The sequence below is a fragment of the Ruegeria sp. HKCCA4633 genome, assembly GCF_013034605.1.
Lineage (GTDB): Bacteria > Pseudomonadota > Alphaproteobacteria > Rhodobacterales > Rhodobacteraceae > Ruegeria.
On record NZ_WQGJ01000009.1, the window covers coordinates 54,374 to 108,682 of the forward strand.

The 54,309-nt window shown below is 56.7% G+C and carries 68 protein-coding genes (2 of these 68 only partly in view); 35 read left to right on the top strand and 33 right to left on the bottom strand.

The annotated features are described in order from the left end of the window. Positions 1-184, bottom strand: partial view of a hypothetical protein gene (locus tag GOV85_RS18305; protein ID WP_171180829.1) — the 5' portion only. It extends 224 nt beyond the left edge of the window; 184 of the gene's 408 nt are visible here — the first part of the coding sequence; it begins with the start codon at positions 182-184; its stop codon lies off the left edge, out of view. A gap of 44 nt (positions 185-228) precedes the next feature. Beyond that, on the bottom strand, positions 229-1,422 hold the full coding sequence (locus tag GOV85_RS18310; protein WP_171180831.1) for a PLP-dependent aminotransferase family protein: 1,194 nt from the start codon (positions 1,420-1,422) through the stop codon (positions 229-231). 149 nt (positions 1,423-1,571) lie between these two features. On the opposite strand from GOV85_RS18310, the gene GOV85_RS18315 reads away from it, so the two are divergent. Continuing rightward, positions 1,572-2,342: a FadR/GntR family transcriptional regulator gene (locus GOV85_RS18315; RefSeq protein WP_171180832.1), complete on the top strand. Its 771-nt coding sequence runs from the start codon at positions 1,572-1,574 to the stop codon at positions 2,340-2,342. Positions 2,343-2,382: 40 nt separating this feature from the next. Here GOV85_RS18315 and GOV85_RS18320 read toward each other — a convergent pair whose 3' ends face one another. The 6 genes from GOV85_RS18320 to GOV85_RS18345 form a co-directional block, all read right to left on the bottom strand. After that, positions 2,383-3,237 carry a hypothetical protein gene (locus GOV85_RS18320; protein ID WP_171236179.1) on the bottom strand — a complete coding sequence of 285 codons (855 nt, stop codon included), beginning with the start codon at positions 3,235-3,237 and terminating at the stop codon, positions 2,383-2,385. A gap of 176 nt (positions 3,238-3,413) precedes the next feature. After that, positions 3,414-3,974: a F0F1 ATP synthase subunit B gene (locus GOV85_RS18325; RefSeq protein WP_171096173.1), complete on the bottom strand. Its 561-nt coding sequence runs from the start codon at positions 3,972-3,974 to the stop codon at positions 3,414-3,416. A gap of 5 nt (positions 3,975-3,979) precedes the next feature. Continuing rightward, positions 3,980-4,531: a F0F1 ATP synthase subunit B' gene (locus GOV85_RS18330; protein ID WP_171096175.1), complete on the bottom strand. Its 552-nt coding sequence runs from the start codon at positions 4,529-4,531 to the stop codon at positions 3,980-3,982. An 86-nt stretch (positions 4,532-4,617) separates the two neighbouring features. Continuing rightward, a complete protein-coding gene (locus tag GOV85_RS18335; RefSeq protein WP_005981269.1) occupies positions 4,618-4,842 on the bottom strand; it encodes a F0F1 ATP synthase subunit C in 225 nt (74 codons plus the stop codon). A 49-nt stretch (positions 4,843-4,891) separates the two neighbouring features. Beyond that, the gene (locus GOV85_RS18340) at positions 4,892-5,650 is read right to left on the bottom strand and encodes a F0F1 ATP synthase subunit A (RefSeq protein ID WP_171180836.1); all 759 of its coding nucleotides are present in this window, start codon (positions 5,648-5,650) and stop codon (positions 4,892-4,894) included. 2 nt (positions 5,651-5,652) lie between these two features. Beyond that, a complete protein-coding gene (locus GOV85_RS18345) occupies positions 5,653-5,985 on the bottom strand; it encodes an AtpZ/AtpI family protein (protein WP_171180838.1) in 333 nt (110 codons plus the stop codon). Positions 5,986-6,597: 612 nt separating this feature from the next. On the opposite strand from GOV85_RS18345, the gene GOV85_RS18350 reads away from it, so the two are divergent. Next, positions 6,598-6,933: a metalloregulator ArsR/SmtB family transcription factor gene (locus GOV85_RS18350; protein WP_171180839.1), complete on the top strand. Its 336-nt coding sequence runs from the start codon at positions 6,598-6,600 to the stop codon at positions 6,931-6,933. Here GOV85_RS18350 and GOV85_RS18355 read toward each other — a convergent pair. The 3 genes from GOV85_RS18355 to GOV85_RS18365 form a co-directional block, all read right to left on the bottom strand. After that, positions 6,930-7,343: a universal stress protein gene (locus GOV85_RS18355; RefSeq protein ID WP_171180842.1), complete on the bottom strand. Its 414-nt coding sequence runs from the start codon at positions 7,341-7,343 to the stop codon at positions 6,930-6,932. The genes GOV85_RS18350 and GOV85_RS18355 overlap by 4 nt on opposite strands. A gap of 124 nt (positions 7,344-7,467) precedes the next feature. After that, entirely contained in the window at positions 7,468-8,382 is a 915-nt protein-coding gene (locus tag GOV85_RS18360; RefSeq protein WP_171180844.1) for a DMT family transporter, read from the bottom strand. Next, the gene (locus GOV85_RS18365) at positions 8,379-9,257 is read right to left on the bottom strand and encodes a LysR family transcriptional regulator (protein ID WP_171180846.1); all 879 of its coding nucleotides are present in this window, start codon (positions 9,255-9,257) and stop codon (positions 8,379-8,381) included. The genes GOV85_RS18360 and GOV85_RS18365 overlap by 4 nt, the downstream gene beginning before the upstream one ends. A 119-nt stretch (positions 9,258-9,376) precedes the next feature. On the opposite strand from GOV85_RS18365, the gene GOV85_RS18370 reads away from it, so the two are divergent. Then, entirely contained in the window at positions 9,377-9,958 is a 582-nt protein-coding gene (locus tag GOV85_RS18370; RefSeq protein WP_171180848.1) for an FMN-dependent NADH-azoreductase, read from the top strand. 72 nt (positions 9,959-10,030) lie between these two features. After that, positions 10,031-10,774, top strand: coding sequence for an aspartate/glutamate racemase family protein (locus tag GOV85_RS18375; RefSeq protein ID WP_171180850.1), 744 nt, complete (start codon positions 10,031-10,033; stop codon positions 10,772-10,774). Between the two features lie 51 nt (positions 10,775-10,825). On the opposite strand, the gene GOV85_RS18380 is transcribed toward GOV85_RS18375, so the two are convergent. Beyond that, positions 10,826-11,356 (bottom strand): prolyl-tRNA synthetase associated domain-containing protein, encoded by a 531-nt coding sequence (locus tag GOV85_RS18380; protein ID WP_171180851.1) that lies wholly within the window; start codon positions 11,354-11,356, stop codon positions 10,826-10,828. A gap of 184 nt (positions 11,357-11,540) precedes the next feature. Between GOV85_RS18380 and GOV85_RS18385 the strand changes: the two genes are divergently transcribed. Beyond that, complete coding sequence (locus tag GOV85_RS18385) at positions 11,541-12,062, top strand: hypothetical protein (protein ID WP_171180853.1); 522 nt, start codon at positions 11,541-11,543, stop codon at positions 12,060-12,062. On the opposite strand, the gene GOV85_RS18390 is transcribed toward GOV85_RS18385, so the two are convergent. Continuing rightward, on the bottom strand, positions 12,059-12,946 hold the full coding sequence (locus GOV85_RS18390; protein ID WP_171180855.1) for a sulfotransferase domain-containing protein: 888 nt from the start codon (positions 12,944-12,946) through the stop codon (positions 12,059-12,061). The two genes, GOV85_RS18385 and GOV85_RS18390, sit on opposite strands and share 4 nt — an antisense overlap. Positions 12,947-13,198: 252 nt before the next feature. Here GOV85_RS18390 and ffh point away from each other — a divergent pair, with 252 nt between their 5' ends. The 11 genes from ffh to GOV85_RS18440 all read left to right on the top strand — a co-directional run bounded on the left by ffh (position 13,199) and on the right by GOV85_RS18440 (position 20,083). Beyond that, positions 13,199-14,707 carry a signal recognition particle protein gene (gene ffh, locus GOV85_RS18395; RefSeq protein ID WP_171180857.1) on the top strand — a complete coding sequence of 503 codons (1,509 nt, stop codon included), beginning with the start codon at positions 13,199-13,201 and terminating at the stop codon, positions 14,705-14,707. Next, on the top strand, positions 14,708-15,316 hold the full coding sequence (locus tag GOV85_RS18400) for a GNAT family N-acetyltransferase (protein ID WP_171180859.1): 609 nt from the start codon (positions 14,708-14,710) through the stop codon (positions 15,314-15,316). It begins immediately after the preceding gene. Further along, on the top strand, positions 15,313-15,852 hold the full coding sequence (locus tag GOV85_RS18405) for a GNAT family N-acetyltransferase (protein WP_171180861.1): 540 nt from the start codon (positions 15,313-15,315) through the stop codon (positions 15,850-15,852). Before GOV85_RS18400 ends, GOV85_RS18405 begins: the two co-directional genes overlap by 4 nt. Further along, on the top strand, positions 15,849-16,145 hold the full coding sequence (locus tag GOV85_RS18410; RefSeq protein ID WP_050605269.1) for a chorismate mutase: 297 nt from the start codon (positions 15,849-15,851) through the stop codon (positions 16,143-16,145). The genes GOV85_RS18405 and GOV85_RS18410 overlap by 4 nt, the downstream gene beginning before the upstream one ends. A gap of 67 nt (positions 16,146-16,212) precedes the next feature. Next, complete coding sequence (rpsP, locus tag GOV85_RS18415) at positions 16,213-16,602, top strand: 30S ribosomal protein S16 (protein ID WP_170388164.1); 390 nt, start codon at positions 16,213-16,215, stop codon at positions 16,600-16,602. Between the two features lie 12 nt (positions 16,603-16,614). Further along, positions 16,615-17,250 carry a 5,6-dimethylbenzimidazole synthase gene (bluB, locus tag GOV85_RS18420; protein ID WP_171180870.1) on the top strand — a complete coding sequence of 212 codons (636 nt, stop codon included), beginning with the start codon at positions 16,615-16,617 and terminating at the stop codon, positions 17,248-17,250. A gap of 33 nt (positions 17,251-17,283) precedes the next feature. Continuing rightward, the gene (locus tag GOV85_RS21710) at positions 17,284-17,406 is read left to right on the top strand and encodes a hypothetical protein (protein ID WP_256369045.1); all 123 of its coding nucleotides are present in this window, start codon (positions 17,284-17,286) and stop codon (positions 17,404-17,406) included. Continuing rightward, on the top strand, positions 17,399-17,902 hold the full coding sequence (rimM, locus tag GOV85_RS18425) for a ribosome maturation factor RimM (protein ID WP_171180872.1): 504 nt from the start codon (positions 17,399-17,401) through the stop codon (positions 17,900-17,902). The genes GOV85_RS21710 and rimM overlap by 8 nt, the downstream gene beginning before the upstream one ends. Further along, entirely contained in the window at positions 17,902-18,717 is an 816-nt protein-coding gene (locus GOV85_RS18430) for a hypothetical protein (protein ID WP_171180873.1), read from the top strand. Before rimM ends, GOV85_RS18430 begins: the two co-directional genes overlap by 1 nt. Further along, entirely contained in the window at positions 18,714-19,523 is an 810-nt protein-coding gene (trmD, locus tag GOV85_RS18435; protein ID WP_171180875.1) for a tRNA (guanosine(37)-N1)-methyltransferase TrmD, read from the top strand. Before GOV85_RS18430 ends, trmD begins: the two co-directional genes overlap by 4 nt. 197 nt (positions 19,524-19,720) lie before the next feature. Further along, positions 19,721-20,083, top strand: coding sequence for a hypothetical protein (locus GOV85_RS18440; protein ID WP_171180877.1), 363 nt, complete (start codon positions 19,721-19,723; stop codon positions 20,081-20,083). Here GOV85_RS18440 and GOV85_RS18445 read toward each other — a convergent pair. Next, positions 20,080-20,880: a GH25 family lysozyme gene (locus GOV85_RS18445; protein ID WP_171180879.1), complete on the bottom strand. Its 801-nt coding sequence runs from the start codon at positions 20,878-20,880 to the stop codon at positions 20,080-20,082. The two genes, GOV85_RS18440 and GOV85_RS18445, sit on opposite strands and share 4 nt — an antisense overlap. Before the next feature lie 381 nt (positions 20,881-21,261). Here GOV85_RS18445 and rplS point away from each other — a divergent pair, with 381 nt between their 5' ends. Together rplS and rpmE are read left to right on the top strand one after the other, a co-directional pair. Beyond that, entirely contained in the window at positions 21,262-21,645 is a 384-nt protein-coding gene (rplS, locus tag GOV85_RS18450) for a 50S ribosomal protein L19 (protein ID WP_170575547.1), read from the top strand. Between the two features lie 11 nt (positions 21,646-21,656). Then, positions 21,657-21,878 (top strand): 50S ribosomal protein L31, encoded by a 222-nt coding sequence (gene rpmE, locus GOV85_RS18455; RefSeq protein ID WP_050605278.1) that lies wholly within the window; start codon positions 21,657-21,659, stop codon positions 21,876-21,878. A 72-nt stretch (positions 21,879-21,950) separates the two neighbouring features. Here rpmE and GOV85_RS18460 read toward each other — a convergent pair whose 3' ends face one another. Continuing rightward, positions 21,951-22,322: a VOC family protein gene (locus GOV85_RS18460; protein ID WP_050605279.1), complete on the bottom strand. Its 372-nt coding sequence runs from the start codon at positions 22,320-22,322 to the stop codon at positions 21,951-21,953. Between the two features lie 93 nt (positions 22,323-22,415). Then, positions 22,416-23,303, bottom strand: coding sequence for an AEC family transporter (locus tag GOV85_RS18465; protein ID WP_171180881.1), 888 nt, complete (start codon positions 23,301-23,303; stop codon positions 22,416-22,418). Positions 23,304-23,521: 218 nt separating this feature from the next. Between GOV85_RS18465 and GOV85_RS18470 the strand changes: the two genes are divergently transcribed. Beyond that, positions 23,522-24,331 carry a division plane positioning ATPase MipZ gene (locus GOV85_RS18470; RefSeq protein ID WP_171180883.1) on the top strand — a complete coding sequence of 270 codons (810 nt, stop codon included), beginning with the start codon at positions 23,522-23,524 and terminating at the stop codon, positions 24,329-24,331. An 89-nt stretch (positions 24,332-24,420) separates the two neighbouring features. Here GOV85_RS18470 and GOV85_RS18475 read toward each other — a convergent pair whose 3' ends face one another. The 5 genes from GOV85_RS18475 to GOV85_RS18495 form a co-directional block, all read right to left on the bottom strand. Further along, positions 24,421-24,747 carry a potassium channel family protein gene (locus tag GOV85_RS18475; protein ID WP_171180885.1) on the bottom strand — a complete coding sequence of 109 codons (327 nt, stop codon included), beginning with the start codon at positions 24,745-24,747 and terminating at the stop codon, positions 24,421-24,423. A 31-nt stretch (positions 24,748-24,778) separates the two neighbouring features. Then, positions 24,779-26,005 (bottom strand): HlyD family secretion protein, encoded by a 1,227-nt coding sequence (locus GOV85_RS18480; protein ID WP_171180887.1) that lies wholly within the window; start codon positions 26,003-26,005, stop codon positions 24,779-24,781. After that, positions 25,998-26,408, bottom strand: a complete 411-nt coding sequence (locus tag GOV85_RS18485; protein WP_171180889.1) for a hypothetical protein — start codon at positions 26,406-26,408, stop codon at positions 25,998-26,000. The genes GOV85_RS18480 and GOV85_RS18485 overlap by 8 nt, the downstream gene beginning before the upstream one ends. Before the next feature lie 136 nt (positions 26,409-26,544). Continuing rightward, positions 26,545-27,795, bottom strand: a complete 1,251-nt coding sequence (locus GOV85_RS18490; RefSeq protein ID WP_171180891.1) for an adenylate/guanylate cyclase domain-containing protein — start codon at positions 27,793-27,795, stop codon at positions 26,545-26,547. 60 nt (positions 27,796-27,855) lie between these two features. Then, complete coding sequence (locus GOV85_RS18495; protein WP_171180893.1) at positions 27,856-28,308, bottom strand: MarR family winged helix-turn-helix transcriptional regulator; 453 nt, start codon at positions 28,306-28,308, stop codon at positions 27,856-27,858. A 56-nt stretch (positions 28,309-28,364) separates the two neighbouring features. Between GOV85_RS18495 and hmgA the strand changes: the two genes are divergently transcribed. From hmgA to GOV85_RS18535, 8 genes are all read left to right on the top strand, one after another. After that, a complete protein-coding gene (gene hmgA, locus GOV85_RS18500) occupies positions 28,365-29,720 on the top strand; it encodes a homogentisate 1,2-dioxygenase (protein ID WP_171180895.1) in 1,356 nt (451 codons plus the stop codon). Beyond that, positions 29,717-30,340, top strand: coding sequence for a LysE family translocator (locus tag GOV85_RS18505; protein WP_171180898.1), 624 nt, complete (start codon positions 29,717-29,719; stop codon positions 30,338-30,340). The genes hmgA and GOV85_RS18505 overlap by 4 nt, the downstream gene beginning before the upstream one ends. A gap of 21 nt (positions 30,341-30,361) precedes the next feature. Beyond that, positions 30,362-31,618 carry a fumarylacetoacetase gene (gene fahA, locus GOV85_RS18510; RefSeq protein ID WP_171180900.1) on the top strand — a complete coding sequence of 419 codons (1,257 nt, stop codon included), beginning with the start codon at positions 30,362-30,364 and terminating at the stop codon, positions 31,616-31,618. Between the two features lie 10 nt (positions 31,619-31,628). Continuing rightward, complete coding sequence (locus GOV85_RS18515; protein WP_171180902.1) at positions 31,629-32,579, top strand: MBL fold metallo-hydrolase; 951 nt, start codon at positions 31,629-31,631, stop codon at positions 32,577-32,579. A gap of 131 nt (positions 32,580-32,710) precedes the next feature. Next, on the top strand, positions 32,711-34,321 hold the full coding sequence (locus GOV85_RS18520) for an FAD-dependent oxidoreductase (protein ID WP_171180904.1): 1,611 nt from the start codon (positions 32,711-32,713) through the stop codon (positions 34,319-34,321). 5 nt (positions 34,322-34,326) lie between these two features. Continuing rightward, positions 34,327-34,524 (top strand): DUF2783 domain-containing protein, encoded by a 198-nt coding sequence (locus tag GOV85_RS18525; protein WP_171180906.1) that lies wholly within the window; start codon positions 34,327-34,329, stop codon positions 34,522-34,524. A gap of 11 nt (positions 34,525-34,535) precedes the next feature. After that, positions 34,536-35,174 (top strand): maleylacetoacetate isomerase, encoded by a 639-nt coding sequence (gene maiA / locus GOV85_RS18530; protein ID WP_171180909.1) that lies wholly within the window; start codon positions 34,536-34,538, stop codon positions 35,172-35,174. Between the two features lie 85 nt (positions 35,175-35,259). Continuing rightward, the gene (locus GOV85_RS18535; protein ID WP_171180910.1) at positions 35,260-35,595 is read left to right on the top strand and encodes a DOPA 4,5-dioxygenase family protein; all 336 of its coding nucleotides are present in this window, start codon (positions 35,260-35,262) and stop codon (positions 35,593-35,595) included. Here GOV85_RS18535 and GOV85_RS18540 read toward each other — a convergent pair. Further along, a complete protein-coding gene (locus tag GOV85_RS18540; protein WP_171180912.1) occupies positions 35,592-37,220 on the bottom strand; it encodes an acyl-CoA synthetase in 1,629 nt (542 codons plus the stop codon). The genes GOV85_RS18535 and GOV85_RS18540 overlap by 4 nt on opposite strands. 222 nt (positions 37,221-37,442) lie before the next feature. Here GOV85_RS18540 and GOV85_RS18545 point away from each other — a divergent pair, with 222 nt between their 5' ends. Together GOV85_RS18545 and GOV85_RS18550 are read left to right on the top strand one after the other, a co-directional pair. Further along, entirely contained in the window at positions 37,443-38,834 is a 1,392-nt protein-coding gene (locus GOV85_RS18545) for an aspartate aminotransferase family protein (protein WP_171180983.1), read from the top strand. Between the two features lie 153 nt (positions 38,835-38,987). Beyond that, positions 38,988-39,473, top strand: coding sequence for a DUF3124 domain-containing protein (locus GOV85_RS18550; RefSeq protein ID WP_171180915.1), 486 nt, complete (start codon positions 38,988-38,990; stop codon positions 39,471-39,473). A 256-nt stretch (positions 39,474-39,729) separates the two neighbouring features. Here GOV85_RS18550 and GOV85_RS18555 read toward each other — a convergent pair whose 3' ends face one another. The 6 genes from GOV85_RS18555 to pyk form a co-directional block, all read right to left on the bottom strand. Further along, on the bottom strand, positions 39,730-40,536 hold the full coding sequence (locus GOV85_RS18555) for a phytanoyl-CoA dioxygenase family protein (protein WP_171180917.1): 807 nt from the start codon (positions 40,534-40,536) through the stop codon (positions 39,730-39,732). A 200-nt stretch (positions 40,537-40,736) separates the two neighbouring features. Next, positions 40,737-41,102: a 50S ribosomal protein L20 gene (gene rplT / locus GOV85_RS18560; RefSeq protein ID WP_152457001.1), complete on the bottom strand. Its 366-nt coding sequence runs from the start codon at positions 41,100-41,102 to the stop codon at positions 40,737-40,739. A gap of 14 nt (positions 41,103-41,116) precedes the next feature. Then, positions 41,117-41,317: a 50S ribosomal protein L35 gene (rpmI, locus tag GOV85_RS18565; RefSeq protein ID WP_005981143.1), complete on the bottom strand. Its 201-nt coding sequence runs from the start codon at positions 41,315-41,317 to the stop codon at positions 41,117-41,119. A gap of 184 nt (positions 41,318-41,501) precedes the next feature. Then, the gene (locus tag GOV85_RS18570) at positions 41,502-43,052 is read right to left on the bottom strand and encodes a sodium:alanine symporter family protein (protein WP_171180919.1); all 1,551 of its coding nucleotides are present in this window, start codon (positions 43,050-43,052) and stop codon (positions 41,502-41,504) included. A gap of 13 nt (positions 43,053-43,065) precedes the next feature. Then, on the bottom strand, positions 43,066-43,503 hold the full coding sequence (locus GOV85_RS18575) for a universal stress protein (RefSeq protein ID WP_171180921.1): 438 nt from the start codon (positions 43,501-43,503) through the stop codon (positions 43,066-43,068). Positions 43,504-43,758: 255 nt separating this feature from the next. Beyond that, the gene (pyk, locus tag GOV85_RS18580) at positions 43,759-45,204 is read right to left on the bottom strand and encodes a pyruvate kinase (protein WP_171180923.1); all 1,446 of its coding nucleotides are present in this window, start codon (positions 45,202-45,204) and stop codon (positions 43,759-43,761) included. Between the two features lie 141 nt (positions 45,205-45,345). On the opposite strand from pyk, the gene GOV85_RS18585 reads away from it, so the two are divergent. From GOV85_RS18585 to GOV85_RS18595, 3 genes are all read left to right on the top strand, one after another. After that, positions 45,346-46,083, top strand: coding sequence for an N-formylglutamate amidohydrolase (locus GOV85_RS18585; RefSeq protein WP_171180925.1), 738 nt, complete (start codon positions 45,346-45,348; stop codon positions 46,081-46,083). 88 nt (positions 46,084-46,171) lie between these two features. Next, on the top strand, positions 46,172-46,411 hold the full coding sequence (locus GOV85_RS18590; RefSeq protein WP_171180927.1) for a DUF6868 family protein: 240 nt from the start codon (positions 46,172-46,174) through the stop codon (positions 46,409-46,411). Positions 46,412-46,491: 80 nt separating this feature from the next. Continuing rightward, a complete protein-coding gene (locus tag GOV85_RS18595) occupies positions 46,492-46,806 on the top strand; it encodes a DUF1244 domain-containing protein (RefSeq protein WP_170469595.1) in 315 nt (104 codons plus the stop codon). Between the two features lie 42 nt (positions 46,807-46,848). Here the strand turns inward: GOV85_RS18595 and GOV85_RS18600 are convergent, their stop codons facing one another. The 3 genes from GOV85_RS18600 to dgcN form a co-directional block, all read right to left on the bottom strand. After that, a complete protein-coding gene (locus GOV85_RS18600) occupies positions 46,849-47,709 on the bottom strand; it encodes a D-amino-acid transaminase (RefSeq protein WP_171180929.1) in 861 nt (286 codons plus the stop codon). Positions 47,710-47,719: 10 nt separating this feature from the next. Further along, positions 47,720-48,685 (bottom strand): N-acetyl-D-Glu racemase DgcA, encoded by a 966-nt coding sequence (gene dgcA, locus GOV85_RS18605; RefSeq protein WP_171180931.1) that lies wholly within the window; start codon positions 48,683-48,685, stop codon positions 47,720-47,722. A gap of 74 nt (positions 48,686-48,759) precedes the next feature. After that, positions 48,760-49,761 (bottom strand): N-acetyltransferase DgcN, encoded by a 1,002-nt coding sequence (dgcN, locus tag GOV85_RS18610; RefSeq protein WP_171180932.1) that lies wholly within the window; start codon positions 49,759-49,761, stop codon positions 48,760-48,762. Between the two features lie 295 nt (positions 49,762-50,056). On the opposite strand from dgcN, the gene GOV85_RS18615 reads away from it, so the two are divergent. Beyond that, a complete protein-coding gene (locus GOV85_RS18615; RefSeq protein ID WP_171180934.1) occupies positions 50,057-51,019 on the top strand; it encodes an L-malyl-CoA/beta-methylmalyl-CoA lyase in 963 nt (320 codons plus the stop codon). A gap of 42 nt (positions 51,020-51,061) precedes the next feature. Here the strand turns inward: GOV85_RS18615 and GOV85_RS18620 are convergent, their stop codons facing one another. Continuing rightward, positions 51,062-51,640 carry a PA14 domain-containing protein gene (locus GOV85_RS18620; protein ID WP_171180936.1) on the bottom strand — a complete coding sequence of 193 codons (579 nt, stop codon included), beginning with the start codon at positions 51,638-51,640 and terminating at the stop codon, positions 51,062-51,064. Between the two features lie 119 nt (positions 51,641-51,759). Further along, complete coding sequence (locus GOV85_RS18625; RefSeq protein ID WP_171180938.1) at positions 51,760-52,212, bottom strand: Lrp/AsnC family transcriptional regulator; 453 nt, start codon at positions 52,210-52,212, stop codon at positions 51,760-51,762. Between the two features lie 73 nt (positions 52,213-52,285). On the opposite strand from GOV85_RS18625, the gene GOV85_RS18630 reads away from it, so the two are divergent. Further along, positions 52,286-52,882: a LysE family translocator gene (locus tag GOV85_RS18630; protein ID WP_171180940.1), complete on the top strand. Its 597-nt coding sequence runs from the start codon at positions 52,286-52,288 to the stop codon at positions 52,880-52,882. Positions 52,883-52,963: 81 nt separating this feature from the next. Continuing rightward, positions 52,964-54,309, top strand: partial view of a malonyl-CoA synthase gene (locus tag GOV85_RS18635; protein WP_171180942.1) — the 5' portion only. The gene runs 169 nt beyond the window's last position; 1,346 of the gene's 1,515 nt are visible here — the first part of the coding sequence; it begins with the start codon at positions 52,964-52,966; the stop codon falls past the right edge of the window.

Genomic DNA, 54,309 nt, shown 5'->3' on the forward strand with positions numbered 1-54,309 from the left:
CTCGGACCGGACCCAGCCGGGGTGCGTATTGCGCGTTGACCCGAACCGCTTCGGCCAGCTCACCGCGCACGCGCACGTCGAATACGCTGCCATTCACCGCCACGCGCGTGGCAGGCACGTCACGAAAATGAGGGGTTCCGGCCGCGCAGGCAGCCAACAGCAGAGGGGCAAGACACCGGATCATGCCGCAGAGTTGCAGGATTTTGGTTAACAGAACCTTTCCGCGCCTCAGGTCCGGAGAACTTCTCCCAACCGGCGAATACCCTCGCGGATTGATGCCTCATCAGAATTTGAAAAGCTAAGTCGAATGGTATTGGCGCCGCTGCCATCCGGGTAGAATGCCTGTCCCGGCACAAAGGCCACTTTCACCGTGTCCAACGCACGCGCCAGCAATTCAGACCCACTAGCCTCAGCAGGCAGCGTGACCCAAATGAACATACCGCCCTCGGGCCGGGTCCACTCAACCCCCTCGGGCATATGCTGTTCCAACGCGTCCAGCATCACATCGCGACGGGTTTGATAAACCGCACGCACTTGGGGAATATGGCTGTCAAAACACGCTTGCGCCACGTCATGAACGGCCATTTGGTTTATGGTCGCCGAATGCAGGTCCGCCGCCTGCTTCAACAAAACCAACTGAGATATGATCGGCTTGGGCGCCACGACCCAGCCCATGCGCAGCCCCGGCGACAGGGTTTTTGAGAAACTGCCGCAATAGATTGTCCTACAGTTTTCGATAGACCCTTTCCGAGCCAGCTCCAAAGACAGGATCGGTGGGATCGGATCCCCGTCATAGCGCAACGCCTGATAGGCCCCGTCTTCGATTATGGCGCAATCCAACTCTTCTGCCAGATCCAACAAAACCTCCCTGCCTTGCAGATCCAGAGTTTCGCCGGTTGGGTTGGCAAAATCTGCCGACAGGTAAGCGAATTTCACCGCCCCATCCCCGGCTGCTGCCTTGTATTCCGCGGCCCCGCTGTTGCCGTTCAACCGATCAAACCGGGGTTCATACGCATTGAACGCAGCAAGCGCGCCCAGATAGGTGGGCCATCCAACCAGGGCCGTGTCACCGGGGGACAGAAACAACTTGCCCAGGTAGTCCAGCGCCTGCTGCGACCCTGACGTGATCAGGATGTTGTCGATGTCACACGTCACTCCAATCTCGCGCATATGCTGCCCCAGCCATTCGCGCAGCGGGACATAACCTTCGCTGACCGAATATTGCAGTGCCTGGGCTTGTGTCTCTGGTCCCAGCGCCGCTTGAAACGCCTGCGCAAACGCGTTGGCTGGGAACAACGCTGGATCCGGAATGCCGCCCGCAAACGAAATGATCCCTGGTTGGTCGAGCAGTTTCAACAGCTCTCGGATTTCTGATGCCTTCATCCGGGAAGCCCGGGTGGCAAACAATGTGTTTTGGGACATGAGGCTCCTCCGATCTCAATTCCGGGCAGCCTACGGCGGTCTATTTTAAAGTCAATAATGCTGACCTTTTATTTCAAGCGATTTGAACGGGCATCCTTGAACGCGTCATGCGCTCGTGGTCAAATGACTTGACCAAATCAGGAACTCTGATGCCCTTTCACAAAGTCGAAACCGAAAAACTCTCGCTTGCTGTTGTTCGCCAGATCGAGCTTTTGATCTTGCGTGGCATCCTGCGCCCCGGCGAGCGTTTGCCCCCGGAACGCGATCTGGCCGAGCGGATGGGCGTGTCACGCCCGTCCCTGCGCGATGCGATTTCCGAGCTTCAGGCGCAGGGATTGCTGACCGCCAAAGCCGGGTCCGGTATATATGTGGCCGATGTTCTCGGATCGGCTTTTGCTCCGGCCCTGATCCGATTGTTTGGCAGCCATGACGAAGCGGTCTTTGACTATCTGTCCTTTCGCCGCGACATGGAAGGGTTGGCAGCTGAAAGGGCCGCACGGCAAGGCTCTGACAGCGACCTGAAAGTGGTTCAGGCGGTCTTTGACAAGATGCAGGCGGCCCATGACCGGAACGCAGCGGATGATGAGGCGCGATTGGATGCCGAATTCCACATGGCCATCATCGAAGCCAGCCACAATGTCATCATGCTTCACATGATGCGTTCGATGTACGATCTGTTGGTACAAGGCGTGTTTTATAACCGTCAGACGATGTTCCAACAGCGGGCCACGCGCGAGGCGATTTTGGACCAGCACCGGGCCATAAACGAAGCGTTACAAACGCGAAATCCTTCGGCTGCTCGCACCGCGATCGAACAGCATCTGGATTTTGTGGAGCGTTGCATGGCGGATCAAAGAAAGTCCGACCAGAACGAAGCCATTGCGCAGCAGAGATTGCAACACGAGGCCGGGCGGGAGTGAACGCTACCCCTAGTAGACGGCCGAACGACAAATAGCTGAATTACGCGGCCCCGGTTGCAACGGGGATCAGATGTTGCGGTAAAGGTTTTCCGCTGCTTTCTCCCAAATGATGATCGGGGGCCAGTGTTGTCAAAGCCGGATCGATGAACAACCTGGCACCACGGTCGCGTAACTGTTTATGCAGCATCACATGTTCGCACACCTGATGACCTTTCTCGTCCCGACAAGAATACCGCAAACCTCTCAAGGCTCGGGTTTTGTACAACCCAGCACCACCAAAGGCACTGTCGACCGGGATCAGCGGCGTTTCGGCTGGAATATGGAACTGCCGGTCAAAAACCGCCGACTTCAGCAAAGCCTTGCGCCACTTTAGACGTCCAAACAGCGGTCTGCGCGTGTTTTGAATGCGTTGCCAGACGTCTTCGTCACACCAGCCGGGGCAGCGCAAGGCGTAGATGTCGTAATATGCAGGTTTGGAATTGGCAAAGACACCCTCCCACAAAGGGACAACCCTCTGCGCAGCTGTCAGAACCGCCTGAACATCAAGACAGACATTTGGACCATCCAAGTCCAGAACCAGAGTCAGATCCAGGTCGCTGTCTTTCTCTTCCAGCCTTTTGAGAACAGCATTTCTGGCCATAGTGATACGCTCAATCCGGTCAGGTTGTTTAGAAATCAAACCATCCAGTTGAAGAATTTCGACACGCTGATTCCGATCCGCGTATTCGGACAATACCCGGTCCGTATCGTCCGTGTTGTCGTTGGTCGCAATGGTGACCGAGTAGCGGTGCAGTTGAACAGACAGGCTTTCAATCCTGTTGATCGTGTCAATCAGCGCTGAGCCGCCATTTCTGACCACGCCTAAAATATTCATCGAAACTGCGTCGCCCGACACGTCCTGTCTTTCCCTGTTTTTTCACGCTTGCTGCGGAGCTTTCCTGTCGACCAGTTCCCCAACGGTCGGCAGGATTCGGAGTGTCCTTCAAAACAAGCAGAACTCACCACAAAACAAAAGACCCGAAAGCGAAACGCTCTCGGGTCAACTGTTTCATTTTTCTGTCAGGTCAACCGTCAGTGCAGTTTGGTGCCAACGTCTGCAATCGACGCATCGATCAATTTGTTGGCCTGTGCAGCAGTCATTTGCTTGGCCAGAACCGAACCCGCCGCAGCCACTGCGACCGAAACGGCTTGATCACGCACTTCTTTCACAGCAGACGCTTCAGCCGAAGCAATCTGATCCTGAGCTGCAGCCAGACGGCGTTCAATCGACTTTTCAAGGTCAACCTTCGCCTGTTCCGCTGCCAGAGCCGCGTCTTCCTTGGCCGCTGCAACGATCGCATCAGCCTGTCCCTGAACTTCACGCTGCTTGCGCTCGTAAGAAGCCAGCAAGCTACGTGCTTCTTCATGCAGAGCGCGTGCTTCGTCCAGTTCGGACTTGATGCCTTCGGCACGGTTGTCCAGCGCCCCACCGATCATGCCGGGGACCTTGAAGTAGAACAGGACCGCAATGAAGACGATAAAGCCCAGAAGGACGACAAAGTCTGTGTTGCCAAGCGAGAAGAACGGGCCCTTGGCCGCAAAGGCCGGGCTGGCCGCACCAAATGTCAGGATAAGGGCAAGAGTGTTCCGCATGTCACTTATCCTTTCGTCTGCGCATCTACGGCACCGGCAATGGCATCCGCATCCGCTTCGCCGCCCAGCGCTGTGACCAGTTCAGCCGCCGTGTCCTTGGCAACCACTTGAATGCTTTCCAGCGCACCGGCACGGATTTCAGCAATTGCCTTTTCCGATTCAGCCGCTTTTGCAGCGATTTCCGCGTCCGCCTTTGCAATCGCGTCATCCAGACCAGCCTGAATTTCGGCGCGGGCTTCCGCTGCGATACGCTGTGCCTCAGAACGGGCATCGGCCAGCGCTTTGTTGTAGGCCTCTTCAGCCTCGACCGCCTTGGCCTTCAGATCTTCGGCCGCAGCCAGGTCGTTGGTAATGGTCCCCTGACGTTCAGCCAGGATTGCCGCGATGCGGGGCAGAGCCACGCGGGACAGGACCAGAAAGATGACGACCAGCGTAATGACCAGCCAGAAAATCTGGTTGGGGAACCAATCGAAGCAGAGCTGCGGCATGCCAATGGCAGAGCCATAGGAGTCAACGCACGAGCCAGCTACTTCTTTCGTAATGGGTTCAGTCGCCATGATGTCCTCCGTCGGAACGTTGTCTTTACAACAGGTGGGCCGCTATGGCTTGGACCCACCTGCGCGTAAGGATCAGGTTCCGCAGATCAGACGGCGAACATCAGCAGCAGCGAGACCAGGAATGCGAAGATGCCCAGCGCTTCTGCGAATGCGATACCGATGAAGAGGGTTGCGGTCTGCGAAGCAGCCGCCGAAGGGTTGCGCAGGGCGCCGGCCAGGAAGTTGCCTGCAACGTTGCCCACCCCGATTGCGGCTGCGCCGGAACCGATTGCTGCCAGGCCTGCGCCGATGTGTGCGAGATCGCCTTCCATGATGTGTCTCCTTACGAATTGGAAGTTTCGATGTTTGGGTATCGGACCTTTAGTGCGAAGGATGCAGCGCATCTTTCAGATAAACACAGGTCAGAATGGTGAATACGTAGGCCTGGATGAAGGCCACGAGGACCTCAAGACCGTACATTGCGGTGATCGCCAGAACGGACACAGGCGAGATCACGGCAACTGCGGCAAAGCCCGCAAAAACCTTGATAACCGCGTGGCCTGCCATGACGTTACCGGCAAGACGAATAGAGTGGCTGACAGGGCGCACGAAGTACGAGATCAGCTCGATGATTGCCAGGATCGGACGCAACGCCAGCGGTGCGCTGGACACCCAGAACAGACCCAGAAACGCGGCGCCGTTCTTTACGAAGCCCAGGATGGTCACAGTCAGGAACACGGCCAGCGCCAGCGGGATGGTGACGGCGAAATGAGATGTGGTGGTGAACGACGTCGGGATCAGGCCCAGGAAGTTCGCGCAGACGATGAACATGAAAAGGGTCATGACATAGGGGAAGAACTTAACGCCTTCCTTGCCGCAGATGTCTTCCAGCATCTTGTATACGAAGCCATAGGTCAGCTCTGCGACAGACTGCATCCGCGTCGGCACAATCGCGCGTTTGGACGTGGGCAGAACCAGCAATGCGACAACCGCCAGGATGGCAAAGAACAGCCACAGGGTCACGTTGGTCACAGTGAACATGCCGACCGCACCGTCGCCGAACAACGGTTTCACGATGAACTGATCCATCGGGTGGAAAACCAGGCTGCTGCCTTCTGCTGCGGTGGTCTCAGTTGCCACGTTCAGTCCCTCTCATCCTTCTCGGCAGCCGTCGCCGCCATTTGTTTCTCTTGAACCTCTTTCGCGCTGCGGAGCATAACCTTCACGCCCGCGACAAGGCCCAGCAATGTAAACAGCACCAGAAAAGTCGGGATAGTCCCGAGCAGGCTGTCCAGCCCGTATCCGATGCCAAATCCGATCCCCAGACCGGATACCATTTCGATGACCATCCTCCAGGCAAGTTCGCCACCGGATATGTCACTGTCTGCACGGGGGGCCGGTTCCTTAGCCTTTTTCGCCGCTTCGATCTTAGCCTCCAGCTGCGCCATACGCTGCTTTTGGTCGTCTTCGGTCACGGACGGTTTCCTCGCGCTGTCTTGAGGCATGGTGCTAAGGCGCGAATGGCCCAGAGTCAACGCTGTCGTGAGACCGAAATGACGCAGGTTAAATACCTGTTAAATAACACTTTTATTAGATGCAGATCATTGTGAAAGAGTACCCTGAAACTGGAAGAAGCTTGAAATGTGCTGAATCCGCATATTCAACCAACGAGTTGATTATTCCTGCAACACAGCTTGGCCGCGCAGTTTTGCGCTTTGATCCAGCAACCACGTTCGGAACGCCTGTACCGTTCTGCCGTGCACCGTAGCTGACCCCGAAACCAGCCGGAAACTTCCCTCACGGAATCCGATGGGAAGGCACCGGATCAAACGACCCGCCTGCAGATCGGTCAGCACGCATTACTCGGGTCCAAGATAAACGCCCAACCCACTCAGTGCCGCCGTCAGCGACAGATCCGTCCCCATCCGCCAGCGCACGTAAAGCTTCCAAGCGCAGATCAACACCGGGGTTGGCCGCGTAAAAGCCCGACAGCCGGGGGATGAGCGTGCGTTTTCCCAGCGACAGCTATCAACACCCAATGCTGTAACGCCCTTTTCGCCCTTGCTCCAAACGGTTATGACAGGGCAATGACCGACACGCTCGACACTGTTTTCGCGGCCCTTGCCGACCCAACCCGCCGCGCCATCCTGGCAATGCTGCTTGAGGACGATATGGCCGTTACGGATGTGGCCGAACCCTTCGAGATGTCATTGGCCGCGATTTCAAAGCACCTGGTCATCCTGACCAAAGCCGGATTGATTTCCCAGGAAAAGCGTGGGCGGGTGAAATGGTGCAAGCTGGAACCCGACGCCCTGCGCGCCGCATCGGTTTGGATGCAGGGTTTCGGACAATTCGAACCCGTCAATCTGGACGCGTTCGAACGATTTCTGGAAGTAGAGCTTCCGACACCAGACGAAGCCTAGCGCACGACAAAGACTGACATGCTGGCGTGTTTTGCAAGATAACCGGCGTGGCTTGAGAAGATATAGTCGGTGATCCGGGGGGCATGGGTCCCCACAATGATCAGGTCGGCGCCGATCTCTTCCGCAGCACGGGTCAGGTCGCTGTCCACTTCGGCGGCAACGTCAACCGAGTGTATCTTGCGCACGGCAACCTCGGCCCCGCCCTCGGCGGCCAGTTTTTCCGTAAAAGCGGCCAGTTCCTTGTCGATCTCAGCTTCGGTTTCCGTGGATTCCCCCAAATGGGCGCCGGTAACACTGACCAAAGTGATTTTGGCCCCCTGCCATTTCGCCACCTGCGCGGCAATATCGGCAGCTTTGCGAACCTCGGGCGGTAGATGCCGATCGATCGGCAGCATGATGTGGTTGAACATAACTTCCTCCTCTCACGTGCTTTAAAGTGTATTGAAGAGGTTTTTCACGGGCTTTGATCTGGCTCAACAAATTCTACCTTTGGAATACATCAAAGAGCCGAGGCGTCTGCAAGCAAAGCTCCGGTTAATCAGCGGCCGTTCCCGCGGGCACCGCAGGCGGCGTTTCTTCCTTAAGTAGCATCAACAACGCAATGACGGTCAGCGCAACGCCACCCAAAATCAAACCGGTGGGCACAGCCTTTCCCAGCGCTATCTCCCACAAGATCACCCAACTGGGCACCAGATAGGTGTAAGCCATCACCTTGGCCGAGGGCAGTCGGAGCGATGAAAACTGCACCAGCACAAAACTGGCCGCCGTCGCGAAGAGCGAAATATAGATCAGTCCGATCCAGACGATGGCCGGAAGAGCCGCCCAGTTGGTCGTCATCAGGTCGGACCACCCGAACACGATCAGCAACAAGCACCCGGCAACTTGTGTCCAGAAAGTGAACACTACTGCGGGCTCTCCGCGATTCAGTTTGCGGATCATGGGTGTATAGATTGCGTGAGATACACAACCCCAAAAGTAGATGATCTCACCACGTCCGATTTCGAAGGCGCGGAACATTTGCCAGTCGGCTCGAAAGATTACCCAAAGCGCGCCCACCGCACCAATGGTCAAAGCCAATGCCATGCGCGGGGTGGTGATCTGACGCAATAAAACCCAACCCGCAAGGGCTGTAACAACGGGCGTCAGGGTGAACACCGCAGCGGCGCTGACCGGCGGGGCGGTTTGTAGCCCATAGAACATCAGCACGAAATAGGTCGAAAACAGCCCACCCAACACAAGGTAGCGCCAAGGCGCCTGTACAGCGCTGCGCGGCAGGCCTGTTGTGGCCAGTGCCGCAATACCAATCACTACAGCCGCAATCGCAAATCGCACCGCGTTCAAGGCGGACGGCGCAATTTCGTTGGCGATCATGGATCCCAACGAAAAACTGCCCGCAACAAGCGCCGAAAAGGTCAGCATGGCCAGATGGCCACGCGCCTGAGGGCTCATGGTTTCCAGCCTTTGGCTTCTTCTTTCAGATAACTCAGGAAGGCCTGTACCTTGGTGGTGCGGTGTAAATCCACGTGGGTCACAAGCCACAGGTTTCCGAACCATTCTGGAAGCGGATCCATCACCTCGACCAGATTGTCGTGGCGGGCCGCTTCCCAGCGCGCCATGAAACCTATGCCCGCCCCGGCCATGACAGCCTCGCGCATACAGAAATTATTGGTACAGCGGAAAGTGATGCGATCTGCCGGAACTGTTGCGCGCAGCCATCGGGTAAAAGGCGCGCGACTGCTTTCGTCGTCAGAACTGACGAAATGGTGTTTCCCGAAATCCTCTATACCCGACGGCGTGCCAAACCGTTCGATATACGCTGTGCTGGCATACAGGCCGACTTCTTCCTGTCGGAATGGCTGCACAACGTTGTCCGGCTGATCCGGGGCTGACCCTGCGCGGATCGCCACATGCGCCTCGCCGTATTCCAGACGGAAAAGCCGGTCGCCGGTCAAGTAGCGCACGATGAGATCCGGATGCATCTTTTGAAACGCGGTGAGTGTGGGCACCACCAAGGGTGCAAGTGAACCAAGCGATGTCACCACCAATTCACCTGAAACGTCGTCGCCCCGACCCTTCATGCGGCCAACTAGCTGGTTGAACTGATCCTCGGTGGCCTGTGCGACGCGCAACAGATCGTCGCCTGCCTCGGTCGGCGTGTATCCGCGTGCGTGACGCTGGAACAGTTTTACACCCAGCCGCGCCTCGATCGCATCAATGTGGCGGATCACGGTGGCGTGGTGAACCCCAAGAACCTCGGCTGCGCCGCTGACTGTCCCCATGCGCGCCACCTGATAGGCGGTTCTCACTTCGTCCCAATTATCCATGGCAATGCGTCACTGTGCAATTTCCAACAATAACTGTTGATGTATCCGAGTTTTGTTCACCAACGCAATAATCATATTGGGGACAGTACAAGATTTCCCTGACCCAAAGGACCTGAACAATGCCAAAAACAATCCTTCATATCGATTCCTCTGCACGCCGCGTTGACTCGACGACCCGCGATCTGTCCGACCGTGTGGTCAAGCAACTGGACGCGGAACGCATCATCCGTCGCGATCTGGCAACCCCTCTGCCCCTTTTGACCGAAGACTGGATCGCCGCGAACTTCACCCCTGCGGACCAGCGCGACGATGTACAGCGGGATCGGCTGGCCCTGTCCGATGAGCTGGTGGCCGAATTGCAGGACGCCGACACCATCGTAATTGGTTTGCCGATTTACAATTTTTCGGTTCCGGCCGCCTTCAAGGCATGGATTGACCTGGTTGCCCGCGCAGGCCTGACCTTTGCCTACACTGAAAACGGCCCAAAAGGCTTGTTGGAAGGAAAGCGCGCCATTCTGGCCATCGCGTCGGGTGGTGTGCCCGTCGGCTCCGAGGCGGACTTCGCCACCAACTACGCCCGCCATGTGCTGGGCTTTATCGGCATTCATGACGTGGACGTCATCGCAGCGGATCAGATGGCCGTGAATCCCGAAGCGGCGCTGGAAAGTGCGCATAAGGCAGTTTCAGACCTCGCGGCTTGATCTGCTCTGGTCAATGACCTTTTAAACCTTCAGTCTGCCAATGTGTTGGGATTGGCAGGCTGGACGAAACCCATGAAGAAAATCGGCATTCTCGGCGGGGTGGGCTGGGCCTCGACCGTTGACTACTACCGCGCCATAGCCGAAGGGGCCGGGCGTCACTTCGCGGAACGCGGCCATGGCTCACCTTTACCGATCCCCCCGATGACCATCGAATCTGTCACTCAAGCCAGAACGCGAGCCCTGCGCGGTGTCGCTGGGGATGAGGCCAGCTGGGCGGATTTTGACTCAGTGTTCCGCGAAGCCCTGCTGACCTTGGAACGCGCGGACTGCGATTTCGGCATTATTGCGTCCAACACACCCCATGCACGGCTTCACGCGATCCGTCGGGGCGTATCCATGCCGATCCTCAGTATTTTCGACGCAACCGCCGAAACCACGGCGCGGACCGGGGCACCCAAGGCTTTGGTGCTTGGAACGACTGTAACGATGCAGGCCACCAACTATGCTGAACGTTTGGCCGCCGAAGGCATCACGGCAAATAGTCGCCTGCCCGAGTCCGAAATCTTTGAAATGCAAGCCATGATCGACAGCGACTTCTATGGCGGTGCGTCTGATAACGCTCGGGCACGATTGCTTGACTTCTGTAACAAGCACGCAAGTCCTGGCACCGCGATCTTGCTGGCATGTACCGAGTTGCCATTGGCCTTTCCGGCCCATCTGGACGATCCCGTGTTCGAGGCTGACGGGCACCTGTTCGTCAATCCATCTGCCGCGCATGTCACCGCCGCCCTCAAGGAAGCGCTAACCGGCACTTGAAGTGCTCTTCTTAGGTTCAAGCATACTTTCAGCGTCTGTAGTCGCGTGTGATCACGGCAACCAGGTTACCTCGCACCCGACGCGATCAAAGAAATCCATCAAATCGGCGCGGGACATCGCAACAGTGCGATCATTAACCAATGGGTGCATGTAAACCACATCGGTCTGCCGGGCCGCAGCGTCCATGAAGAACCGCACCTCATTCTGAACGCCGTTGATCATCGCCAACGGGCTAACCGCGCCGGGACGTATGCCAAGGTTTTGCAACAACCGGTCTGCCGAGCCGAAAGACAGGTTACCGACACCCAGCTCCGCACCCAGTGCTTTGAGGTCGATTGCCCGGTTCTGCTCGAGCGTTACCAAATAATTGCGTTTTTTCTTGTCGCGCAAATACAGGTTTTTGACCCTTAATGCGTTTTCACCGGGAACCATGAACTGATCTTCGACCGCCTTCGAGTCTTCGACCGTGCGCAACGGGACATGCGTGTGCAGACGATAGGCCAGCCCCCAGTCATTTAGCTGCGCCAGCAACGCATCAGAGCTCAAAGGTAATGTGTCCTGAAAAGCGGATGAAGCGTCCATCCCGGCCTCCTTGCGAAAGTTTCAAGGGCAGTGCCATAGAACGACCCCGCCTGCAATCAGTGGCCCAGAAGCTCAAGCTTGTCGGCATACGCAAGATCGTTTGTAAGCTGCCTATCCTTTCGACACAGGCAAAGAACGCTGCGCTTTGCTTCAACGAATTCTGAAAAGGCTGTAGTGTTCCGTCATGAAAATCAAGCGCAATACCCCTGACCAGTTGATCCTTTCAAACACGCCTTGGTTCATCGGCATCACACTGGTCCTCTTCATACTCGCCTTTGTATGTGCCGGCCTGTTCATGGCCAGTAAAGGCGGCGAGGGCATTTGGTTCGGCCTTTTCTTCGCAGTCTTCGGGGGTGGCATGGGTCTTGGTGCCTTCTGCACCTTTGTGAGGCGGGTTCAGATTGTACTGGACCGGCAAAAAGACAGTGTTCTGATCCGCCGCCAGTCGGTGTTCGGCTATAAGGCCGTGGAACACAAACTGTCCAACCTGTCTCATGCCGAAGTTGAAAGCACGACGTCCAGAAGCAACAAAAGCACTTCGCGGATGTATCGGACCGTCCTTGTACTGGATAAGGGAATGAGCGCTGGTCGCCACCCTATTGTCGAAGCCTTTGTTAGCGGGTCGGGTTCTCATCGGCTGGCTGAGGCAGTAAACAATTGGCTCCCTGCGTCCAAACAGAACAACCACAACCTAGGCGTAGGTTAACGGGCAAACCCGCTTTCCAGCCACAAACGTTCTTCAGGTGAGACCATTTCAGAGATACATGTGTCATACTTGGCCATGTCATCAGACGTCAGCTTGCCTTCCCACTTGTTGCTGGTGCCCGATGAAAAAAACTGTGCAAAGTCGTGGAACCCACTGGTGAACCCGGGCGTTTGCTCAAGGCGTTTTGCGTTGTTTTTCATCGACCCGAAACTGCCCGCCTCGGCGATGTCCTTGATCAATTGCGGCCCAATCTCGATATCCATGATGCGGGCAAGCCGTGCGACTTGCCCAGGCAGATCGCGGCTGAGTTCGGCGTAATGCAGAAAATGAATGTTGGGCAAATCGCGATAGGCCCAAAAAGACCTGAAGTGATGAACAAAAGATCTGAGGGTCAAGTCATCCGTACCTTTTGAAGAAGCGGGGCGATCCAGAAACATTGCAAAAGCTTCCGAAAGATCTTCTGGGAACAGGTAATCCAGCCAATCGTCCTTCATGTTTTCAACATGCCGGCGCAGTGAGAAATGAACGTCGACGGGATGGCGATGCACAACCAGATACTGCGCATCGGGTGAGAATTTTATTCCATCCAGCGGGGTATGTGTCTTGATGCAGCGCCGATGGGTTTGTGCGTCCAGTGTATTTGCTTGCTCAACACGGTCGCGAAAGCCGCAATCCAGCCAAGGTGAGATCTTGTTGTCGTAAACGCTAGGGTCAGCGGTTTGCGTGATCAGCATTCGCACCAGAGTCTGCGTCCACGTGGTGCCGCATTTTGGCGGAGTGCACACAAAGACATCGTCTGGCCGTATCTCGAACCCGGACCAGATATCGGTGTTTGTCACCTCGCCAACATAGTCGGTTGTCTTTTGAGGAAGATCCTCCCTCATCGCCCCCTCCCCAAGCTTGTTTTGATCAGAGTACATTACACCAGCAGGCTTCACATAGCTTATCTTGACTCACCCGGCCGCAAGGCGTAAATGACCGCCAAACATCCGGAAGCCTTTCGATCTTCCGGTCCCTTGAGTCGTTCAGGGATCGCCCCCCACCAGCGAGTTTCGCCCGTGGGGGAAATTGTGTATTTAACCGGTGTTTCCTACGTAGGAAGTGCCACAATATAACCGGCATAGGAGGCCGAAGGCATGTTTGAAAATCTATCCGAACGCCTCTCTGGCGTCTTTGACCGGCTGACCAAACAGGGCGCTCTGTCCGAAGAAGACGTCAAGACCGCCCTGCGCGAGGTCCGGGTTGCGCTGCTTGAGGCCGACGTCTCGCTGCCAGTAGCCCGCGCTTTCGTCAAAAAGGTTCAGGAACAGGCGACCGGCCAAGCCGTCACCAAATCGATCACCCCTGGCCAGCAGGTCGTGAAGATCGTGCATGACGCGCTGGTCGATACCCTGCGCGGCGAAGAAGACCCCGGCAAGCTGAAGATCGACAACCCGCCTGCCCCGATCCTGATGGTCGGTCTGCAAGGCTCGGGTAAGACGACCACCACCGGTAAGCTGGCTAAGCGCCTGAAAGAGAAAGAGGGTAAGAAGGTCCTGATGGCCTCGCTCGACGTCTATCGCCCGGCCGCGATGGACCAGTTGGCTGTTCTGGGCACTCAGGTCGGCGTCGATACTCTTCCGATTATCCCTGGTCAGAAACCGGTCGATATTGCCAAGCGCGCCAAGCAGCAGGCGACTCTGGGTGGGTACGACGTCTACATGCTCGATACTGCGGGCCGCCTGCACATTGACGAAGTCCTGATGGACGAGGTCGAGCAGGTCCGCAACGCGGTTGACCCGCGCGAGACCCTTCTGGTCGTCGACGGCCTTACCGGTCAGGTCGCCGTTGAAGTGGCCGAAGAGTTCGACGCAAAGGTCGGCATCTCGGGCGTGGTTCTGACCCGCATGGACGGTGACGGACGCGGCGGTGCGGCGCTGTCGATGCGCGCGGTCACCGGCAAGCCGATCCGCTTTGTTGGTCTTGGCGAAAAGATGGACGCGCTCGAAACCTTCGAGCCGGACCGGATCGCCGGTCGTATTCTGGGCATGGGCGACATCGTTGCCTTGGTCGAAAAGGCCCAGGAAACGATGGAGATGGAACAGACCGAGCGCATGATGAAGCGCATGGTCAAAGGTCAGTTCAACATGAACGACCTGAAAATGCAGCTGGAGCAGATGATCCAGATGGGCGGCATGCAGGGCATGATGGGCATGATGCCCGGCATGGGCAAAATGGCCAAGCAGATGGATCAGGCCGGTCTGGACGACAAGATCCTGCGCCAGCAGATCGCCATGATCCAATCCATGACCAAACGCGAACGCGCCAACCCTCAGCTATTGCAGGCGAGCCGTAAGAAACGGATCGCGGCAGGCTCGGGTATGGAGGTCAGCGACCTGAACAAGCTGCTCAAGATGCATCGGCAGATGTCGGACATGATGAAAAAGATGGGCAAGATGGGCAAAGGCAAGATGCTGAAACAAGCCATGAAAGGCATGTTCGGCAAAGGTGGCCCGTCGCCCGAGGAAATGGCCGCAGGCATGGACCCCAAGGCGCTGGAACAAGCGGCCAAGGCGATGGGTGGCAAGATGCCCGGCGGCCTACCCGGATTGGGTGGCGGTATGGGTCTGCCGCAGGGCCTCAGCGGGTTCGGCAAGAAAAAGTAAATGACGGCCCCATCGGCATATCCCTGGGAGGCTCCGGCCACCGGTCCTGCAGCCGCGCTGTCTGCGCGGTTGGGTGCTTTGGTGCCGCGTATCGAGACCACTCGTCTGCTGCTGCGCGCGCCTGAGTTGCGGGATTTCGGGGATTATGCCGAAATTCTGATGTCTGATCGTGCACGCTTTATGGATGGCCCATTTGATCGCAATGGCGCGTGGCAGGATTTCACCCAATACGTGGCAGGATGGATTTTGCGCGGCGCGGGAGTGTGGACAGTTGAGGATAAGGCGACCGGAACTGTCACGGGATTTGTCTCGGTCGCTATGGAGTTCGGCGATCAGGAACACGAACTGGGTTACATGCTGACCGCTGAAGCCGAAGGCCAAGGCATCGCAACCGAAGCAGTGGCTGCCGTGCGTAGCTTTGCGCTCGATACACACGACCTGCCTTCGCTGGTCAGTTATGTCGATCCCGACAACGCGAAATCCGCAGATGTCGCACGGCGCGTGGGTGCAACTCGGGACGCGCAAGCCGAAAGCGTATTCAACGAGCCCGTTCACGTTTACCGTTATGTCTCATCGGACAATGATGGCGGAATGGAGGCATACGCATGACCTCGTTCACTATCCCCACCATCGAGACCGAGCGCCTGATCCTGCGCGCGCCACATCTGGACGATCTGCCTGCGATGACCGCGTTCCCTGCGACTAAGCGCAGCCATATGGTCGGCGGACCCAAGGATGAGCTTGGCAGCTGGGACTCCCTCGTGAAACGCCTTGGACATTGGGCTCTTAAGGGCTTTGGCCTGTGGCACCTGACCGAAAAGTCCAGCGGCGCATTTGTTGGATGGGCCGGTATGATCGATGCCCCCGGCTGGGCCGAGCCCGAGCTGGGCTGGACCCTTATGGCCGAGGCCGAAGGCAAAGGGCTGGGATTTGAGGCGGCGCAGGCGGCACGCGACTATGCAGCGCGGCAACAGGGGCTGAACGGCGTGATCTCGTACATCGCCCATGCCAACGACCGCTCGCGCGCTTTGGCAGAACGCCTTGGAGCCACGCTGGAGCTTGAAAATGCCGAGCTACTGGGCAAACGCGCCCAGATCTGGCGTCACCCGCAGATTGACCTGACCACCGAAAGGACCGGCCAATGACCAACCCCGTGACACAGGCTGCCACGCTGTTGAAAGAGCATCGCGAAAGCATCGATCGACTGGATGCGATCCTTGTCTATACGCTGGGCGAGCGGTTCAAACACACGCAGGCCGTTGGCAAGCTCAAGGCCGAACACGACCTTCCCCCGTCCGATCCTTCGCGTGAAGCGGCACAGATCGCACGGCTAGAAGACCTGGCGAAAGAGGCCGATCTGGACCCCGACTTCGCCAAGGCTTTCCTGAATTTCATCATTCAGGAAGTCATCCGACACCATAAGAAACATCAGAACTAACCGGCGCCTACGCCGGCTCAACAAAAGACACGCCTCCGGCGTGATGCCATTCAAAGGAGATACCACCATGGCAATGAAAATTCGTCTCGCCCGCGGCGGCTCGAAAAAGCGTCCCTTCTATCGCATCGTGGCTGCTGACAGCCGCATGCCCCGCGACGGCCGTTTCATCGAAAAGCTGGGCACCTACAACCCGCTGCTGCCGAAAGACAGCGAAGAGCGCGTGAAAATGAACATGGAGCGCATCCAGTACTGGCTGGATCAGGGCGCTCAGCCCACCGACCGTATTGCACGTATGCTGGAAGCTGCCGGTACCCGTGAAAAAGCCGAGCGTAACAACCCCAACAAGGGCACCCCGGGCAAGAAAGCTCAGGAACGCGCGGAAGAGAAAGCTGCAAAGGCTGCTGAAGCTGCCGAAGCGGCGGCTGCACCGGCTGAAGAAGCGGCTGCAGAAGAATAAGCAGGCAAGCGCGTGCGGGATCAGACTTTCACCGACGATTTTCGCACGCAGTTTGACCTGTTGTTGCGGCTCCGGCGTGATGTGCGCCGGTTCCGCACCGATCACGTGGACGAGGCAGTGCTGTTGCGCTGCCTCGACGCATTTCAACTGGCCCCTTCGGTGGGGCTCAGCGAACCCTGGCGCGTGATCCGCGTAGAAAGCGAAGCGGCGCGATCCGCCGCGCTGAAGAATTTTCAAACCGCCAACGATGATGCGCTGGCGGGGTATTCCGGCGACAAGGCGCAGCTTTACAGCCGCCTGAAACTGTCCGGAATGCAAGAAGCCCCGGTGCAACTGGCCGTCTTTTGCGATGACATTACCGACAAGGGCCTGGGGCTGGGTGCGGGCACGATGCCCGAGATGCGGCGCTATTCGGTCGTTTCTGCCATAACGCTATTCTGGCTTGCGTTGCGGGCCGAAGGATTGGGGCTGGGTTGGGTATCGATCTTGAACCCTGACCAAATGACTCGTGATCTGAACGTTCCCGCAGACTGGCGCCTGATCGGATATTTCTGTGTTGGCTGGCCGGAACGAGCCTCGGACACGCCAGAACTGGAGCGGGTTGGTTGGGAAAACCGGGCTGACGGCCTGACAATCGAAACACGGTAAGGCCTTATGTTCGCATTGATTCGACTTCCCATTTTGCTGCTGATCGCCTTTATTGTCGGCGTGTTCTTTGAACGCAGCAATCAACGCGAGGCCTGCGAAGGCCTTGGCGAATGGAGAAACGGGATTTGTTTGACAACAGGCGCGTCCAATGAGTGATCTGATCTGCGTCGGCAGCGTTGCGGGGTCTTACGGCGTACGCGGCGAAGTGCGCCTGAAAAGCTTTTGCGCCGTGCCCGAAGATATCGAACACTACTCTCCGTTGACAGATGAGACCGGCGAACAGCGTTATCCGGTTGTTTTGACGCGCACCATCAAAAACGGGTTTGCGGCACGTCTGGGCGGGGTCGAAACCAAGGAAGAAGCCGATGCGCTGAACGGTCTGCGCCTGTTTGCGCGGCGCGATCAGTTGCCTTCGTTGCCCGATGATGAGTTTTATCACACCGACCTGATCGGGCTTGAGGTCTATGACACCGGCGGTACGCTGCTGGGCAAGGTAAAATCCGTGCAGAACCACGGCGCCGCGGATTTGCTGGAACTGCATGGGCTAGGCTTGAAATCAACGGTCCTGCTGCCCTTTACGCTGCAAGTGGTGCCGACTGTGGATCTGGAGCAAGGCCGCATCGTGGCTGACCCGCCCGAAGGTCTGATCTGATGCGACGCATTTTGCTGCATCTGGGCCTGCACAAGACAGGCATGGCCGCAGCACAATCGTTTCTGCACGAAAACCGCAGATTGATCTGGCCCCGATTTGCCCTGATTCTGCCCTACAAGACCCGCAAGGCCGGGCTGAACGAGGCCGCCACCCGCCATTCTATCTATAGGCTGGACGCAACGCTGGCCGGATTTGGCGGTCAGGTTCAAGCCTTTCTGAATGAACTGGATTTTGGTGAGCGCCGGGGGCTGATCCTGAGCGAGGAGAACTTTCTGGGCCTGCGCCCCAGCAGGAACCGCGACGAGGGGTATGCTGCTGCTCCGGAACTGGCCGAAACGCTGGTCAGCGTGCTGCACCGACGATTTCTGGGCGACGAAGTCGATATCACCATCTACCTGTCACTGCGCCAGCGCGATGCATGGCTGTACAGCCTTTGGGCACACGACCTGCAGCAATCGCGGTTGGTGCAGGACCTGGATAGCTTCCGTGCTGACCTCGCGCACCTGCCTGCATTGCAGGAAACCGCAGACCGGATCAAAGACCGGCTGCCTTCCGTCACCATTCAAACCGAATGGATGGAGCAATTTCAGGATCATCGCTTTGGCGCAGGTGCATCATTTGTTAGTTTCCTCGACCTGCCACCCGATAAAACATCGCAACTCGTGGGCCCCACACATTCAACCCCCAGCTTTTCTGCCGAGGTGTTGCAAGAAATGCTGGCGCTGAACCGTTCGACACTGGACGAAGCTGCTCTGATCACCCAGAAGAGGGCTCTGATTCAAACCGCCCAGACCGAGCTGGCCCGCCAGATATGACAGACACACCCCAAAAATCCCATGGTCGAAAGGCGATCCGACCGACCTTGAAACCGCGCGAGCTGATGACCTCGACCCCGGATTTGCACGGCGTCTGGAAAGCCAAGATCATCACGCTGTTTCCCACCGCCTTTCCCGGAGTGCTGGGCGAAAGCCTGACCGGCAAGGCATTGCAGGAAGGGTTATGGCAGCTGGAAACCGTGGACTTACGGCAGTTCGGCGTCGGCAAGCACCGCAATGTCGATGACACACCCGCTGGCGGCGGTGCCGGGATGGTGCTGCGTGCAGATGTTCTTGGTGAAGCTATTGAACATACGATGGCGGGTGTACACGGCAATTGGCCGCTTATCTACCTTAGTCCGCGCGGGCGGCGCATGGATCAGCGCATGATGCAGAACCTTGCCCGATGTGACGGCATGACCCTCCTGTGCGGTCGTTTTGAAGGCGTGGACGAGCGCGTATTGGAACATTACGGCGTTCAAGAAGTGTCTCTGGGCGATTTCGTGATGACCGGAGGTGAAATTGCAGCGCAAGCCCTGATCGACGCAACGGTTCGTCTGATCCCCGGCGTTTTAGGCAATCAGGCATCGACCGAGGAGGAGAGTTTTTCCTCGGGTCTGTTGGAGCACCCTCAATATACACGTCCGGCAGACTGGAAAGGTCGCCCGATCCCCGAGGTACTGATGTCTGGCCATCATGGCCGCATTGCGGAATGGCGCCATAAAATGTCAGAAGACATCACGCGTGAAAGACGCCCCGATATCTGGACAGAGTATCTGAAAACCACCTCGGAAACCGGAGACTAAGGGCACACAATGTGGCGAGGATGCCGCAGCTTCAATGTTTGTCGACTTGCCATTTGAAGTTGAACGCACCTCAAAATATTCACCTTTAAGGCCCATAAGAATCGTGGGTTGCTTAAAGTGAGTCTGTCGACATTATGAAAAAGTTATTGCTTGGCGTTGTGCTGGCTGTTTCAGCCTGCACCACAAAGCCGCTTGGGATGTCTGTTCCTACACAAGCTGGCCATAATCTGCACTCGGCGCGGGTGGCGGTCGATTCCTGTTCTCAGGAAGCGGATGAAGGTGGAAACAGCGCCGTCATTGGCGGCTATACGACCAATATCCTTCTTTGGGGGATCATTATCGGGCCTGCGGTTACGGCCCCGTTTCAAGACGAGTTGCGCGTGCAGGGTGAAATTGATCAGGTCGACCGTTGCCTGCGTGAACGCGGCTTTGAACGCCGCGAGCTCAACGCGGGTGAATCCTTCTGGCTGCGCAATGCCTATGGTGAAGAACGTGAGCGGCGGCTGGACCACCTGGTCAGCGGCGGTACGATTGAAACCTACCGGACACCGAACACCTAAGACTTGGCCTTCCATCTGGCCCAGTTTTCCGGTGTGCCGTTAAAGGTGTTGATGTCGACCCTGCCTTGAACACCTGGCACCAGCCCGGTGCCAGTGTACTGCCAGAACCGCCAAACGGTGCGCGGATAGACCTCGCGCGGGTGGCCGGCGACCGACCTCAGCCAGAATTCGGTTTTGGGCAGGCGGCCTATGTCGGTGTCTTCGAAGAAATCAACAGTGGTATAGACAATCGGGCGACGGCCATAGTGCCGTTCCAGAATATCCAGAAACCGCTGCGCTTCGGCCCGGACGGTTCTGCCATCTGGCCGCAGCGTGCAGGTTTTCGAATGGGGCGTCCACTCCATGTCCAGCACGTGTGGAAGGTCAGCCCCTTTGGGAACGTTCTTGATAAACCAGCGCGCCTGCTCGCGCGCTGAACGACAGAAATAATAGTAGTGATAGGCTCCCCAGGGCACTCCGGCGGCCTGCGCGCCGCGTCGATGCTCATCGAACATCGGATCGGCTACATCTCCGCCCTCGGTTGCTTTCATGAAAACAAAACTCACACCCGATGCTTTGGCCGTGCGCCAGTCTATAGGTCCCTGCCAGCGCGACACGTCCAGACCGTGGACAGGGTATAATCCGGGGTGCCGTCCCTCCCAGTCATGGGGGTCGGCGTCGCCAAAATCGGGATAGATTATAGAAGGGGCCGTCCGGTCCACGACCTGCGTGGGTTCTACCGTCTGCGGTTGCGGGCCACTGCGCCCGCAAGATACCAGCATTGCGGCCGCCACCGCCATAAGCAAAGCCAATCGCATCCTTGAAGTCCTGTTCAAAATTCTGCTCTTTCAATTTGCCTCAGAATGCCCGATCTGCGGGCTAAGGCAACGCTGCAATTTGTGACTGGCGGATTCCCACCTGTGCCACGCTGGAAATCTGTGCGATTAGCTCTTGATCCCTGCGCGCAATCCCCTTAAACGACCGCAATCCGGTGCCGCATCATGCGACTCCGGTGTTTTGGTTTGCATCACGGCGTGACGCTCAGCTTTCTTCGGCCGGGACGTGTCAGATCAGACCAGATCCAAGGAACAGTCGATCTGATCTCTGGCGGGCTGCGTGCAGGACCCGGTGAAGACCAAGAGCTCTCAGGCCGTGCCCAAACTTCGTGGACCAACCACGAGCAGATAGGAGTACCTGCGATGGACCTGATCGCACAGCTTGAGGCGGAACAGATTGCCGCCTTGGGGAAAGACATCCCCGATTTCAAAGCCGGTGACACCATCCGTGTCGGCTATAAGGTGACCGAAGGGTCGCGCACCCGTGTGCAGAACTACGAAGGCGTCTGCATCGCGCGCAAGAACGGCGAAGGCATCGCCGGTTCGTTCACCGTTCGCAAAATCTCGTTTGGCGAAGGTGTGGAGCGTGTGTTCCCGCTGTATTCGACCAACATCGACAGCATCACCGTTGTCCGCCGTGGCCGCGTTCGTCGCGCCAAACTGTACTATCTGCGCACCCGTCGCGGTAAATCCGCACGTATCGCAGAAGTCACCAACTACAAGCCCAAGGCTGGCGCCGAAGCGTAAGGAACGGAAAGATGAAAAAAGACATCCATCCCGATTATCACGTCATCGACGTCAAAATGACCGATGGCACAGTGGTTCAAATGAAATCCACCTGGGGCGCAGAAGGCGACCAGCTGGCTCTGGAAATCGACCCTTCCGTGCATCCGGCATGGACCGGTGGCTCGTCGCGCCTGATGGACGCCGGCGGCCGCGTGTCGAAGTTCAAGAAGAAATACGAAGGTCTGGGCTTCTAAGCTTGACTGGATTGAATTGCAAAGGGCCGCACCATTGGGCGGCCTTTTTTCTTGCCTGCGATGTGTCCGAATTCATCCGAAGACGTAGAAGCAAAGCTTGTTGCCGTCTGGGTCCCGCACATAAGCACCGTAGAACCGATCCGGTACGCGCTGCCCGGGCTCGCCTTCATCCGTCGCACCAAGGCTGATGGCCTTGTCATACATTGTGGTAACGGCCTCTTTTGTGTCGGCAGCGAAAGACACCATATTGCCATTCCCTGATGCGCAATCATTGCCATCATACGGCTCGCAAACGGCCAGCATCGGTGCCGCCGGATTATTGCCGATAAATGCAATGCGACCAGCGTCGATCAGAACTTGCGCGCCTTTGTCCTCGAACAGCGAAGTGTAGAATGTCTTGGCGGCGTCCATGTTGGAAACACCAATGGTTACATATCCGATCATATGCGGAACCCCTTCGAATACTGGATGGTTTCCGGGGCATAGTCCGCCAGCCACCGGACGGTTACAAGTCACGAAACCGGCATCGGTCAGATGTCAAATCCAATACGACAGCGCCACCGGCAGAACCAGTATTGTCGCCAGCGTCGAGACCAGAATATAGCCTGCCACATCGGGCCCGTACTCCGGGACATGCTGATCGATGAAAAGATAGGTCGCCACCGAAGATGGCATCAGGCAGCACAGGATCACGGCACCTCGTTCCGGCCCTGTAAATCCGAAAAACCAGATTAATGCACCGGCAATGACAACTGCCATCGCCAAATGTAGCAGCGTCAAAAGGATCGACCGCCCCAGGGTTTTAACCCGCAACGTCGCCAGGGTATGGCCCAGCGTCAGCAGCATCAGCGGGATCGACAGCCCGCCCAGAATATCAAACGACTTCAAAATCGGCTGAGGCAGGCTGGTATCTGTCGCCATAAGGATCAGCGAAAGCGCCACGGCATAGATGATCGGGGACGTGGCCAGCTTCTTGGGCGAAAACTCCCCGGCAGGAATCCACATGCCCAAGGTGAAGATGCTGATCAGCACGACCACCACAAACGCCATGGTATAAGCCATGCCCGCATCACCCAATGCCAGCAGAGTAATCGGCAAACCGATATTGCCGACATTTCCGTGCATCAAAGGCGTCAGAAACGCCCTGACCGGCAGGCGCAGGGCCTTCAGGGCAACAAAACCCAACACGCCAAACCCCGCCACTGCCAAAGCGGCTGCGGTCATCACGTCCAGAAAGGTGCCCACCGCCAGTTTAGTGGTCGACAAGTGCGAGATGATCAGTGTTGGGTAGCCGACTTTTGAAACGATCCCACCGATCACCTTGCTGTCAAAGGGGGCATGAATCAGTGCAAGCCCAAAACCGATCCCGGCACAGATCAAAACCGGCAAAACCACGTTCAAGACGTTCAGGAACAGGTGTTCCAAGCCAAATTCTCCCTGCCAGACCTGCATGTGGACTGTGAATCAGAGCTGTTGCATTGACAAGTGCCCGCCTGTAACCCGCGCAGCACGCAGGGTTTTCCAAAATAGGGTCTGATATTGCCCGAAACCGCCGCTTGAGGTTCTTTTCTTCCCAACCCACACAACATATAGTGGGTGTCAACAACGTGTAGTGAAGCACGGCGGGACTTGGGAATACAAGCATGGCACATATCATTGTGGTCGGGAACGAAAAGGGTGGCGCAGGCAAATCGACCGTGTCGATGCATGTGGCCACCGCGCTGGCCCGATTGGGACACAAGGTCAGCACACTTGATCTGGACCTGCGTCAGCGCAGCCTGGGACGTTATTTTGAGAACCGCAACAACTTCCTCAAAAGCTTGGACCTGACCCTGCCCAGCCCGCGCCATCACGACCTGCCCGAGATCGACGCTGCCACGCTGAAACCTGGTGAGAATATCTATGACCACCGCCTGTCCGCCGCCGTATCACAACTGGAAAGCGACAGCGATTTCATCCTGATCGATTGCCCGGGCTCTCACACCCGGCTCAGTCAGGTGGCACATTCGCTCGCTGATACGCTTGTCACGCCCTTGAACGACAGTTTCATTGATTTCGACCTGCTGGCGCGGATCGATTCGAAGGGTGAGAAAATCCTAGGACCATCGGTTTATTCCGAAATGGTCTGGAACGCGCGGCAGTTGCGGGCGCAGGCCGGGCTGAAGCCGATCGACTGGGTTGTGGTCCGCAACCGGGTCGGCACGCAGCGGATGGTCAACAAGGAAAAGATGCAGCGCGCAATCGAGATGCTGTCGCAGCGCATCGGCTTTCGCGTCGCCTCGGGCTTTTCCGAACGGGTCATCTTCCGCGAGTTGTTCCCACGCGGCCTGACCCTGCTGGACCTCAAGGACATCGGCGTCAAGCAGTTGAACATCTCAAACATCGCCGCCCGCCAGGAACTGCGCGATATGATGAAAGAGCTGAACCTGCCGGGTGTGGAGATTGATTTCTAAGCGGCTACCGTTTTGATTGGTTTGCGCAACCAACCGGCTTTTGGCAGTTGCAATGTTCGTACCAGATCTGGAGTTAGGAAGCCCCTAATTCAGAACACGACGCTCATCGCCGACTCCACGGCGTGAACACCTATTCCGACGACAATTCCTACGAAGATCAGTCCGACAATCGCGTTGATAACGGATAAAATCCGGCTGGCAGATTTCATCGGCTTAAAGTCACCGTAGCCAACCGTGGTTGCGTTTATGAACGCATGATAAAGGCTCACTCCGGTGGACCAGCCTTCGATCCTGACAATCCATTGCCCCAGCGCACATATAGATACCAACAAAAACAGCAAAATCGGCGACAGATATATCAGGTCCTGAAAGAAGACTGACAAGAAGGTGCATATATAGCTGACGTCACAACCCATGGCGAAGCTCTCCTTCTCCGTGTCGCGCGGCCTAGTTGAACACCAGCGTCTTAACAGGAAGCAAAATGGCCTGTGCGCGCAAGACTATGGCGTTCGCTATGCCCATCCCGTCCACAATCCGTGCAACAAAAGCCGAAAACCCGGTGATTTTCCCCGCGTCTATTTCTTTTGCGCGGCTCGTGTAGGCAACGCCAACGCACGCACTTCCTGGCGGGATGTCTTCCAGATGTTTAGGGAAAATTGGCGCAAGGAAAGCTGTAACCGTTCCGGGCCGCGCACGATCCTGTTGGTCAAGCAGAGCATCACCGGGTCGAAACTGCCCCGCAGCAATCGCATTTTGCACGTCGTCCACCACCATTGGGATTATGGTCAGGGGTTTGGACGCACAGGTAATTTCCACTAACATTCCCGGCTTGAGCACACTGACCGAAATCTGACCAAAAGCCGCAATAAGGCGACCCTGCCCTGAGACTTCGGGAACCAGAATTCCTGCAGGGCGCAGAATTGGATTCACGATGTCACCTGGCTTCAACAAAAACTGTGTGACGGTCCCGTCTACTTCGGCAAAAACAGTGGATTTAGAGATTTCGTTTTCGGCCTCAGCCAAAACAGCACGCGCACTTTCAAGCTGCGCAGGAAGCAGAGTAGATTGGCGCAGTTTAGCGCCGTCAAGGGCTGCAACTGCAGCTGCGCGCTGACTTTCGGCACTGGACACAGCGGTTTGCAAACGCTCCAATTCCTGCTCACTTACAACTGTGTCGTTGCGCTCCGCGAGTTCAAGGCGGCGATCCAAATCGCTGGTCGCCTGAGCAAGATTCGCTTCCGCCGAACCAACCCGTGCCTCAGCACCCGCGATCTCGGTTGCTGTCAGTCCCTGCGCTGCCTCGATTTCTTCTATGCGTCGCTGTGCAGTTTCTGCCGCAGCTTCCTGCCGCGTCGTGTCCAACCGGAAGATTGCCTCACCCGCTTTTATCGTATCATTGTTCGCGACATAGACCTCCGAAACCCGGCCCCCGCGATCAGAAAGAATAGTTACCGTGCGAAATGCTGCGGAGACGTTCCGCGTGGACGGATGAAAATAGAAAATCACGGTGATCAAAGTGATTGCCAGGATTGCACAGGCCGTCAAACCCCAACGCAATTCATACCAGACATTGAACAGCGTGATTTCATGGCCCCATCGCTTACCCTGCTTGTAACGCCTGTATAGGTAATCCGGGACGATCGTGATCAGGGCAGAAAAGACCAGCTCAAGCATCCTGGCTCTCCGAGAGATCCACGTCACTCTTGAGCGGGAGTATTTCGTGCAAAGGTACGGCAGCGATTAGAATTGCCGCGATCCAAAACGCATTGTTAAGTGTAAACAGAGAAATCAACCCCAGCACACCAACCAATTGCATTTGAACTTTATGAGCACCTGCTGCCATGCGGTCGGGAATGGCCTGCACGGTAAAGTAGAGTGCGCCGAAACCAAGCAGCACAACAACGAGCAGAATTCCCACCACGATCAGAAAGCCATCCGTCTCGCCCGGTGGTGTCACCCAGAAGGGGAGTCTGGCCATCGCCTCATCAGAAATAGAGCTGCCCAAAAGAACCTCCTGTTTCTCAATGATCTGATGCAAGGATAAACGATTGAAATCAAAAAGATCAATCTTGCCCAAGCCTGTGAAGAACCCTCAACACTTTTTAGCCGCCAGTCTCCATTGCGTAAGAGACGGACGCCAAGCTTCTTCTACCGGTTCAAACAATGAAAAGAGAGAGGGATAAGAATGGCCGCTTCGGGCTTAAAACGAAGTTTCAATCGGCGTGGGATGAACCAACTGGTGAATACACCGTGAACAACTCTTTCGGCTCATTCACGCCGCGCAGCATGTAGCGACCGACCGAGACAAGTTCTTGCTCACAGGGTTGCGCGGCGCGGGCGACGTCGTCCGAGATCAGGATCCTCTGACCCAAAGATCGGTGCATTCCGGCAATACGGGAGGCCTGGTTGACGGCAGCACCGATCACGGTGAAATCCAGCCGTGTCTCGGACCCGATATTGCCGTAGAGAATTTCACCCGAATGCAAGGCCAGCGTATAGTTTGCCACTGGCAGACCCTGCGCCTGACGTCTGGAGTTCAACTCATTCATGCGCGATTGCAACAACGGCACAGCGCTCAGCGCGGCACGGGCATCTTCGTCGATCTCGCCGACATCAAACATGGCCATCACGCCGTCACCCATGAATTTCAGGATATTCCCGCCGTTGTCATGCACCACTCCTACCGCCACGGCCAGATAGTCGTTCAGCATATCGATGATCTCGTTCCCCGGCAGATCCTCGGACAGGGTGGTGAAGCCCTCTAGGTCGAAATTCCAGATTACCGCATCTATTTGTTGCAGCGACCCTCGCCGGATTTCGCCCGACAGAACCCGGCGACCGGCATCTCGGCCCAGATACACTCGCAACAGATCCTTGGTCAGGTTCTGGTTCTTGGCGGATTTAAGCGCCAACCCCAGATGCGGCAGGACGGTATGAATTTGCCTCAAGTCGCTGTCGTCGAACCCGGTTGGTGCGTCGCTGGTCCAAGACATCAGAACGCCATCACTGACCTTTTTTGCGCCGTTGGGGCGGATTTGCTTAACCCCTTCAAAAGACAGGCCCGTAGCATAGTAATCCGTCGCCCCAATTTCCCGCAGATCATTGAGCAAGGGAAAGCGACTAGGCTCGTTATGATCAACCAGCTTGACCCGGATTTCATCCAGATCCTCGTGCAACAGGGCATACAATGGGCTTCGCTGCCAGACTTCACTGGGCGTATCTGTATTCTCGAACCTCTCGGATTCACCACCCGCGCCGTTGTACCAGCTATAGCCGGTGCCGCCGTAAACCGGATGCAGGGTAGATTGCGCCGCGTGAAACCGCATCAAAGGTATGCCCATATCGACAAGCCGGGTGCAAAACCCTTCCAGCAATTCTTCTTGCCCGGCGCCTTCAAGCCCCTTGGCGACCAGCCAATCGATCAGGTCGTGTGCGGGAATCGAAGAAGAGTCCTGAGAAGTCATTTAAATATCCGTATCAAGCATGACCCCCATCTGGGGGCGACACGCATCAATTGCCAGTGGTCAGTCCAAACCAGCCAGTCTTTGCAGCATTTTACGCAGCAGAGCAGCTTCTTCCGCATCGAATAGGCCCGACAGTTTTGCATCATAGGCGGCGGCGACGCCATGCAGATCACGATACACGGTTTGCCCCGTCGGTGTTAGAGTCAGCCATTCCGCCCGCCGATCTCCTTCGTCGCGTGTGCGTTTCAGATACCTTCTCTGTTCCAGCTTGGCGACCGCGCGGCTGATTTTGGTTTTGTGCATTCTGGCGCGCTCGCAAATCTCTTTAGCCGTCATCTCACCGAATAGCCCAAGGTGAAACAGCACCCGCCATTCGGTTCTGAGCATCCCGTAACGGCCTTTATAGACGCTCTGAAACTCCAACGAGGCATGCTCGGCCGCCTGGTTCAGAAGGAAAGGCAGAAAATTCTGCAGATCAAACTCATCATTTTTTTTGGATTCTTCGTGTGTCATGCTTGTTAGTTACAAAATCAACTATTACCCGACAAGCAGCAACGGAGGAAAACACCATGAATCGTCCGAGTGATCCACATATGCTGACGCAGGCTGCAACGCCGGTCGGCACACATGCCGGCTATATGCCCGGCTTTGGAAACGACTTTGAGACCGAGGCCCTGCCCGACGCGCTGCCACAAGGGATGAACAGCCCACAACGGTGCAACTATGGCCTTTACGGAGAGCAGCTGAGCGGCACCGCCTTCACTGCGAACCCGCCCGAACGCACTTGGTGTTATCGCATTCGCCCGTCGGTGAAGCATTCACATCGTTACGAAAAAATCGACCTCCCCTATTGGAAATCGGCACCGTGCATCGACCCCGATGTGATCAGTCTGGGTCAGTATCGCTGGGATCCCGTCCCACATTCTGATGAAGGTCTGAACTGGATGACCGGGATGCGCACGATGACCACGGCGGGGGACGTGAACACGCAAGTGGGCATGGCCTGTCACATCTATCTGGTCACCGAATCCATGGTGGATGACTACTTCTTCTCAGCCGATTCCGAGCTGTTGGTTGTTCCGCAGGAGGGACGCCTGCGTTTTGCGACCGAGCTGGGCATCATCGATCTGGAACCCAAAGAGATCGCGATCATTCCGCGTGGTCTGCTTTACCGGGTCGAGGTTCTGGAAGGCCCCGCGCGCGGTTTTGTCTGCGAAAACTACGGGCAAAAGTTCGAGCTGCCGGGCCGTGGCCCGATTGGCGCAAACTGCATGGCCAACCCGCGCGACTTCAAAGCGCCCGTAGCTGCGTTTGAAGATCGCGAAACCCCGTCGACCGTGACGATCAAATGGTGCGGCCAGTTCCACACCACCAAGATCGGACACAGCCCGCTGGATGTGGTTGCATGGCACGGCAACTATGCGCCCTACAAATATGACTTGCGCAATTATTGCCCGGTTGGCGCGATCCTGTTCGACCATCCCGACCCGTCGATCTTTACGGTTCTGACGGCACCCTCTGGCCAGCCTGGCACGGCCAATATCGACTTTGTTCTGTTCCGCGAACGCTGGATGGTGATGGAGGACACGTTCCGCCCGCCGTGGTACCACAAAAACATCATGTCGGAATTGATGGGCAACATTTACGGTCAGTATGATGCAAAACCACAGGGCTTTGTGCCCGGTGGCACAAGCCTGCACAACATGATGATCCCGCACGGCCCCGACAGGGAAGCCTTTGACAAAGCATCATACTCCAACCTGGGGCCGGACAAGCTGGACAAGACGATGTCGTTCATGTTCGAAACCCGCTTCCCGCAGCATCTGACGCCATTTGCCGCCACCGAAGCGCCGTTGCAGGATGATTATATCGACTGCTGGACATCGCTGGAGAAGAAGTTCGACGGAACGCCGGGTAAGAAATGAGCTTGGATATCTGGTTCACCTATGTGGCAACAGTCCTGCTGCTGATGAGCACACCGGGACCCAGCCAGTTGCTGATGTTGTCAAACTCGGCCACCAACGGGCTTCGGCGCGGGTTGTTCACCGCTGCCGGAGATCTGACGGCGAACTTCCTGCAGATGTTGGCAGCAGGGCTGGGTCTGGCCGCCCTGATTGCCACATCCGCAACCGCGCTGACCGTCATCAAATGGCTTGGTGTGGCCTATTTGGTTTACCTTGGTGTCAAACAGATCCTCAAGGCGCGCGTATCTGAAGCGCAAACCGCGCCCAAGGCAAGTCGCAAATCGCTTTGGATGCAGGGGTTTATTACCTCTGCCGCGAATCCCAAAGCCGTGGTCTTTTTTGCAGCGCTGTTCCCACTGTTCATTGACGGAGCACTGCCTTTCTGGCCGCAATTCACCATTCTTTCGGCCACCTATCTGGTCATGGACGGGATGTTCCTGACCGCATATGGCGGCAGCGCAAGTTGGCTGGCCCGCCGTTTGCAAGGTCCTGCAAAGCTGTGGCTTGACCGCATTGGCGGCAGCTTCATGATCCTGGCTGCTATCTTGTTGGGGCTGAAATCCCTTCGCCCCTCAACTTAACCAACAAAACAGGGACATCGTATGCCTCTAATGACATCCTGGGTGACGTCGGCCAATGACGCGACACACCCGTTCCCACTGAACAACCTGCCTTATGGAGTCTTCTCGACCGAGGGCGACGATCCGCGCTGCGGCGTGGCCATTGGGGACATGATCCTCGACGTCACAGCTGCCGAAGCCGAAGGGTTGATCACCCTGAGCGATGAGCCTCTGTTCGACATGCCGTTCTGGAACCCGTTGATGGAGGAAGGCCCCGCCGTCTGGGCCGCCCTGCGGGAACGTCTGATCAGCCTTCTGGCCGAGGGCTCGGACGAGCAGAGCAAGGTTGAACCACTGCTTGTCAAACAAGACGACGCCGAGATGCACCTGCCCTTCGCGGTCAGCGAATACACCGATTTCTATGCAGGCCGGAACCATGCCTTCAACGTAGGCACCATGTTCCGGGGGCCGGAAAACGCGTTGCCGCCAAACTGGCTGCATATTCCCATTGGGTACAACGGGCGCGCGTCTTCGGTCGTGGTATCGGGCACGGATATCCGCCGCCCATGGGGGCAGCTAAAAGCGCCCGACCAAGAGCTGCCCGCCTTTCTGCCCAGCCGCCGTTTTGACATCGAGCTTGAGATGGGCGCGATTGTCGGCACCCCTTCGGATGGCCCAATCTCGGTGCAAGAGGCGGACGACAATATCTTTGGCTACGTCCTGCTGAACGATTGGTCTGCGCGTGACATCCAGGCCTGGGAATACCAGCCGCTGGGCCCGTTTCAGGCCAAGGCCACCGCAACCTCGATCAGCCCTTGGATTGTCACCAAGGCAACGCTGGAGCCATTCCGCTGTGACACGCCTGCACGTGAGTTCGAGCTACTAGATCACCTGAAAGACTGTGGCCCGATGCTCTATGATATTGATCTGTCGATCACCATGGCACCCGCAGGGCAGCCTGCTACGACAATTGCACAGACCAACTACAACCAGATGTACTATTCCGCCGCGCAGCAACTGGCCCATCACACGACATCCGGCTGTCCGATGAATGCAGGTGATTTGCTGGGCTCGGGCACCATTTCCGGACCAACCAAACCTGAACGCGGTTCGTTGCTGGAACTCAGCTGGGGCGGAAAGGAACCTCTGACGCTGGACGGCGGTGAAACCCGCAGCTTCATCGAAGATGGCGACACGCTGACCTTGACCGGCGCGGCCAAGGGCGATGGTTACACAATCGGCTTCGGTGATTGTGTTGGCACCGTCTTGTCCGCTCTTGAAAACCCATACACACTATAAGGAACCCATCATGGCCAGAGCATTCGCGTCCCAGGGGGACATGTCGGAGAAAAAGATCAGCTTCACCGAGGTGGGCGAAGGGCTCTATGCCTTTACGGCCGAAGGCGACCCGAACTCGGGCGTCATCATCGGCGATGACAGCGTGATGATTGTCGAGGCGCAGGCGACACCGCGTCTGGCCAACAAGGTGATCGAGTGCGTTCGATCAGTTACAGACAAGCCGATCACGCATGTGGCCCTGACCCACTACCACGCTGTACGCGTTCTGGGCGCAAGCGCGTTTGGCGCTCAGCAAATCCTGATGTCAGACATGGCGCGCGCCATGGTCGTGGAACGCGGGCAAGAGGATTGGGACAGCGAGTTCCAACGCTTCCCACGTTTGTTCGAAGGGCATGAAAGCATCCCCGGTCTGACCTGGCCCACCACCACGTTCAGCGACACAATGACCGTCTATCTGGGAAACCGTCGCGTTGACCTGATGCATCTGGGCCGAGCCCACACTGCCGGGGACATCGTAATTCATGTGCCAGATCAGAACGTGATGTTCACAGGCGACATAGTTGAATATCACTCGGCCTGCTATTGTGGTGACGGGCATTTCAGCGACTGGGGTGACACGCTGGATGCGATCAAATGGTTCGACGTGGATGCAATTGCACCAGGTCGCGGCGACGCGCTGGTTGGTAAGGACATGGTCAATGCGGCCATTGAAAACACCCGCGATTTCGTCAGCAGCACCTACCGCCCGGCCGCCAAGGTGGCTGCACGCGGCGGCAGCCTGAAGGAAGCCTGGGACGCCGTACGCGCCGAGTGTGATCCGAAATTCGCTGACTACGCAATCTACGAACACTGCCTGCCCTTCAACGTCGCCCGCGCCTATGACGAGGCACGCGGCATCGACACACCCCGCATCTGGACCGCCCAGCGCGACCTTGAGATGTGGGAAGCCTTGCAGGGCTAAGGAAAAACGGCTCGGTTTGATCCAGATCGTTTTACGCGTCTGGATAAAATGAAACCATAAGCCAAGGCCTCCGGCGCCTGTCGCCGGGGGCAGGACATGCCGCACATTGGTGCATCTGCTTGGGGGAGCCCATGAACAAGATCTTTGAAACGCCGCTTTACGGCTATGAACGCAGCCCGGACCAAGACAGCCCCACGCCCGTCAGGCACAAGGTCATCGTGATTGGTGCCGGTCCGGTTGGATTGGCCGCCGCGATTGATCTGACCCAACAAGGTGTCGAGGTTGTGGTTCTGGACGAGAATGACAAGGTCAGCTTCGGCAGTCGCGCCATCTGTTTTTCTCAACGTACTTTGGAAATTGCCGACCGCCTGGGATGTGGACGCCACTTGGTCGACAAAGGCGTCATGTGGGATCGTGGCAAGGTCTACTTTGATGATCGTCAGGTCTATGACTTCAACCTGCAACCGGATGAAGGCTATGCCAACCCCGCCTTCATCAACCTGCAGCAATACCACTTTGAAAACTACTTTGTAGAACGTGTACGCGAGCTGCAGGCAGAAGGCGCACCAATTGAAATTCGTGGCCGCAACAGGGTCGAGGCCATTGGCACGCACGAAGATCACGTTCGACTTGAGGTCGAAACCCCCGAAGGTCCCTATACGATTGAGGCCGAGTGGCTGATCGCCTGTGACGGAGCAACCTCTCCCACCCGCCGGATGCTGGGTATCGATTTCGAAGGGCGCGTGTTCGAAGACAACTTCCTGATCGCTGATGTAATCATGGACGCCGATTTCCCATCGGAACGCTGGTTCTGGTTCGACCCACCGTTCAATCGGGGACAATCTGCGCTGCTCCATAAACAGCCTGACAACGTCTGGCGCATCGATCTGCAACTGGGGTGGGATATCGACAAAGAACGCGAAAAGCGCCCCGAGAATGTGATCCCCCGCCTAACGGCGATGCTGGGCGACGACGTGGATTTTCAGCTGGAATGGGTCTCGATTTATACCTTCCAGTGTCGCCGCATGGAAAGCTTCCGCAAGGGGCGTGTTCTGTTTGCGGGCGACAGTGCGCATCAGGTCAGCCCCTTTGGCGCACGCGGGGCAAATTCGGGCCTGCAAGATACCGACAATCTGTGCTGGAAACTGAAGCTTGTGCTCGACGGCAAAGCGCCTGAAAGCCTGCTGGACAGCTACAACGCGGAACGTGTGTACGGGGCAGACGAAAATATCCAGAAATCCAGCCGGTCCACCGATTTCATCACGCCAAAATCCGAGATGTCGCGGGTTCTGCGCGATGCGGTTCTGGATCTAAGCGAAAAGTATGAATTTGCCCGACCACTGGTGAATTCCGGGCGCTTGAGCCAACCCTGCACCTATGACGGGTCTTCGTTGAACTCGGCCGATGCGCTGAACGGCCCAGCCTGCACACGCCCGGGGTCGGCCTGCCCGGATGCCCCGCTGGGCGATGAATTCCTGCTGCCCAAGCTGGCGGGCAAATTTACCTTGCTGACCATTGATGCCGATGCCCCAGACACTCTGGAAGAGGATGGGATTGAGGTCACTCGGCTGGCGTTGTCGGTCAAAGACGATCTGACGCTGGCTCTCAAACGTCGTTACTTGGGTGATGCAACCAGCGCTGTGTATCTGATCCGCCCGGATCAGCACGTGGCCGCTCGGCGGGACAGCTTTGAAGAAAACAGTTTCCGTCATGCGATCCGCAGAGCTTGCGGTAAGGAGTAAGCGCAATGTCAGACTTGATCCTAACCCCCAATTTCGACAACGCCGACGACTTTTACGCCACCCTTTTGGCGGCGCATGAAGGGCTTGAGAAAGCCGACAGCGACGCGCTGAACGCCCGACTGGTGTTGGTACTTGCCAATCACATCGGAGACGGCACCGTTCTGTCTGATGCCATCCGCGCCGCTGCTTTGTCCAACGATTGACAGGATCCCGTGTGAGCGAAGTTGTCCTCTTTGACTATTGGCGGTCTTCGGCCAGTTATCGGGTGCGGATCGCCCTGAACTTGGCCGGGATCGACTATGACTCGGTTATTGTCGATCTGGTAGGCGGCGAACACAAGAGCACTGAGCATTTGTTACGCAATCCGCAAGGGTTTGTGCCAGTTCTGGAAATTGACGGGCTGCGATTGACGCAATCGTTGGCCATCCTTGAATATCTGGATCAAACCCGAGGTCTTGGCCTTTTGCCATCCGACCCGGTGCAGAAGGCAAAAGCTCAGGCGTTGGCATATGCGATTGCAGTCGATATTCATCCGGTCTGCAACCTCTCGGTTGCGCGACATGCGACCTCGCTCAGCACTGACGCCGACGACATGCCCGGAGATTGGATGCGGCACTTCATCCGGCCCGGCTTGCAAGCCTTTGAGACCATGTTGGGCACGTTTGAACAGGCCCCTTATTGCGTCGGTTCGCAGCCTGGCCTCGCTGACCTCTGCCTGATCCCTCAACTCTACAACGCACGCCGCTGGCAGGTGGACCTGTCGGACATGCCACGTGTTCTGGAGGTTGAAACAGCCTGCGCTAGTCATCCGGCCTTTGTTGCAGCGCACCCTGACGCGCACGCCCCCCAATAACACTGCACAAGCACTGTGTGCTTGTGCGCCTAGTCGTTTTTCCTGTTTGACCTTAGCTTGGATACACCAAAGCTATGAGGTCACCATGCCTGAGATCACCGGCTACCACGCCCATGTCTATTTCGATGCCGACACACAAGCGACGGCACAACAGGTCTGTGAAGAGGCCGCACGCCTATTCCCGGTTCAGATGGGGCGTATGCATGCCCGCAACGTCGGCCCCCACCCACGCTGGAGTTGCCAGTTGGGCTTTGACGCCGATGCATTTGATCAAGTCATGCCATGGCTGATGTTGAACCGGCAGGGCCTGACCGTGTTCACCCACCCCGAAACCGGTAATCATCTGGAAGATCACCGTGATCGCGCGCTCTGGATGGGTGAGATGCTGGATCTGGACCTGTCGATCTTCGACAGGCTTTAACCTAACGCCCGCGCCTGATCCCGCAGGACGAATTTCTGCACCTTGCCGGTTGATGTCTTCGGCAGGGTGCCGAAAACCACGGTCTTTGGTGCTTTGAAATGGGCCATGTTGTCTCGGCAGAAGGCAATTAGGTCTGCCTCTGTAGCGGTGGCATCCGGTTTCAGCTCGACAAACGCACAAGGCGTTTCGCCCCATTTCTCATCCGGTCGCGCGACCACAGCCGCCTCCATTACCGCCGGATGTTTGTAGAGGATACCCTCGACCTCGACGGACGAGATATTCTCGCCACCCGAAATGATGATGTCCTTGGATCGATCCTTGAGTGCGACATAGCCGTCAGGGTGCATGACGCCCAAGTCACCGGACGCAAACCATCCGCCTTTAAAGGCCCCGTCCGTGGCGTCTTGGTTCTTTAGATACCCTTTCATCACCACGTTACCCTGCATGAAAATCTCACCCATGGTTTCACCATCCGCCGGAACAGGTTCCATGGTATCGGGATCAGCCACCATCAGGCCAGACAGCGCCGTGTACCGCACACCCTGGCGTACTTTCAGAGCGGCGCGGTCTTCGGGGCCTTTTTCATTCCATTCGTCTTTCCAGGCACACACGACCGAAGGCCCATACGTTTCGGTCAGGCCATAGACATGCGTGACCTCGACGCCCATCGCCTCCATCGCTTCGATCACAGCTGCAGGCGGCGGTGCACCCGCCGTCATCACCTTGATCTGATGATCAAAGTCTTTCAGCTCATCCGGCGCATGGGCGAGCATGTTCAAAACGATGGGCGCCCCGCAGAAATGCGTGACTTTCTCATCGCGGAAAGCCGCATAGATCGGCTCGGCCCGTACGGCACGCAGACAGACCGACACGCCTGCATTGGCGGCCATGGCCCAAGGGAAACACCAGCCATTGCAATGAAACATCGGAAGGGTCCACAGATAAACTGAATGCTTGGGCATATCCCAATCCAGCAGATCCGACTGCGCATTCAGCGTGGCACCTCGGTGATGATAAACGACACCTTTCGGATTGCCTGTAGTACCCGAAGTGTAGTTCAGCGTGATTGCGTCCCATTCATCCTCGGGCAGAGACCAGCTGAATTCCGGGTCGCCTTCGTTCAGAAGGGCATCGTAGGTCAGGTTGCCCAGCTTTTCACCACCTTCAAAGCCGGGGTCTTCGATGTCTATGATCAGAATGTCATGGTCGACCTGCTTTAACGCTTCTTTCACGACGCCCGAAAACTCTGGATCGACCAGCAGCGCCTTAGCCTCGGCGTGGTTCAAAATGAAGGCAACAATCGGCGCATCCAGGCGCGTGTTGATGGCGTTCAGAACAGCTCCGGCCATTGGAACGCCGAAATGCGCTTCATACATCTCGGGGATGTTCGCTGCGATTATGGAAACGGTATCGCCTTTTCCTATCCCGCGCGCGCTCAACGCGCCCGCCAAACGTCGACACCGGGCATAGGTTTCAGCCCAAGTATACCTGCGTTCACCATACACCACCGAAGGATAATCTGGGTAAACCTGCGCCGTCCGGTCCAAGAAGGTCAGCGGTGACAAGGGTGTGTAGTTTGCCCGGCATTTATCCAAATGACGCTCGTAGATGTTTGTGGCTGTCATCTGCTCATCCTCCCAAATCGCAGTACGCGCGACTTGAACATAAACTTGGTGGCCTGACAAATCCGTAGTAATACGGTGTGCACCCATTCTGGTAATACGGGATGGTGTTATCTGGCCCTACTTACAAAGGGCCTTTCGCGGTGATTTGGAGCATCTTAAACACATGCAGGGGTCTCGCTTGACCATCGACCCCAGAAGCGCATCTCAGTGAAAGGACTTGTCATGGACGGCACGTTCAACGAAAACGATCTTTCCCGCGTGGTCGAAGCCGACCGCGCCCATATCTGGCACCACCTGCTGCAGCATAAACCCTTTGAAACCAATGACCCGCGTATCATTGTCGAAGGCAAAGGTATGCGCGTCTGGGATCAGAAGGGCAAGGAACACCTGGATGCTGTTTCGGGTGGCGTCTGGACTGTGAACGTCGGCTATGGCCGCGAATCAATCTGTAAGGCAGTCTATGACCAGTTGATGAAACTGTGCTATTTCGCCAATACCGCAGGTTCGATCCCCGGCTCCATCTTTGCGGAAAAGCTGATCGAAAAGATGCCCGGCATGAGCCGCGTCTACTACACCAACTCGGGATCCGAAGCGAACGAGAAGGCGTTCAAGATGGTGCGCCAGATCGCGCACAAGAAATACGGCGGCAAGAAAACCAAGATCCTGTATCGCGACCGCGACTATCACGGCTCGACGCTGGCGACCATGTCGGCGGGTGGTCAGGACGAGCGTACCGCGCAATACGGTCCCTTCGCACCTGATTTTGTACGCGTGCCGCACTGCATGGAATATCGCAAGCATGAACTCGACGGTGCACCCGTCGAAAACTTCGGCGAATGGGCAGCAGACCAGATCGAAGAAGTCATCCTGCGCGAAGGCCCTGACACCGTTGGCGCCCTGTGCCTTGAGCCCGTTACCGCCGGTGGTGGTGTGATCGAAGCGCCTGAAGGGTATTGGCAGCGCGTGCAGGAGATCTGCAAAAAGTACGACGTGCTGCTGCATATCGACGAAGTTGTTTGCGGCGTAGGCCGGACTGGGACATGGTTCGGGTACCAGCAGTATGGCATCAAGCCTGACTTCGTAACCATGGCCAAGGGCGTTGCATCGGGCTATGCCGCTATTGCTGTGATGGTCACGACCGAGGAAGTCTTTGACATGTTCAAAGACGACGCGTCGGACCCGATGGGCTATTTCCGCGATATCTCGACCTTTGGCGGTTGCACCGCCGGTCCGGCAGCGGCGATTGAGAATATGCGCATCATCGAAGACGAGAACCTGTTGGGCAACTGCACCGACATGGGCAACCGCATGTTCGACAACCTGCAAGCGCTGATGGAAAAGCACAAGGTTATCGGCGACGTGCGCGGCAAGGGCCTGTTCCTGGGGGCCGAACTGGTCACCGACCGTACGACCAAAGACCCGATGGATGAAAAGCGGGTTCAGGCCGTTGTCGCCGATTGTATGGCGCAAGGCGTGATCATCGGTGCCACCAACCGCTCGATCCCCAGCCGTAACAACACGCTGTGCTTCTCGCCCGCACTGATCGCAACGGCGGATGACATCGACCAGATCACTGACGCCGTTGACGGCGCGTTGGGGCGTGTTTTCGGGTAAGCTGACCAAATATTAAAAAAAGAAAAACCGGCACATCGAGTGTCGGTTTTTTTGTGAATGGTCGAAGTGCGGACAAAGCGGTCATTTTCTTGCGCCGAATCTTGTCATCCGTATGCTCATATTCACGACTGAACAAACGGAGCATTCTCCTAAATGAAGTTTTTCTCCCGCAGATATTTCTGGTCACTCTCAATGGCTTTGGTTTCGTTGACGACTGTACCAAGCCCTTCATTCGCACAAGTTTCGGAGAGTGTAACATCTCAAGTCATCTATGTTCCCTCCTACTCGCGAGTTTTCACGCAGGAAGGGCGCAGCGAACCGCTCGCGTCTACCCTCGTTGTGCACAACATTAGTCTTCAATCAGAGATCAAAGTTGAGCGCGTCGAATATTACGACAGAGCGGGGCAGCTTCTGGAAACCCTCATAAATGAGCCCGTTCAGCTGATGCCATTTGGGTCAATGAATGCGCTTGTACCTATTGGTAGCGTCGGAGACGGCATCGGCGCGAATTTCGTAGTCACATGGTCGGCAGAAGTTCCGGTGTCACCCCCTATCGTAGAAGCAATCATGGTCGGTGGAAGCGGCACTCAAGGGATCTCGTTTACAAGCCGAGGTCAAGTGTTGTCACAAGAACCGTAACACCGACCACTACTTTGCTTCTATGTGACCAGCTCGACCATTAAGCTAATACCTAAGCAACAGTGACTGGTTCTTTGCCACTGCGACTGGAGCTAAGTTTGGGCTCAAAGCCGACATTCTCTACGTTCAAAAAAGGCCGCTCCAATCGGGACGGCCTTGAACTCGCAATCTCTCGAAAGAGGATCAGGCAGTCAGAGCGGCCAGCGTTTGGGCCACTCTCTGCTTTGCATTTTGCCCAAAGCGGTTCGTCAATGCCTCAGGCTGTTCCTGCTATTTCAACATGACGCTGTTCCAGCTCGATTTGCCTCTGCACCGCCACAGGATCAAGATCGATTTCAGCGGGAGTGTCGATGCCAAAATGGCCGAAATTGTCTTCGCCGCGTACCAGCATTGCCGTATCGAGATCATGTTTGGTCTGACGTACATGCGCCGCAAGATACTGGATATTCAGCCCAATTCGGCGATCCTTGCTTTTGTTCGGCATCGAGGCATGTAGCGTCCAACCATGGTGAAAACTCGCCTCGCCCGGACGCAGCGGACAAAGCTTGGCTTGGCTCTCATCAACTCCAAGAACAGTCTGCCCCTGCAAAAGAACGTTATCGTCGTCTTCCGTTGTTTCATGGCTCATCACACCGTTCGCATGACTTCCCGGGAGCATTCGCATGCAACCGCTTTCCTCGTCCGCTGGCGACAAGGCGAGCCAAGCGGATACCTGGTCGTCATGACTCAGGCCCCAATAAGTCAGATCCTGATGCCAACTGACATGCGAGGTCGAGCCAGGTTCTTTGATGATATAGGTAACATTGTACAAAAGAATGTCGGGCCCGATCAGCGCTTCGATGAGATCAAGCATCAGAGGGTGCGTAGCAAGCTTGTAGGGCGAAGTTAAGATTGTGTGTGCTTTGGACTTGTAATGCATGGACGCACCCAGTTGGCTCTCGGCCCATTCCAGTCCGGCCCGGTGTTCTTGCGCTTCGACTTCAGTCAGGATCGGAACACCACCTACATAACCGTCCCGATTGTAAGCGTTCGCCCAAGTTCTTACCCTTTGGTCTACTCCCATAGTCGCCTCCCACGAAATGACTAAGCAATCGTTAGTGGAAAAACATGACCTGCCAAGCCTGTTTCGGCTCTGGTTTGCGTCGGCGCCAATGAAAATTGAAACATACCGTACCGAATGCGCGCTTGGAGCTTTTCGACCCATGATGCAAAAAAGCCGCCCCAACCGGGACGGCTTTTCTTTCACTGTCTCTTTTCAGAGGATCAGGCGGTCAGAGCGGCCTGAGCTTTGGCGACGATCGCGCCGAACGCTTCCGGTTCGTGCACGGCCAGGTCGGCCAGAACTTTGCGGTCCACTTCGATACCGGCCAGGTTCAGGCCGTTGATGAAGCGGGAATATGTCAGTGCTTCGTCATGCGAACGGACAGCAGCGTTGATACGCTGGATCCACAGCGCGCGGAAGTTGCGCTTGCGGTTCTTACGGTCGCGGGTTGCGTACTGGTTGGCCTTGTCGACGGCCTGACGGGCAACCTTGAAGGTGCTCTTGCGGCGGCCATAGTAACCTTTGGCAGCCTTGATGACCTTCTTGTGACGGGCGTGAGTTACGGTTCCACCTTTAACGCGGGACATCTCTTAATCTCCTCTTAGCGGTCGTAGGGCATGTAGCCCTTGACGATCTTGGCGTCGGGGGCGGACAGTGTGGTGGTGCCACGGGCGTCGCGGATGAATTTCTTGGTCCGCTTGATCATGCCGTGCCGCTTACCGGCCTGGCCTGCCATGACCTTACCGGTCGCAGTCACCTTGAAGCGCTTTTTAGCGCTCGATTTGGTCTTCATCTTAGGCATTTCCGTCTCCTTTTTCGGGTTCGGTTTCAAACGCGACTCGGCATGCCATCTCGGCCGGTCACGCGATCAGACGCGCCATTTACGCAAGTTCCGTCATACTGGCAAGGGGGATTCGACCAGAATCTGCGCTTTGTGCGCGGCTGGTCTGGCACCGGGGCGACATTGGCCGCCCCGGTGGATTGGATCAATGCTCGAACTTGCGGATTTCTCCGCTTTTCAACCGCTCAGCATAAGACGCCAGTTCCTGACGCACGACTTTCATCAGGAAGTAAAGCGCAAAGACGTTCACCACAGCCATCGCAAAGATCGCCGCATCCGAGAAGTCGATGACCGGGCCCAGATTGGCCGCCGCACCGATGACAACGAAGATGCAGAAGATGATCTTGAACACCAGCTCTTTGGTGTGACCTTCGCCGAACAGGTAAGTCCAGGCTTTGAGGCCGTAGTAGGACCAGCTGATCATGGTCGAGAAGGCAAACAGAACCACGGCAATCGCCAGGATGAAGGGGAACCAGCTGAACGCGCTACCGAAGGCGGCGGAGGTCAGGCTGACGCCGGAGTTGCCATCAACGGTGGCAATGGCGTTACCCGCCTCGTTCAGCATGTAGTTGCCCGTCGCCGGGTCAACGATGAGCTGCTGCGTGATGATGATCACCAGCGCCGTCATGGTACAGATCACAACGGTGTCGATGAATGGCTCCAGCAGTGAAACGAACCCTTCGGTGATCGGTTCCTTGGTCCGAACAGCCGAGTGGGCGATGGCAGCCGAGCCCACACCCGCTTCGTTCGAAAACGCAGCACGGCGGAAGCCCTGGATCAGCGCACCGACCATACCGCCCGCAACGCCAAGGCCGGTGAAAGCGCCCGCAAAGATCTGGCCAAAGGCCCATCCGATCTGATCAGCGTGCATGATGATGATGACCAGCGCTGCCAGCACATACATCACGCCCATGAACGGTACGACCTTCTCAGTCACACGCGCGATCGACTTCAGACCACCTACGATTACTGCAAAGACGATGGCCGCAAAGACCAGACCAGTGATCCAACCGGGGTAATCCCCCACGATTCCTGCAATCTGTTGATGTGCCTGATTGGCCTGGAACATATTGCCCCCGCCCAGCGCGCCAAGAATACAGAAGATCGAGAACAGAACCGCGAGGATTTTACCACCGGGCAACCCAAGTTCAGCAAAGCCCTTGGACATATAGTACATCGGACCGCCCGAGACGGTGCCGTCCTCGTATTCGTTGCGGTATTTCACGCCCAGCGTACATTCGGTGAATTTCGACGCCATGCCCAACAGGCCCGCGACAATCATCCAGAACGTCGCTCCCGGCCCGCCGATTCCGATGGCAACCGCCACACCGGCAATATTACCAAGGCCAACCGTTCCGGACAGCGCCGTGGCCAGAGCTTGAAAGTGGCTAACCTCACCGGCGTCATTTGGATCGGAATAGTCGCCTTTGACAAGGCTGATCGAGTGTCCAAAGAAGCGGAACTGCACAAACGCAAAATAAAGCGTAAAGACAGTGGCCGCGATCACCAGCCAGCCGACGATCCACGGAAAACCGGTTCCCGGGAAGGGTGCAAAAATAAAGCTGACAAAGGGCCCGGTTGCATCTGCAAAGGCTTGATTGATCTTATCATCCAGGCCCGGCGCCTCTTGCGCCGAAGCTGCAGTGGCCATGAAGGCGGCAAGCGCCGCAAGGTACAGGTGTTGTAGCGTTTTCATTCTTCTGCCCACCTCAATTTACAACTGTAACCGGAACATCGGCATGCATCACAAGGTTCTGTGTTGAACTGCCGAAGATACGTTTCTTGATGCCGTCCGCTGAAGCCCGGCCCACAACAATCTGAGAGGCTTCGTTTTCAACGGTGATGGCGTTCAACGTTTCCGCCACATCGCCATGGCGCACAACGCCCTGCGCCGCGAAACCAGCTGCCTTGAGGGCGTCAACGGCGGGCGTCACAATACGTGACGTCGCCAACTCGACCTCTTCCTCACGCCGCTTGTGGCGCTGTGCGTTTTCTTCCGGTGTCTGGAATGTATAAGGGGACCATTCAATCACATATGCGACCAGCAATTCACATGATCCGATCAGCTTTGCCAGGTCCGTGGCAAAGGCAATCGCGCGCTCACCGGTCTCTGTCCCGTCGAGTCCTATGACAATCTTTGTTGTCATCTTGTTCCTCCTTTTTTGTTGTTTGGTCCGGGGCCCGTGCCCCCGGCAGGGCAGCCGGAACTTGGAACTTTGGCTGAGACTGCCCCTAGGTCATTTATCAGGAAATTCTACCCACGAATGAAGACCATTGTGCCAAATTCGCCCATACCGGTCAAATTTCTCTTATAAATCAAGTTTTTCACCCGTCGCACAACAGGAAAACGGCAGCTTAAACAGCAGCCGTTTCCTTAGTTCTGATGTCGACTTGGGCCCGAACTACTCGGGATCGGTGCTGTAAATCAGGCGTTCGTCACAGGGGGCGACTCGTAGAATGTTGGTGGTGCCGGGAACATTAAACGGCACACCCGCCGTGACCACAATCTGATCCGCCTCGGATGCAAATCCACCGGCCCGCGCAGCGCGGGCTGCGTTCACCACAGCGCCCTTAAACCGTTGCAGTTCAGGTGTCATCACACAGTTGCAGCCCCAGCTCAGACACAACCGCCGGGCGGTTCCCCGTTGCGAGGTCATGGCGATGATCGGCACGCCCGGACGTTCACGCGCCGTCAGCGAGGCTGTTGTGCCGCTTTGGGTGAAACAGCAGATGGCCTTGATGTCGGTCTTTTCCGCAATCTCGCGCGCGGCAGCGACGATACCATCGGCCACGGTGCTGCCCTTGGCCGTCCGGGATGCCGCGATAATCTGGGTGTAAGTCGGGTCTGCCTCGACCTCGATAGCGACCTTGTTCATGGTTTGCACGGCTTCGACCGGATAGGCCCCCGCCGCCGATTCCGCGCTAAGCATGATGGCGTCCGTGCCTTCATAGATCGCCGTCGCCACATCCGATACCTCGGCGCGGGTTGGCATCGGGCTTTCGATCATGCTTTCCAACATCTGGGTCGCCACGATCACCGGTTTGGCCGCGCCACGGCACCTGCGGACCAGCCGTTTCTGGATCGGCGGCACAGCAGAGACCGGCAGCTCCACGCCGAGATCACCCCGCGCCACCATGATCCCATCTGACGCATCGAGAATATCGTCAAACGCCTCAACCGCAGCGGGCTTTTCAATCTTTGACAGGATCGCAGCACGACCGTCAGCCAGAGACCGGGCCTCGAACACATCCTTGGCACGCTGTACGAAGCTCAGCGCCAGCCAGTCGACACCCAGCTGACAGACAAACTCCAGATCGTCCCGGTCCTTGGCCGACAACGCTGCCAGCGGCAGCACAACATCCGGGACATTCACGCCCTTTCGGTTTGAGATGGTGCCGCCAACTTCGACCGTGCAGTTGGCGAAATCCTGACCGCAGTCCTGAACCGTCAGGCGGATCTTGCCATCATTCACCAACAGGCGCGCACCCGGCTCAAGCGCCGCAAAAATCTCGGGGTGCGGCAGGCATACTCTGTTTATGTCTCCGGCGGCGGGATCAAGATCAAGGCGGAAGGCCGCGCCTTCCTCCAACTCTTCCGCCTCGTTTGCAAAGACGCCAACGCGCAGCTTTGGCCCCTGAAGGTCAGCCAGAATGGCAATCGGGCTGTCCAGATCCTTTTCGACCTGCCGAATAATCTTGTGCCGCTCGCGGATCTCATCATGGCTGCCGTGACTCATGTTCAGTCGAAACACATCGGCCCCGGCCTCATGCAAGGCGCGAATAGTATCGTAGTCACTAGACGCCGGTCCCAGCGTCGCCACGATTTTTACATTTCTCAGGCGTCGCATTGGTCTTGATCTCCTTACGTCGTCTTACTTGCAGATTAGGGTGCAGCAAAATGTTACCGCAAACATTGGCTGAGTGCTTATTGCCCAATTCCCTTTTCAAAGCAACTGCCCTACACCTGCGACAAACTAGATGACAGGCTCATGACGTACACCCCATTTTTTGTTCACGGCGCGGATCGCCCGTCGCGCTGGTTGATTACATGTGATCACGCAACCAATACCGTCCCCCCCGAAATAAACGGCGGCGACCTTGGTTTGCCACGTGAAGATATGGAACGTCACATTGCTTATGATGTTGGAGCATACGAAGTGTCCAAACATCTGGGTGAGATTTTGGATGCACCAGTGGTTGCCGCCAATTTCTCGCGCCTTGTCATTGACCCCAACCGTGGCGAGGACGACCCGACCCTGTTGATGAAGCTCTATGACGGTTCGATCATCCCCGGCAACCGCCACGCGGATGCATCCGAGCGCGAAAGACGCCTGAACATGTGCTATCGCCCTTATCATGATGCGCTGGCGCAGATGGCCGCCCTGCCCCACGCGGTGATTGTCTCGATGCACTCCTTCACCCGCCAACTGCGCGGGCGTGAGCCACGTCCCTGGCACATCGGCGTCTTGCACACCCCAGACGAACGTTTTTCACGCCCCCTGATCGAGCGGCTTCAGGCCGAAGATGATCTGTGTGTCGGCGTCAATGAACCCTATACCGGTGTGCTGCCCGGAGATGCGATTGACAAGCACTGCACCGCTTTTGGCCGCCCCAACGCTTTGATCGAGCTGCGAAATGACCTGATCGGCGACCACGAGGGGCAGCGAGAATGGGCCGAACGGTTGGCGGTTGTCTTGCAGGACGCGCTGGAGTCCAGCGACCTTTGAAGACGCAGGTCGTGCACCTGCGATCCGCACTTCACGCTATTGTGAGCGCACAGTCTGATCCCCATATAATGAACGAAAGGGGATCGTCGTGACACATGAGTTTCTGACAACGTTCTTCGGCTGGATGGCCGCCCTCAATATCGCGGTTCTTCTGTTCACCACTGTCATGGTCCTGATGCTGCAGGATTGGATTGCGGGCATTCACGGCAAGCTGTTTCAGATGGAGCACCCAGACGTGAAACGTGCGTATTTCAGGTATCTTGCCAACTATAAGATCCTGACCCTTATCTTTTGCATTGTGCCATGGTTGGCTTTGAAACTGATGTAGGTGGGGCAGCCCGCTTATTGTAACAAGTCTGCTGGATTGTTAGGTCAAGCACAGCACACCAAACCACCCGGAGCAGCCTTATGGACAAGCAAACCGAAATCGAACTTCAGGCCGCCGCGTTTCGTCGGTTGCAAAAACACCTGATGGAAGACCGCACCGACGTTCAGAATATCGACATGATGAATCTGGCCGGATTCTGCCGCAATTGCCTGTCGCGCTGGTATCAGGAAGCCGCCAATGAAAAAGGCATCGAGATGGGCAAGGATGAAGCCCGCGAAGTGTTTTACGGCATGACCATGGATGAATGGAAAGCCAACTATCAGACCGATGCCAGCCCCGAAAAACAGGCAGCCTTCAAGGTCGCGTTTGAAGAGAATGTAACCAAAAAAGGCTAAGTCCAAAATGAACAAGGCCCGCCAAATCGGCGGGCCTTTTCTTTAGATCGCCGCCTTGCGACTTTCATCCAGATAAATTTCGCGCAGACGTTTGGCAATCGGCCCCGGTGTGCCGTCGCCTAGCACGACTCCGTCAATCTCGACCACCGGCATGACAAAGGCGCTGGCCGAGGTTGTGAACGCCTCATCCGCTTCTTTGGCCTCATCAATGGTGAACAGACGCTCTTCGATTTCCATTTGCGCTTCGGCCGCCATGCGCAGCACAGCCTTACGTGTTATCCCATGCAGGATGTCGTTCGACAGCGGGCGGGTGACAATCTTGCCGCTCTTGACGAAATAGGCGTTGTTGCTGGTGCCTTCCGTCACGTATCCGTCTTCGATCAACCAGGCATCATCACAACCCGCTTTCTTGGCCATCATCTTGCCCATCGACGGATAGAGCAGCTGAACGGTTTTGATATCGCGACGGCCCCAGCGAATGTCGTCGATCGAGATGATTTTGGCGCCTTTCTTCGACGCCGGGCTGTCAGCCAAACCCGGCTTGTTCTGTGTAAACAGAACAAGGCTGGGATTGGTATCTGCCGATGGGAACACAAAATCACGGTCGCCATCGCTGCCGCGCGACACCTGCAGATACACCAGGCCTTCTTCGATGCCATTTAATTCCACCAGCTTGCGGTGTATCTCAAGCAATTCGTCTTTGGTGCAAGGCTCGGCCATCTCCAACTCGTCCAGCGAGCGCTTCAGGCGAACCGCGTGGCCTTCGAAATCGATCAGCTTGCCGTCCAAAATGCTGGTGACTTCGTAAACCGCGTCTGCAAACAGAAAGCCACGGTCAAAGATCGACACCTTGGCTTCGGTCTCGGGCAGGTATTCGCCATTTACGTAAACGGTTCGGGTCATGTTTGTCTCCTCAGCCCCAGAGCGCGGACACCGAAGGGTGCACTCCGGCGTCGTCAAAAATCAGCGGGGTGTCGCGGTCTTCGGCCAACAGAAGCGGGCCGTCAAGGTCTGTCACCATCGCACCCTGCGCCAGCAGTGTCGCAGGAGCCATGGCAAGCGAGCTTCCGACCATGCAACCCACCATGATGTCATAGCCTTGGGCAATCGCGGCTTTGCGCAATTCCAGCGCCTCGGTCAGACCGCCGGTTTTGTCGAGCTTGATGTTGATGACATCATATTTGCCCTTCAGCTTAGGCAGGCTGTTGCGGTCATGGCAGGATTCGTCTGCACAGACCGGTACCGGACGATCCATTCCGATCAGCGCATCGTCGTCTCCGGCCGGCAGGGGCTGTTCAACCAGTGCCACTCCCAGACGCACCAGATGCGGGGCGAGGTCGGCATAAACCTCAGCCGACCAGCCTTCGTTCGCATCTACGATGATCTTGGATTTAGGCGCCCCTGCACGCACGGCTTCAAGCCGGGGCATGTCGTCAGGTGTACCCAGTTTGATCTTCAGCAACGGGCGATGCGCGTTATCGGCAGCCTGTGCCCGCATCGCTTCGGGCGTATCCAGCGACAACGTGTAGGCGGTAATCTCAGGCCCCGGAACCGGCAGACCTGCCAGTTCCCAAACCCGTTTACCGGCGCGTTTGCACTCCAAATCCCACAAGGCGCAATCCACGGCATTTCGCGCAGCGCCAGCGGGCAGCAAGTCCATCAGCGACTGTCGGGTAAATTCCGCAGGCAACCCTGCAATCTCGGCCTCAACAGACTCGAGCGTTTCGTCGTAGCGCGCATAGGGGACACATTCGCCCCAACCCTGATAGGTTCCATCTGATATGCGAACCGTCAGAACTTTTGCTTCGGTCCGCGACCCGCGCGAAATGGTAAACACCTGCGCCAGTCGAAACACATCGCGAGAGACCTCTATCTGCACGCAACCGCTCCTTCATTTCTTTTCTAATGCTCTTACCGGAGGCGGATGACCCCACCTCCGGCATGTTGTTCAGCTCACATCGCTGCCAGCGCGTCCACCAGCTTGCCGGACCCGAAGCGGAACGGGTCGGTTGCAGGCAAGCCCATGTCGGCTTCGATCTTGGCCAGATAGGCAACCGCGTCTTCTTCGGACATATGCTGGGTGTTAACCGAAACGCCGACAACCTGACAATCAGGGTTCGCCACTTTGGCCAGTGCCAGCGCGGTGTCGCGCAGGGTTTCCAGTGACGGTTGCTGATAGGTGGGCAGACCGCGCATGTGTTCGCGGGTCGGTTCGTGACTCAGGATCAGGGCGTCTGGCTGGCCACCATGGATCAACGCCATTGTCACACCGGAATAGGACACGTGGAACAAAGAGCCCTGCCCTTCGATCAGGTCCCAGTGGTCCTCATCATTGTCGGGCGTCAGCCACTCGATTGAGCCCGCCATGAAGTCCGCAATGACCGCGTCAAGCGGCACACCATCGCCGGTGATCAGGATGCCAGTCTGACCGGTCGCCCGGAATGTCGACTTCATACCGCGCTTGCGCATTTCAGCATCGATCGCCATGGCTGTGTACATCTTGCCGACAGAACAGTCGGTACCCACAGCCAGGCAACGCTTACCCTTACGCTTGATCCCGTTGGCAATCGGGTATTCGATTTCGGGCACACGCACGTCGTGCAGCTTTTGACCAGTTGCTTCGGCTACGGCCACCAGATCGGGTTCGTCGCGCAACAGATTGTGCAGGCCAGAGGCAAGGTCAAATCCTTCCTCAAGCGCCATAACCAGAACCTTCTTCCATTCTTGGCTGATAACGCCGCCACGGTTGGCCACGCCAATAACCAGCGTCTTGGCGCCGGCTTCTTTCGCCTCGGTCAAGGTCATATCTGTCAGGCCCAGATCAGCCTTGCAGCCGTCCATGCGATACTGGCCGACGGCGTTTTCTGGACGCCAGTCCTTGATGCCCACAGCCACTTTGGCCGCCAATTGGTCGGGCGCATCGCCCAAAAACAGCAGGTACGGTGTCTCGATCATTGCGGTCACTCCTTTGATTCCGGCTTAAGCTAGAGAAACGGCAAAACGAGCGTTTCGCGTTTTGATCCGCTTGATACGACTAAGGCGCGATATTCTTGCACAAGTTTACTTTGATGCGCAAAAATATTCGAAGTTTTCAAAATGATTAAACTTTAATCACCTTTTCGCAGTTATCCAATACCTCCATTCTGCAGCCGCATTGCCGCAGATGCATAATCGCCCTTGCGCCACGCCGCGCAATTTAATACCTCATTGAGCAGGAAAATCGCAATTTCATTACTCGCACGAGGTCTCGATGAGCTTTCGCATCCAACCTGCCGCACCGGCACGCCCCAACCGTTGTCAGCTGTTTGGCCCCGGGTCGAACACCAAACTGTTCCCTAAGATGGCAGCGTCGGCTGCGGATGTGATCAACCTGGATCTAGAGGACTCGGTTGCGCCTTCGGACAAGGATGCGGCACGCGCCAACGTCATTGAGGCGCTGAACACAGTCGACTGGGGTACCAAATACATGTCCGTCCGGATCAACGGGCTGGACACGCCCTACTGGTACCGTGACGTTGTCGACGTGTTGGAGCAGGCAGGCGACCGTCTGGATCAGATCATGATCCCCAAAGTCGGATGTGCGGCGGATGTCTATGCGGTCGATGCGCTGGTCACAGCGATCGAGCGTGCCAAGGGCCGTACCAAACAAATCAGCTTCGAGGTTATCATCGAGTCTTCTGCTGGTATCGCGCATGTTGAAGAAATTGCAGCCTCATCCCCCCGCCTGCAGGCCATGAGCCTTGGGGCCGCCGATTTCGCAGCCTCGATGGGAATGCAGACCACCGGCATCGGCGGCACGCAAGAAAACTACTACATGCTGCGTGAAGGCGAGAAACACTGGTCTGATCCATGGCACTGGGCGCAAGCTGCCATCGTGGCCGCCTGCCGCACCCATGGCGTGTTGCCGGTGGATGGGCCTTTCGGCGATTTCAGCGATGACGAAGGCTATATCGCGCAGGCTAAACGTTCAGCGACTTTGGGTATGGTTGGGAAATGGGCGATCCATCCCAAGCAGATCGCATTGGCCAATCAGGTCTTCACCCCATCTGACGAAGCCGTTTCCGAGGCCCGCGAAATTCTTGCCGCGATGGAACAGGCCAAGGCAAATGGCGAAGGCGCGACTGTCTATAAGGGGCGCTTGGTCGACATCGCCTCAATCAAGCAGGCGGAAGTCATTGTGGCGCAGGCCGAACTGATTGCGGCAGGCAGTTAAGTCAAAAAAGGGCGCTCAATCGAGCGCCCTTTTTGTGTTATTTCAACGACCAAAAACCTCGTTCGGTGTCCATGTGAAGCGTTCACCCTTCTTTCCTGACTTCATCATCAGGCACGATGTTCCCAGTTTTTGGAAATAGACGATCTTTAATGGATACCAGCCCGCTTTGGGTACTTCTACTTCGGTGCGCTGATTGGCTTCACAGCCCTGAATGCTTGTAACACGGCCAATCTGTTGGCCGCCAACCCAAGCCTCGATCCCGTCATTTGACCAAGTTTCCAACTCGTAAACCCCAGGCGAGTCGAACCGCATATACCCCGTCACCTCGGCGGCAACATTGTAGGCTTGGTCGAAGGTCATGACGTCCTCGCCCTTGCTGGTGTCCCGGTAATCCAACCCACGCAACGGTTTTCCCGGCTTCGCCTGAGACAGCAAGCTTTTGGCCTGGCTCAGATCGCGGATCTTTTTGTGTTGGTTGCCAGTACCATAGTATTTCACATTCAGCCCCGCTTTCGGAGCAGGTTGCGGGCTGGCAGGTTGCAGTTTCAGCGGGGCAGTCAAAGCAGCCCCGGCAACAAGCGACATGGCTACTGCGGTCGCCACTGTTCGAACGAGTTTCATCGTAATCTCCCTGTTTGCGCGCCGTTTTGGCTGGGCCTATCCCCTGGCAACGTCATTACCATGACACTAGGCTGTGAATTTTTACCCTGCAAGAGAGTGAAACTTCACAATTTCAAGGGTTATGCCCTCAAATCCTTGGGTGATCCCATAACCACATACGACGTGATCGACGTAACATGGGGCAGCGTTCCCAACACCTCGGTATGAAAAGTCTTGTAGGACGGCAGGTCGGCGCATTCGACCCGAAGTAGGTATTCGATAGTGCCAGTGATGTTGTGGCATTCGACAACCTCGGGGGCTTGTTGCAAGGCGCGTTCAAACCCCTCCTGCGCGGCTTTTGTGTGTTCACCCAAGCCAACACCGATGTAAGCAACAAAGCCCACACCCATGGCGGCAGGGTCCAGAACGGCGCGATAGCCGGTGATCACCCCAGCCTTTTCAAGCTCTTGAACACGACGCAAGCAAGCCGAGGGAGACAGGCCGATCCGTTCCGCCAGTTCCAGGTTGCTGATGCGCCCGTCGCGCGTTAGTTCACGCAATATCTGGCGGTTAATTTGATCATTCTTCATCATAAGTTGTGTAATTACCGGAAACACGCACAAATAAGCAATTTCATTTTCATGAGCACGATCAATACTACGCGCTATGACCTATGACATCCTTATGGCCCTGATCGTCTTTGCCTTTGTGACCTCGATCACGCCGGGACCCAACAATCTGATGCTGATGGCATCTGGCGCGAACTTCGGTTTTCGACGCTCGATCCCGCATATGCTGGGCATTGGCCTGGGGTTCACGGTCATGGTGCTGCTGGTTGGTGCAGGGTTGGTGCAGGTGTTCGACAGATACCCTATCAGCCACACCGCGTTGAAGATCGTTTCAGTCGTCTATCTTCTGTATCTGGCGTGGAAGATTGCCCATGCCGCGCCAGCCAAGGGATCAGAGGCGTCGGGCATCCCGATGACATTTCTGCAAGCTGCCGCCTTTCAATGGGTGAACCCCAAGGCCTGGGCCATGGCCCTGACGGCCACGACTGCATACGCCCCCAATCAGACGTTGCACGCGATCCTGCTGGTGGCCCTTGTCTTTGGCGCGGTCAATCTGCCCTCGGTCAGCACCTGGACGGTCCTTGGTCAGCAGATGGCACGCCTGCTGACAAATCCGCGCAGGCTGGTTGCTTTCAACTGGACGATGGCCGCGCTGCTTATTGCCTCGCTCTACCCTGTGCTTTGGCCACACTGAGTGATGATGACAAGCATTGGCACTTAGGCTATTCCGCATGGCATCTGACACGCGACGCGGCATGCAAGAAAGGTACCCCTGATGGCCAACCCACTTTACGATGGTTTGTTCGGCGTTCACGCAGGAAAAGACACAACTTTTTTGTATTTGCCTGATGGTAAAACCCTCAGCTATCAAGCGTTTTTGCACACCGCGGCTCAGATCGCCCATGTGACCGTTAAGCTGGGCCTGAAACCCGGTGATCGTGTCGCCGCACAGATTGAAAAATCACCCGAGGCGCTGGCGCTTTTTGCGGCCTGCGCGCAAGCGGGCCTTGTGTTTCTGCCGCTCAACACCGCCTATACTGCGGACGAGCTGACCTATTTCATCGAAAACAGCGGTGCGTCGCTAGTTGTTTGTGACAGCGGCGCCCTAGACAACCTTTCGCCTATTGCAGCCCGACTTGACGCACAGATCGAAACCCTGAACGCCGATGGCTCGGGTTCTCTTTTAGATCAGACAGCAGGGCTGCCCGCGCATTTCGAAACCGTTGACCGGGACGAAGAGGATTTGGCCGCCTTCCTCTATACCTCTGGCACCACCGGTCGATCCAAAGGCGCGATGCTGTCCCAGAACAACTTGCTATCCAACGCACAGACATTGGTTGACGAGTGGCGCTTTACTTCTGACGACGTGCTGCTGCACGCCTTACCGATCTTTCACACACATGGGCTGTTTGTGGCGACCAACGTCATGTTGGCGGTAGGTGGCAGCATGATCTGGCTGCCCAAATTCGATCTGGACCAGATCATCGACTGGATGCCGCGCGCCACGTCGATGATGGGCGTTCCAACTTTCTACACCCGCCTGCTGGGAGACACGCGTTTCACCAAGGACCTGTCGGCCCATATGCGGTTGTTCGTGTCCGGCTCGGCGCCTTTGCTGGCAGACACCCATGTGCAGTTCGAGGATCGTACCGGCCACCGTATCCTGGAACGCTATGGCATGACCGAAACCAATATGAACACGTCAAACCCCTATGACGGCGAACGGCGCGCAGGAACCGTTGGCTTCCCGTTGCCCGGGGTCGAGCTCAAGGTCTGCGACACCGATGGCAACACCCTTCCGCAAGGAGAAATCGGTGTCCTAGAGGTACGCGGCCCCAACGTCTTCAAGGGCTATTGGCAGATGCCCGAGAAGACCGCTGCGGAACTGCGCTCAGATGGATTCTTTATCACCGGTGATCTGGGCCGTGTTGATGAGGACGGATACGTTCACATCGTTGGCCGCAACAAAGACCTGATCATCTCGGGCGGGTACAACATTTACCCCAAAGAGATCGAACTGGTTTTGGACGACCAACCCGGTGTGCTGGAAAGCGCGGTGATCGGTGTGCCGCACCCGGACTTCGGCGAAACCGTCCTGGGCGTGATCGTGGCCGAGCCCGG

Coding starts and splice junctions, on each gene's coding strand:
- rpmI (WP_005981143.1), bottom strand. CDS start 41,317: ATGCCTAAGATGAAGACCAAATCGAGCGCTAAAAAGCGCTTCAAGGTG.
- GOV85_RS18620 (WP_171180936.1), bottom strand. CDS start 51,640: ATGAAACTCGTTCGAACAGTGGCGACCGCAGTAGCCATGTCGCTTGTT.
- GOV85_RS18520 (WP_171180904.1), top strand. CDS start 32,711: ATGAACAAGATCTTTGAAACGCCGCTTTACGGCTATGAACGCAGCCCG.
- GOV85_RS18375 (WP_171180850.1), top strand. CDS start 10,031: ATGAAGAAAATCGGCATTCTCGGCGGGGTGGGCTGGGCCTCGACCGTT.
- GOV85_RS18570 (WP_171180919.1), bottom strand. CDS start 43,052: ATGAAAACGCTACAACACCTGTACCTTGCGGCGCTTGCCGCCTTCATG.
- GOV85_RS18600 (WP_171180929.1), bottom strand. CDS start 47,709: ATGACCCGAACCGTTTACGTAAATGGCGAATACCTGCCCGAGACCGAA.
- GOV85_RS18365 (WP_171180846.1), bottom strand. CDS start 9,257: ATGGATAATTGGGACGAAGTGAGAACCGCCTATCAGGTGGCGCGCATG.
- GOV85_RS18385 (WP_171180853.1), top strand. CDS start 11,541: ATGAAAATCAAGCGCAATACCCCTGACCAGTTGATCCTTTCAAACACG.
- GOV85_RS18475 (WP_171180885.1), bottom strand. CDS start 24,747: ATGGGTTGTGACGTCAGCTATATATGCACCTTCTTGTCAGTCTTCTTT.
- GOV85_RS18525 (WP_171180906.1), top strand. CDS start 34,327: ATGTCAGACTTGATCCTAACCCCCAATTTCGACAACGCCGACGACTTT.
- GOV85_RS18595 (WP_170469595.1), top strand. CDS start 46,492: ATGGACAAGCAAACCGAAATCGAACTTCAGGCCGCCGCGTTTCGTCGG.
- GOV85_RS18335 (WP_005981269.1), bottom strand. CDS start 4,842: ATGGAAGGCGATCTCGCACACATCGGCGCAGGCCTGGCAGCAATCGGT.
- trmD (WP_171180875.1), top strand. CDS start 18,714: ATGACAGACACACCCCAAAAATCCCATGGTCGAAAGGCGATCCGACCG.
- GOV85_RS18470 (WP_171180883.1), top strand. CDS start 23,522: ATGGCACATATCATTGTGGTCGGGAACGAAAAGGGTGGCGCAGGCAAA.
- GOV85_RS18545 (WP_171180983.1), top strand. CDS start 37,443: ATGGACGGCACGTTCAACGAAAACGATCTTTCCCGCGTGGTCGAAGCC.
- GOV85_RS18370 (WP_171180848.1), top strand. CDS start 9,377: ATGCCAAAAACAATCCTTCATATCGATTCCTCTGCACGCCGCGTTGAC.
- GOV85_RS18360 (WP_171180844.1), bottom strand. CDS start 8,382: ATGAGCCCTCAGGCGCGTGGCCATCTGGCCATGCTGACCTTTTCGGCG.
- rplT (WP_152457001.1), bottom strand. CDS start 41,102: ATGTCCCGCGTTAAAGGTGGAACCGTAACTCACGCCCGTCACAAGAAG.
- GOV85_RS18350 (WP_171180839.1), top strand. CDS start 6,598: ATGACCGACACGCTCGACACTGTTTTCGCGGCCCTTGCCGACCCAACC.
- GOV85_RS18400 (WP_171180859.1), top strand. CDS start 14,708: ATGACGGCCCCATCGGCATATCCCTGGGAGGCTCCGGCCACCGGTCCT.
- fahA (WP_171180900.1), top strand. CDS start 30,362: ATGCCTCTAATGACATCCTGGGTGACGTCGGCCAATGACGCGACACAC.
- GOV85_RS18410 (WP_050605269.1), top strand. CDS start 15,849: ATGACCAACCCCGTGACACAGGCTGCCACGCTGTTGAAAGAGCATCGC.
- GOV85_RS18490 (WP_171180891.1), bottom strand. CDS start 27,795: ATGACTTCTCAGGACTCTTCTTCGATTCCCGCACACGACCTGATCGAT.
- GOV85_RS18355 (WP_171180842.1), bottom strand. CDS start 7,343: ATGTTCAACCACATCATGCTGCCGATCGATCGGCATCTACCGCCCGAG.
- GOV85_RS18515 (WP_171180902.1), top strand. CDS start 31,629: ATGGCCAGAGCATTCGCGTCCCAGGGGGACATGTCGGAGAAAAAGATC.
- GOV85_RS18325 (WP_171096173.1), bottom strand. CDS start 3,974: ATGCGGAACACTCTTGCCCTTATCCTGACATTTGGTGCGGCCAGCCCG.
- rplS (WP_170575547.1), top strand. CDS start 21,262: ATGGACCTGATCGCACAGCTTGAGGCGGAACAGATTGCCGCCTTGGGG.
- GOV85_RS18310 (WP_171180831.1), bottom strand. CDS start 1,422: ATGTCCCAAAACACATTGTTTGCCACCCGGGCTTCCCGGATGAAGGCA.
- GOV85_RS18315 (WP_171180832.1), top strand. CDS start 1,572: ATGCCCTTTCACAAAGTCGAAACCGAAAAACTCTCGCTTGCTGTTGTT.
- GOV85_RS18430 (WP_171180873.1), top strand. CDS start 17,902: ATGCGACGCATTTTGCTGCATCTGGGCCTGCACAAGACAGGCATGGCC.
- GOV85_RS18445 (WP_171180879.1), bottom strand. CDS start 20,880: ATGCGATTGGCTTTGCTTATGGCGGTGGCGGCCGCAATGCTGGTATCT.
- GOV85_RS18460 (WP_050605279.1), bottom strand. CDS start 22,322: ATGATCGGATATGTAACCATTGGTGTTTCCAACATGGACGCCGCCAAG.
- GOV85_RS18405 (WP_171180861.1), top strand. CDS start 15,313: ATGACCTCGTTCACTATCCCCACCATCGAGACCGAGCGCCTGATCCTG.
- GOV85_RS18540 (WP_171180912.1), bottom strand. CDS start 37,220: ATGACAGCCACAAACATCTACGAGCGTCATTTGGATAAATGCCGGGCA.
- GOV85_RS18535 (WP_171180910.1), top strand. CDS start 35,260: ATGCCTGAGATCACCGGCTACCACGCCCATGTCTATTTCGATGCCGAC.
- rpsP (WP_170388164.1), top strand. CDS start 16,213: ATGGCAATGAAAATTCGTCTCGCCCGCGGCGGCTCGAAAAAGCGTCCC.
- rpmE (WP_050605278.1), top strand. CDS start 21,657: ATGAAAAAAGACATCCATCCCGATTATCACGTCATCGACGTCAAAATG.
- ffh (WP_171180857.1), top strand. CDS start 13,199: ATGTTTGAAAATCTATCCGAACGCCTCTCTGGCGTCTTTGACCGGCTG.
- GOV85_RS18480 (WP_171180887.1), bottom strand. CDS start 26,005: ATGCTTGAGCTGGTCTTTTCTGCCCTGATCACGATCGTCCCGGATTAC.
- GOV85_RS18585 (WP_171180925.1), top strand. CDS start 45,346: ATGACGTACACCCCATTTTTTGTTCACGGCGCGGATCGCCCGTCGCGC.
- GOV85_RS18625 (WP_171180938.1), bottom strand. CDS start 52,212: ATGATGAAGAATGATCAAATTAACCGCCAGATATTGCGTGAACTAACG.
- GOV85_RS18380 (WP_171180851.1), bottom strand. CDS start 11,356: ATGGACGCTTCATCCGCTTTTCAGGACACATTACCTTTGAGCTCTGAT.
- rimM (WP_171180872.1), top strand. CDS start 17,399: ATGAGTGATCTGATCTGCGTCGGCAGCGTTGCGGGGTCTTACGGCGTA.
- dgcN (WP_171180932.1), bottom strand. CDS start 49,761: ATGATCGAGACACCGTACCTGCTGTTTTTGGGCGATGCGCCCGACCAA.
- GOV85_RS18495 (WP_171180893.1), bottom strand. CDS start 28,308: ATGACACACGAAGAATCCAAAAAAAATGATGAGTTTGATCTGCAGAAT.
- GOV85_RS18555 (WP_171180917.1), bottom strand. CDS start 40,536: ATGGGAGTAGACCAAAGGGTAAGAACTTGGGCGAACGCTTACAATCGG.
- GOV85_RS18505 (WP_171180898.1), top strand. CDS start 29,717: ATGAGCTTGGATATCTGGTTCACCTATGTGGCAACAGTCCTGCTGCTG.
- GOV85_RS18390 (WP_171180855.1), bottom strand. CDS start 12,946: ATGAGGGAGGATCTTCCTCAAAAGACAACCGACTATGTTGGCGAGGTG.
- GOV85_RS18330 (WP_171096175.1), bottom strand. CDS start 4,531: ATGGCGACTGAACCCATTACGAAAGAAGTAGCTGGCTCGTGCGTTGAC.
- GOV85_RS18550 (WP_171180915.1), top strand. CDS start 38,988: ATGAAGTTTTTCTCCCGCAGATATTTCTGGTCACTCTCAATGGCTTTG.
- GOV85_RS18615 (WP_171180934.1), top strand. CDS start 50,057: ATGAGCTTTCGCATCCAACCTGCCGCACCGGCACGCCCCAACCGTTGT.
- hmgA (WP_171180895.1), top strand. CDS start 28,365: ATGAATCGTCCGAGTGATCCACATATGCTGACGCAGGCTGCAACGCCG.
- GOV85_RS18630 (WP_171180940.1), top strand. CDS start 52,286: ATGACCTATGACATCCTTATGGCCCTGATCGTCTTTGCCTTTGTGACC.
- GOV85_RS18575 (WP_171180921.1), bottom strand. CDS start 43,503: ATGACAACAAAGATTGTCATAGGACTCGACGGGACAGAGACCGGTGAG.
- pyk (WP_171180923.1), bottom strand. CDS start 45,204: ATGCGACGCCTGAGAAATGTAAAAATCGTGGCGACGCTGGGACCGGCG.
- GOV85_RS18440 (WP_171180877.1), top strand. CDS start 19,721: ATGTCTGTTCCTACACAAGCTGGCCATAATCTGCACTCGGCGCGGGTG.